Source organism: Stenotrophomonas sp. SrG (assembly GCF_050031795.1).
Lineage (GTDB): Bacteria > Pseudomonadota > Gammaproteobacteria > Xanthomonadales > Xanthomonadaceae > Stenotrophomonas > Stenotrophomonas rhizophila_A.
Genome location: NZ_JBNBBE010000002.1, coordinates 80,052 through 134,047, shown reverse-complemented (window position 1 = coordinate 134,047; position 53,996 = coordinate 80,052). Strand labels below are relative to the sequence as shown.

The 53,996-nt window shown below is 67.1% G+C and carries 61 protein-coding genes (2 of these 61 cut by a window edge); 32 read left to right on the top strand and 29 right to left on the bottom strand.

What is annotated here, in order from left to right:
- Positions 1-270, top strand: partial view of a DUF3108 domain-containing protein gene (locus tag ACQG3P_RS02575; protein ID WP_426804101.1) — the 3' portion only. Its footprint begins 414 nt before the window's first position; the window shows 270 of its 684 coding nt (coding positions 415-684); its start codon lies beyond the left edge, outside the window; it ends in the stop codon at positions 268-270.
- A 122-nt stretch (positions 271-392) separates the two neighbouring features.
- On the opposite strand, the gene ACQG3P_RS02570 is transcribed toward ACQG3P_RS02575, so the two are convergent.
- From ACQG3P_RS02570 to ACQG3P_RS02560, 3 genes are all read right to left on the bottom strand, one after another.
- Positions 393-704 carry a hypothetical protein gene (locus ACQG3P_RS02570; protein ID WP_068849825.1) on the bottom strand — a complete coding sequence of 104 codons (312 nt, stop codon included), beginning with the start codon at positions 702-704 and terminating at the stop codon, positions 393-395.
- Positions 701-1,972: a UDP-N-acetylglucosamine 1-carboxyvinyltransferase gene (murA, locus tag ACQG3P_RS02565; protein WP_068849822.1), complete on the bottom strand. Its 1,272-nt coding sequence runs from the start codon at positions 1,970-1,972 to the stop codon at positions 701-703. Before murA ends, ACQG3P_RS02570 begins: the two co-directional genes overlap by 4 nt.
- Positions 1,973-2,045: 73 nt before the next feature.
- Positions 2,046-2,279 carry a BolA family protein gene (locus tag ACQG3P_RS02560; protein WP_068849819.1) on the bottom strand — a complete coding sequence of 78 codons (234 nt, stop codon included), beginning with the start codon at positions 2,277-2,279 and terminating at the stop codon, positions 2,046-2,048.
- 53 nt (positions 2,280-2,332) lie between these two features.
- On the opposite strand from ACQG3P_RS02560, the gene ACQG3P_RS02555 reads away from it, so the two are divergent.
- The 17 genes from ACQG3P_RS02555 to ACQG3P_RS02475 all read left to right on the top strand — a co-directional run bounded on the left by ACQG3P_RS02555 (position 2,333) and on the right by ACQG3P_RS02475 (position 15,917).
- Positions 2,333-3,334, top strand: coding sequence for a KpsF/GutQ family sugar-phosphate isomerase (locus tag ACQG3P_RS02555; protein ID WP_068849816.1), 1,002 nt, complete (start codon positions 2,333-2,335; stop codon positions 3,332-3,334).
- Between the two features lie 41 nt (positions 3,335-3,375).
- Positions 3,376-3,924, top strand: a complete 549-nt coding sequence (locus tag ACQG3P_RS02550; protein WP_093533331.1) for a KdsC family phosphatase — start codon at positions 3,376-3,378, stop codon at positions 3,922-3,924.
- Positions 3,921-4,481 carry an LPS export ABC transporter periplasmic protein LptC gene (gene lptC / locus ACQG3P_RS02545; RefSeq protein ID WP_426804100.1) on the top strand — a complete coding sequence of 187 codons (561 nt, stop codon included), beginning with the start codon at positions 3,921-3,923 and terminating at the stop codon, positions 4,479-4,481. Before ACQG3P_RS02550 ends, lptC begins: the two co-directional genes overlap by 4 nt.
- Before the next feature lie 65 nt (positions 4,482-4,546).
- Positions 4,547-5,107, top strand: a complete 561-nt coding sequence (gene lptA / locus ACQG3P_RS02540) for a lipopolysaccharide transport periplasmic protein LptA (protein WP_210131804.1) — start codon at positions 4,547-4,549, stop codon at positions 5,105-5,107.
- Positions 5,107-5,826: an LPS export ABC transporter ATP-binding protein gene (gene lptB, locus ACQG3P_RS02535; protein ID WP_426804099.1), complete on the top strand. Its 720-nt coding sequence runs from the start codon at positions 5,107-5,109 to the stop codon at positions 5,824-5,826. Before lptA ends, lptB begins: the two co-directional genes overlap by 1 nt.
- 41 nt (positions 5,827-5,867) lie before the next feature.
- Positions 5,868-7,313, top strand: a complete 1,446-nt coding sequence (locus ACQG3P_RS02530) for an RNA polymerase factor sigma-54 (protein WP_249833862.1) — start codon at positions 5,868-5,870, stop codon at positions 7,311-7,313.
- Positions 7,314-7,369: 56 nt separating this feature from the next.
- Positions 7,370-7,693: a ribosome hibernation-promoting factor, HPF/YfiA family gene (hpf, locus tag ACQG3P_RS02525; RefSeq protein WP_068849799.1), complete on the top strand. Its 324-nt coding sequence runs from the start codon at positions 7,370-7,372 to the stop codon at positions 7,691-7,693.
- A 21-nt stretch (positions 7,694-7,714) separates the two neighbouring features.
- Positions 7,715-8,167 carry a PTS sugar transporter subunit IIA gene (locus ACQG3P_RS02520; RefSeq protein WP_095363728.1) on the top strand — a complete coding sequence of 151 codons (453 nt, stop codon included), beginning with the start codon at positions 7,715-7,717 and terminating at the stop codon, positions 8,165-8,167.
- Positions 8,164-9,114: an HPr(Ser) kinase/phosphatase gene (hprK, locus tag ACQG3P_RS02515; RefSeq protein WP_068849794.1), complete on the top strand. Its 951-nt coding sequence runs from the start codon at positions 8,164-8,166 to the stop codon at positions 9,112-9,114. Before ACQG3P_RS02520 ends, hprK begins: the two co-directional genes overlap by 4 nt.
- Entirely contained in the window at positions 9,111-9,998 is an 888-nt protein-coding gene (gene rapZ, locus ACQG3P_RS02510; RefSeq protein WP_426804098.1) for an RNase adapter RapZ, read from the top strand. Before hprK ends, rapZ begins: the two co-directional genes overlap by 4 nt.
- 75 nt (positions 9,999-10,073) lie before the next feature.
- The gene (locus ACQG3P_RS02505; RefSeq protein WP_068849788.1) at positions 10,074-10,466 is read left to right on the top strand and encodes a PTS sugar transporter subunit IIA; all 393 of its coding nucleotides are present in this window, start codon (positions 10,074-10,076) and stop codon (positions 10,464-10,466) included.
- Positions 10,459-10,728 (top strand): HPr family phosphocarrier protein, encoded by a 270-nt coding sequence (locus tag ACQG3P_RS02500; protein WP_068849785.1) that lies wholly within the window; start codon positions 10,459-10,461, stop codon positions 10,726-10,728. The genes ACQG3P_RS02505 and ACQG3P_RS02500 overlap by 8 nt, the downstream gene beginning before the upstream one ends.
- Before the next feature lie 2 nt (positions 10,729-10,730).
- Positions 10,731-12,500, top strand: coding sequence for a phosphoenolpyruvate--protein phosphotransferase (gene ptsP, locus ACQG3P_RS02495; protein ID WP_083214075.1), 1,770 nt, complete (start codon positions 10,731-10,733; stop codon positions 12,498-12,500).
- 146 nt (positions 12,501-12,646) lie between these two features.
- The gene (gene mgtE / locus ACQG3P_RS02490; protein ID WP_426804097.1) at positions 12,647-14,008 is read left to right on the top strand and encodes a magnesium transporter; all 1,362 of its coding nucleotides are present in this window, start codon (positions 12,647-12,649) and stop codon (positions 14,006-14,008) included.
- Positions 14,009-14,021: 13 nt separating this feature from the next.
- A complete protein-coding gene (locus tag ACQG3P_RS02485) occupies positions 14,022-14,288 on the top strand; it encodes a hypothetical protein (RefSeq protein ID WP_426804096.1) in 267 nt (88 codons plus the stop codon).
- Between the two features lie 67 nt (positions 14,289-14,355).
- The gene (locus ACQG3P_RS02480; protein WP_426804095.1) at positions 14,356-15,156 is read left to right on the top strand and encodes a prolyl oligopeptidase family serine peptidase; all 801 of its coding nucleotides are present in this window, start codon (positions 14,356-14,358) and stop codon (positions 15,154-15,156) included.
- 296 nt (positions 15,157-15,452) lie between these two features.
- Complete coding sequence (locus ACQG3P_RS02475) at positions 15,453-15,917, top strand: REP-associated tyrosine transposase (RefSeq protein ID WP_210131812.1); 465 nt, start codon at positions 15,453-15,455, stop codon at positions 15,915-15,917.
- A gap of 95 nt (positions 15,918-16,012) precedes the next feature.
- Here ACQG3P_RS02475 and ACQG3P_RS02470 read toward each other — a convergent pair whose 3' ends face one another.
- From ACQG3P_RS02470 to ACQG3P_RS02460, 3 genes are read right to left on the bottom strand one after another with little or no spacing between them, the layout of a single operon-like run.
- Positions 16,013-16,963, bottom strand: coding sequence for an aspartate carbamoyltransferase catalytic subunit (locus tag ACQG3P_RS02470; RefSeq protein ID WP_068849774.1), 951 nt, complete (start codon positions 16,961-16,963; stop codon positions 16,013-16,015).
- Positions 16,964-16,979: 16 nt separating this feature from the next.
- Entirely contained in the window at positions 16,980-17,447 is a 468-nt protein-coding gene (ruvX, locus tag ACQG3P_RS02465; RefSeq protein WP_068849771.1) for a Holliday junction resolvase RuvX, read from the bottom strand.
- Positions 17,440-18,006 carry a YqgE/AlgH family protein gene (locus tag ACQG3P_RS02460; protein ID WP_068849768.1) on the bottom strand — a complete coding sequence of 189 codons (567 nt, stop codon included), beginning with the start codon at positions 18,004-18,006 and terminating at the stop codon, positions 17,440-17,442. The genes ruvX and ACQG3P_RS02460 overlap by 8 nt, the downstream gene beginning before the upstream one ends.
- Before the next feature lie 91 nt (positions 18,007-18,097).
- On the opposite strand from ACQG3P_RS02460, the gene ACQG3P_RS02455 reads away from it, so the two are divergent.
- On the top strand, positions 18,098-19,888 hold the full coding sequence (locus ACQG3P_RS02455) for a DUF4153 domain-containing protein (protein ID WP_426804094.1): 1,791 nt from the start codon (positions 18,098-18,100) through the stop codon (positions 19,886-19,888).
- Positions 19,885-20,412, top strand: a complete 528-nt coding sequence (locus ACQG3P_RS02450) for a DNA-3-methyladenine glycosylase I (RefSeq protein WP_426804093.1) — start codon at positions 19,885-19,887, stop codon at positions 20,410-20,412. The genes ACQG3P_RS02455 and ACQG3P_RS02450 overlap by 4 nt, the downstream gene beginning before the upstream one ends.
- A gap of 4 nt (positions 20,413-20,416) precedes the next feature.
- Here the strand turns inward: ACQG3P_RS02450 and ACQG3P_RS02445 are convergent, their stop codons facing one another.
- The 6 genes from ACQG3P_RS02445 to ACQG3P_RS02420 form a co-directional block, all read right to left on the bottom strand.
- Positions 20,417-21,124: a YitT family protein gene (locus tag ACQG3P_RS02445; protein WP_068849751.1), complete on the bottom strand. Its 708-nt coding sequence runs from the start codon at positions 21,122-21,124 to the stop codon at positions 20,417-20,419.
- Between the two features lie 93 nt (positions 21,125-21,217).
- The gene (locus tag ACQG3P_RS02440; protein WP_068854565.1) at positions 21,218-21,433 is read right to left on the bottom strand and encodes a DUF4287 domain-containing protein; all 216 of its coding nucleotides are present in this window, start codon (positions 21,431-21,433) and stop codon (positions 21,218-21,220) included.
- Positions 21,434-21,497: 64 nt separating this feature from the next.
- Positions 21,498-22,481 carry an aldo/keto reductase gene (locus ACQG3P_RS02435; protein WP_426804092.1) on the bottom strand — a complete coding sequence of 328 codons (984 nt, stop codon included), beginning with the start codon at positions 22,479-22,481 and terminating at the stop codon, positions 21,498-21,500.
- Positions 22,482-22,611: 130 nt separating this feature from the next.
- Complete coding sequence (locus ACQG3P_RS02430; protein ID WP_184125057.1) at positions 22,612-23,196, bottom strand: hypothetical protein; 585 nt, start codon at positions 23,194-23,196, stop codon at positions 22,612-22,614.
- Between the two features lie 115 nt (positions 23,197-23,311).
- Positions 23,312-24,454 carry a PilT/PilU family type 4a pilus ATPase gene (locus ACQG3P_RS02425; protein WP_068849744.1) on the bottom strand — a complete coding sequence of 381 codons (1,143 nt, stop codon included), beginning with the start codon at positions 24,452-24,454 and terminating at the stop codon, positions 23,312-23,314.
- 86 nt (positions 24,455-24,540) lie between these two features.
- Positions 24,541-25,578 carry a type IV pilus twitching motility protein PilT gene (locus ACQG3P_RS02420; RefSeq protein ID WP_068849741.1) on the bottom strand — a complete coding sequence of 346 codons (1,038 nt, stop codon included), beginning with the start codon at positions 25,576-25,578 and terminating at the stop codon, positions 24,541-24,543.
- 115 nt (positions 25,579-25,693) lie between these two features.
- Here ACQG3P_RS02420 and ACQG3P_RS02415 point away from each other — a divergent pair, with 115 nt between their 5' ends.
- Positions 25,694-26,365, top strand: a complete 672-nt coding sequence (locus tag ACQG3P_RS02415) for a YggS family pyridoxal phosphate-dependent enzyme (RefSeq protein ID WP_426804091.1) — start codon at positions 25,694-25,696, stop codon at positions 26,363-26,365.
- Positions 26,366-26,465: 100 nt separating this feature from the next.
- Positions 26,466-27,248, top strand: a complete 783-nt coding sequence (gene proC, locus ACQG3P_RS02410) for a pyrroline-5-carboxylate reductase (protein WP_426804233.1) — start codon at positions 26,466-26,468, stop codon at positions 27,246-27,248.
- 6 nt (positions 27,249-27,254) lie between these two features.
- On the opposite strand, the gene soxR is transcribed toward proC, so the two are convergent.
- Positions 27,255-27,689, bottom strand: coding sequence for a redox-sensitive transcriptional activator SoxR (gene soxR / locus ACQG3P_RS02405; protein WP_176472643.1), 435 nt, complete (start codon positions 27,687-27,689; stop codon positions 27,255-27,257).
- A gap of 88 nt (positions 27,690-27,777) precedes the next feature.
- Here soxR and ACQG3P_RS02400 point away from each other — a divergent pair, with 88 nt between their 5' ends.
- The gene (locus ACQG3P_RS02400; RefSeq protein ID WP_426804090.1) at positions 27,778-29,136 is read left to right on the top strand and encodes an MFS transporter; all 1,359 of its coding nucleotides are present in this window, start codon (positions 27,778-27,780) and stop codon (positions 29,134-29,136) included.
- 3 nt (positions 29,137-29,139) lie between these two features.
- Here ACQG3P_RS02400 and ACQG3P_RS02395 read toward each other — a convergent pair whose 3' ends face one another.
- The 3 genes from ACQG3P_RS02395 to ACQG3P_RS02385 form a co-directional block, all read right to left on the bottom strand.
- The gene (locus ACQG3P_RS02395; RefSeq protein ID WP_426804089.1) at positions 29,140-31,071 is read right to left on the bottom strand and encodes an esterase/lipase family protein; all 1,932 of its coding nucleotides are present in this window, start codon (positions 31,069-31,071) and stop codon (positions 29,140-29,142) included.
- Complete coding sequence (locus ACQG3P_RS02390; protein ID WP_426804232.1) at positions 31,068-32,045, bottom strand: DUF4105 domain-containing protein; 978 nt, start codon at positions 32,043-32,045, stop codon at positions 31,068-31,070. Before ACQG3P_RS02390 ends, ACQG3P_RS02395 begins: the two co-directional genes overlap by 4 nt.
- 115 nt (positions 32,046-32,160) lie before the next feature.
- On the bottom strand, positions 32,161-32,379 hold the full coding sequence (locus ACQG3P_RS02385) for a hypothetical protein (protein WP_249833851.1): 219 nt from the start codon (positions 32,377-32,379) through the stop codon (positions 32,161-32,163).
- 180 nt (positions 32,380-32,559) lie between these two features.
- On the opposite strand from ACQG3P_RS02385, the gene ACQG3P_RS02380 reads away from it, so the two are divergent.
- From ACQG3P_RS02380 to ACQG3P_RS02370, 3 genes are all read left to right on the top strand, one after another.
- Positions 32,560-34,650, top strand: coding sequence for a TonB-dependent siderophore receptor (locus tag ACQG3P_RS02380; RefSeq protein WP_426804088.1), 2,091 nt, complete (start codon positions 32,560-32,562; stop codon positions 34,648-34,650).
- 66 nt (positions 34,651-34,716) lie between these two features.
- Complete coding sequence (locus ACQG3P_RS02375) at positions 34,717-35,853, top strand: PepSY-associated TM helix domain-containing protein (RefSeq protein ID WP_426804087.1); 1,137 nt, start codon at positions 34,717-34,719, stop codon at positions 35,851-35,853.
- On the top strand, positions 35,850-36,032 hold the full coding sequence (locus ACQG3P_RS02370) for a hypothetical protein (RefSeq protein WP_068849717.1): 183 nt from the start codon (positions 35,850-35,852) through the stop codon (positions 36,030-36,032). The genes ACQG3P_RS02375 and ACQG3P_RS02370 overlap by 4 nt, the downstream gene beginning before the upstream one ends.
- Positions 36,033-36,072: 40 nt before the next feature.
- Here the strand turns inward: ACQG3P_RS02370 and ACQG3P_RS02365 are convergent, their stop codons facing one another.
- The 4 genes from ACQG3P_RS02365 to ACQG3P_RS02350 all read right to left on the bottom strand — a co-directional run bounded on the left by ACQG3P_RS02365 (position 36,073) and on the right by ACQG3P_RS02350 (position 39,536).
- The gene (locus ACQG3P_RS02365; RefSeq protein ID WP_426804086.1) at positions 36,073-36,975 is read right to left on the bottom strand and encodes a LysR substrate-binding domain-containing protein; all 903 of its coding nucleotides are present in this window, start codon (positions 36,973-36,975) and stop codon (positions 36,073-36,075) included.
- Positions 36,976-37,024: 49 nt separating this feature from the next.
- Positions 37,025-37,906 (bottom strand): SDR family NAD(P)-dependent oxidoreductase, encoded by an 882-nt coding sequence (locus tag ACQG3P_RS02360; protein ID WP_426804085.1) that lies wholly within the window; start codon positions 37,904-37,906, stop codon positions 37,025-37,027.
- Positions 37,907-37,993: 87 nt separating this feature from the next.
- A complete protein-coding gene (locus ACQG3P_RS02355; protein WP_095363712.1) occupies positions 37,994-38,374 on the bottom strand; it encodes a YbjQ family protein in 381 nt (126 codons plus the stop codon).
- A 184-nt stretch (positions 38,375-38,558) separates the two neighbouring features.
- Positions 38,559-39,536 carry a LysR family transcriptional regulator gene (locus ACQG3P_RS02350; protein WP_083214073.1) on the bottom strand — a complete coding sequence of 326 codons (978 nt, stop codon included), beginning with the start codon at positions 39,534-39,536 and terminating at the stop codon, positions 38,559-38,561.
- Between the two features lie 123 nt (positions 39,537-39,659).
- Here ACQG3P_RS02350 and ACQG3P_RS02345 point away from each other — a divergent pair, with 123 nt between their 5' ends.
- Positions 39,660-40,412 (top strand): SDR family NAD(P)-dependent oxidoreductase, encoded by a 753-nt coding sequence (locus ACQG3P_RS02345; protein ID WP_093533309.1) that lies wholly within the window; start codon positions 39,660-39,662, stop codon positions 40,410-40,412.
- 184 nt (positions 40,413-40,596) lie between these two features.
- On the opposite strand, the gene ACQG3P_RS02340 is transcribed toward ACQG3P_RS02345, so the two are convergent.
- Positions 40,597-41,088, bottom strand: a complete 492-nt coding sequence (locus ACQG3P_RS02340; RefSeq protein WP_093533308.1) for a MarR family winged helix-turn-helix transcriptional regulator — start codon at positions 41,086-41,088, stop codon at positions 40,597-40,599.
- Positions 41,089-41,135: 47 nt separating this feature from the next.
- Between ACQG3P_RS02340 and ACQG3P_RS02335 the strand changes: the two genes are divergently transcribed.
- Complete coding sequence (locus ACQG3P_RS02335) at positions 41,136-42,620, top strand: FAD-dependent oxidoreductase (protein ID WP_426804084.1); 1,485 nt, start codon at positions 41,136-41,138, stop codon at positions 42,618-42,620.
- On the opposite strand, the gene ACQG3P_RS02330 is transcribed toward ACQG3P_RS02335, so the two are convergent.
- From ACQG3P_RS02330 to ACQG3P_RS02320, 3 genes are all read right to left on the bottom strand, one after another.
- Complete coding sequence (locus tag ACQG3P_RS02330; RefSeq protein WP_426804083.1) at positions 42,621-43,079, bottom strand: nuclear transport factor 2 family protein; 459 nt, start codon at positions 43,077-43,079, stop codon at positions 42,621-42,623.
- Between the two features lie 8 nt (positions 43,080-43,087).
- Complete coding sequence (locus ACQG3P_RS02325; RefSeq protein ID WP_426804082.1) at positions 43,088-43,693, bottom strand: DUF2306 domain-containing protein; 606 nt, start codon at positions 43,691-43,693, stop codon at positions 43,088-43,090.
- A gap of 78 nt (positions 43,694-43,771) precedes the next feature.
- Positions 43,772-45,778, bottom strand: coding sequence for a tetratricopeptide repeat protein (locus ACQG3P_RS02320; protein WP_426804081.1), 2,007 nt, complete (start codon positions 45,776-45,778; stop codon positions 43,772-43,774).
- 122 nt (positions 45,779-45,900) lie between these two features.
- On the opposite strand from ACQG3P_RS02320, the gene ACQG3P_RS02315 reads away from it, so the two are divergent.
- Entirely contained in the window at positions 45,901-47,094 is a 1,194-nt protein-coding gene (locus ACQG3P_RS02315) for a GAF domain-containing sensor histidine kinase (protein WP_426804080.1), read from the top strand.
- Here the strand turns inward: ACQG3P_RS02315 and ACQG3P_RS02310 are convergent, their stop codons facing one another.
- The 5 genes from ACQG3P_RS02310 to ACQG3P_RS02290 form a co-directional block, all read right to left on the bottom strand.
- The gene (locus ACQG3P_RS02310) at positions 47,095-47,937 is read right to left on the bottom strand and encodes an alpha/beta fold hydrolase (protein WP_237334343.1); all 843 of its coding nucleotides are present in this window, start codon (positions 47,935-47,937) and stop codon (positions 47,095-47,097) included.
- Between the two features lie 231 nt (positions 47,938-48,168).
- Entirely contained in the window at positions 48,169-51,099 is a 2,931-nt protein-coding gene (locus tag ACQG3P_RS02305) for a sensor histidine kinase (RefSeq protein ID WP_426804079.1), read from the bottom strand.
- 39 nt (positions 51,100-51,138) lie between these two features.
- Positions 51,139-51,519: a helix-turn-helix domain-containing protein gene (locus tag ACQG3P_RS02300; RefSeq protein ID WP_307107364.1), complete on the bottom strand. Its 381-nt coding sequence runs from the start codon at positions 51,517-51,519 to the stop codon at positions 51,139-51,141.
- Between the two features lie 109 nt (positions 51,520-51,628).
- The gene (locus tag ACQG3P_RS02295) at positions 51,629-52,015 is read right to left on the bottom strand and encodes a hypothetical protein (protein WP_354277429.1); all 387 of its coding nucleotides are present in this window, start codon (positions 52,013-52,015) and stop codon (positions 51,629-51,631) included.
- A gap of 112 nt (positions 52,016-52,127) precedes the next feature.
- Positions 52,128-52,553 carry a hypothetical protein gene (locus tag ACQG3P_RS02290; protein ID WP_426804078.1) on the bottom strand — a complete coding sequence of 142 codons (426 nt, stop codon included), beginning with the start codon at positions 52,551-52,553 and terminating at the stop codon, positions 52,128-52,130.
- Between the two features lie 98 nt (positions 52,554-52,651).
- Between ACQG3P_RS02290 and ACQG3P_RS02285 the strand changes: the two genes are divergently transcribed.
- The 3 genes in view from ACQG3P_RS02285 to ACQG3P_RS02275 are tightly spaced (at most 20 nt apart) and all read left to right on the top strand, a layout consistent with a single transcriptional unit that may run on beyond the window.
- A complete protein-coding gene (locus ACQG3P_RS02285; protein ID WP_426804077.1) occupies positions 52,652-53,014 on the top strand; it encodes an H-NS family nucleoid-associated regulatory protein in 363 nt (120 codons plus the stop codon).
- A gap of 20 nt (positions 53,015-53,034) precedes the next feature.
- Complete coding sequence (locus ACQG3P_RS02280; protein WP_426804076.1) at positions 53,035-53,889, top strand: hypothetical protein; 855 nt, start codon at positions 53,035-53,037, stop codon at positions 53,887-53,889.
- A 17-nt stretch (positions 53,890-53,906) separates the two neighbouring features.
- Positions 53,907-53,996: the start of an FG-GAP repeat domain-containing protein gene (locus ACQG3P_RS02275; protein ID WP_426804075.1), read on the top strand. Its footprint extends 1,140 nt past the window's final position; the window shows 90 of its 1,230 coding nt (coding positions 1-90); it begins with the start codon at positions 53,907-53,909; its stop codon lies off the right edge, out of view.

Below are 53,996 nucleotides of genomic sequence, written 5' to 3'. Positions count from 1 at the left end.
CTGGCCATTGCCCGTGATTTCGCCGCAGGCAAGCCGCTGACCTACCGCATGGTCGACGAAGGCCGGATCAAGCCGATGACCTACAAGGTGTCGGGCACCGAGAACGTGACCGTGGGCGGAAAGACCTACAACGCCACCAAGGTGACCCGTGTGGACGGCAACAAGGAACAGATTGCCTGGGTGACCAAGGACATGCCGGTGCCGGTACGGCTGCTGCAGCGCGAAGGCGGCAAGGACGCGCTGGACCTGACCATCAAATCGTTCAAGTGATTGCGCAGGTACCGACCAACGGTCGGTACCTACCACCGGCATTGATACATGCCGGCGGCATCGCCGGTAGGTAACGACCGTTGGTCGATACAAAAAAAACGCCCGCGACTGCGGGCGTTTTTTCATTTCGCCGGTGTTTCGGCCTGGAACACCGTCTTGCAGTCCACGCGGATCTGCTCGCCGGTCTTGCGCCAGTAGAACGAACGGCAATGGCGGTTGCCTTCCACGGTCGTGGTCACCCCGACCGCATAGAACGCCTGCAGCACCTCGGTGCGGCTGACCGTGCCATCGCCATTCCAGTCCATGTCCTGCTGTTCCAGGCCCTGGGTGATGGCGATATCGGCATACCAGGCATAGCCCAGCCAGCCCAGCACCACCAGCACGAGGATCAGCAGCGCCTTGCGGCGGCGGGTGAACTGGCCGCGCAGGATCATGCGATGCGCCGGATGGTGGCGCCCAGCGACGACAGCTTCTCTTCGATGTTCTCGTAGCCGCGGTCCAGGTGGTAGATGCGGTCGATGGTGGTGTCACCGTCGGCCATCAGCCCGGCCAGGATCAGCGAGGCCGACGCGCGCAGGTCGGTGGCCATCACTGGCGCGCCGCTGAGCTGATCGGCACCGCGCACGATCGCGGTATGGCCTTCAACCTGGATGTCCGCGCCCAGGCGCAGCAGTTCGTTGACGTGCATGAAACGGTTTTCGAAGATCGTTTCGTTGATCACGCCCACGCCATCGGCCACGCAGTTGAGCGCCATGAACTGCGCCTGCATGTCGGTCGGGAACGCCGGGTACGGCGCGGTGGTCAGGTTGACCGCGCGCGGGCGCTTGCCCTGCATGTCCAGGGTGATGCTGTCGTCGGTGGTGTCGATCTTCGCACCGGCTTCGACCAGCTTGGCCAGCACCGCGTCCATCGTGTTCGGGCGGGCACGGTTGACCGTGACCTTGCCGCCGGTCATCGCCGCGGCCACCAGGAAGGTGCCGGTTTCGATGCGGTCGGGCAGCACTTCATGGCGGCCACCGGACAGGCGCTCGACGCCTTCGATCACCAGCCGGGCGGTGCCCAGGCCTTCGATCTTCGCGCCCAGCGCGATCAGGCAGTGCGCCAGGTCGGTGACTTCCGGCTCCATCGCCGCGTTGTCCAGCACCGTGGTGCCTTCGGCCAGCACCGCGGCCATCAACACGTTCTCGGTGCCGGTCACGCTGACCATGTCGAACGTGAAGTGCGCGCCCTTCAGGCGCTTGGCGTGGGCCTTGATGAAGCCGTTCTCGACCACGATCTCCGCACCCAGCGCCTGCAGGCCCTTGATGTGCTGGTCGACCGGGCGCGAGCCGATCGCGCAGCCGCCGGGCAGCGACACTTCGGCCGCGCCGAAGCGGGCCAGCAGCGGGCCCAGCACCAGGATCGAGGCGCGCATGGTGCGCACCAGCTCATACGGGGCCACATGCTGGTTGACCGGGCGCGGGTCGACCACGATCGCGCTGCCGCGCGACAGCGTGCCCTGGTCGATGGTGACCTTGGCCCCCAGCTCGCTGAGCAGCTTCACCGTGGTCACCACGTCATGCAGGTGCGGCACGTTGGTGATTTCCACCGGCGCATCGGCCAGCAGGGTCGCGCACAGGATGGGGAGGACGGCGTTCTTGGCGCCGGAAATGTTCACTTCACCGTGCAGCGGCTTGCCGCCGGTCACTACGATCTTGGCCATGGAGTCTACTTGGGGTGTGGTAGCGCCGACCGTTGGTCGGCTGGATGGTCGAAGGCAACGGGTACTTCGGCGATCAACCGGCCACTTCGGCCGGGGTCACCGTCTTCAGCGCCAAGGCGTGGATCGCCCCGCCCATGAGATCGCCCAGGGTGGCATAGACCATCCGGTGGCGCGCCAGCGGCATTTTGCCGGCAAAGGCGTCGCACACCACGGTGGCCTCGAAATGCACGCCGTCATCGCCCTGCACGTCCGCGCGGGCGCCCGGCAGGCCGTCTTCGATCAATTTGCGGATGGTCTCGGCGTCCAACGGGCTTTCCTAATAAAATGTGCGCTCATTCTACTCTTCCGCGTGGCGCCCGCATGGCTGTATCGCCCCTGCCCCCCTCATCGGCCGACCCGGCCGCGCTGGTTGCCAGCGGCCGCCGCGTGTTCGAGATCGAGCGCGATGCCCTTGCCGCAGTAGCCGAACGCTTGGGCGAGGGGTTCAGCCAGGCCTGCCAGCTGGTGCTGGAAAGTCGCGGCCGGGTGGTCGCCACGGGCATGGGCAAGTCCGGCCATGTGGCCCGCAAGATCGCCGCCACGCTCGCCTCCACCGGCACCCCGGCGTTTTACGTGCACCCCGGTGAGGCCGGCCACGGCGACCTGGGCATGATCACCGAGGCCGATGTGGTGCTGGCCCTGTCCTATTCGGGCGAGTCGGACGAAGTGCTGATGCTGCTGCCGGTGCTCAAGCGCCAGGGCAACCGGCTGATCGCCATGACCGGCCGCCCCGGCTCGTCGCTGGCGCTGGCCGCCGACGTGCACCTGGACGTGAGCGTGCCGGCCGAAGCCTGCCCGCTGGCCCTGGCCCCGACCTCCAGCACCACCGCCTCGCTGGCGATGGGCGATGCGCTGGCGGTGGCCCTGCTGGACGCGCGCGGCTTCACCGCCGACGACTTCGCCCGCTCGCACCCCGCCGGCAGCCTGGGCCGGCGCCTGCTGCTGCACATCACGGATGTGATGCACAGCGGCGACGAGCTGCCCCAGGTGGGCGAGAACGCCAGCCTGAGCGAGGCGCTGGTGGAAATGAGCCGCAAGCGGCTGGGCATGACCGCCGTGGTCGATGCCGGCCAGCGCCTGGTGGGTCTGTTCACCGACGGCGACCTGCGCCGCGCCCTGGACAGCGACCTGGATGTGCGCAGCGCGCGCATCGTCGACGTAATGACCCGCACCCCGCGTACCATCGGCGCCGACCAGCTGGCCGTGGAAGCGGCCCGGGTCATGGAAACCCAGCAGATCAACGGCCTGATCGTGGTCGATGGCGAGGGCCGCGCGGTTGGCGCCCTCAATATTCATGACCTGTTGCGGGCCCGGGTGGTTTAAACCACAGTGACACTCCTCCATTCAGCTGACCTGCGCTCCTGATGCCCTACTCCCCGCTGCCCGGTTTCCCGTCCCACCTGCATGCCGTTGCCGGCCGTATCCGGCTGGCCTGTTTCGACGTGGACGGCACACTCACCGACGGTCGGCTCTACTACGACCGTGATGGCAACGAGAGCAAGGCGTATTACGTGCAGGACGGACTTGGCCTGAAACTGCTGCAGCAGCACGGCATCCACCCCGTGCTGATCACCGCGCGCAACAGCCTGTCGGCGCAGAAGCGCGGCGCCGACCTGGGTATCGACACCCAGATCGCGGTCGGCGACAAGCTGGCCAGCGTGCGCGCCCTGTGCGACCAGCACGGCATCGGCCTGGACCAGGTGGCCTTCATGGGCGATGACCTGCCCGACCTGGCCCCGCTGTGCGCGGTCGGGCTGGCGGTGGCGCCGGCCAATGCCCATCCCTGGATTGCCGAACGCGTGCACTGGCAGACCCGTCTGGACGGGGGCCGGGGTGCCGCACGCGAGCTGTGCGACGTGCTGCTGGCCGCGCAGGGCCACGTGGATGCTGTCCTGGCGAGGTTCGGCGCATGAACTGGCGTACCGCACTGGTTGGCCTGCTGCTGGTGGCTGCGTTGTTCAGCGGCTGGTCCCTGCTGCGCGATCGCGACAAGGCCGAGATCGTGGCGGGCGACGATGCCAGCAAGGATTACGTGCTGCACGATTTCCAGATCATCGCGCTGGACGAGCAGGGCCGTGAATCGACCACCCTGCGCGCACCGCTGCTGGAACGCACCCGCAGCGACGAGACCATGACCATCCAGACCCCGCTGTTCCTGCTGCCCGACCGCGACGGCAACCACTGGGAACTGCGCAGCGACACCGGCTGGGTCAGCGCCACCGGCGACAAGCTGCGGCTGACCGGCAACGTCAGCGGCGACAGCCCGCGGGTGCCCAGCATTCCCCCGACCACGTTCCGCACCGAGCAGCTGGACGTGTTCCCGAAGGAAAATCGCGCCACCTCCGATGGACTGGTGACCCTGACCCGACCGGGCATGACCCAGTCCGGCGTCGGCTTCGCGCTGAACTCCAGCGACAAGACCTACCAGTTCCTGAGCCAGGTCAAGAGCCGTTACACGCCCCGTCAGTGATGCGCCACCACACTTCAACAACGGCCTTGGCCGTTTCCCCGAATCCGGCAGGAAAGCCCCACGTCATGAAAACCCTCCACGCTGTTGCCCTCGCCCTCAGCCTGATGGTGCCCGCCGTCGGCGTGCAGGCCAAGACCTCCGACCGCAACCAGGAAATGACCATCGACGCCGGGGCACAGTCCGGAACGCTGGTCGGCGATGGCGTCACCACCCTGTCGGGCGGCGTCACCATCACCCAGGGCACGCTCGACATCCGCTCCGCCCAGGCCGACATCCACATGAAGGACGGTGAAGCGGTGCGTGCGGTGTTCACCGGCAAGCAGGCCAAGATGAAACAGCAGCTCGATGACGGCACCTGGATGGAAGCCCAGGCCGACAAGATCGACTACGACATCAAGAAGGAAATCATCGTGCTCACCGGCAACTACACGGTCAAGAGCGCGCAGGGCACCAATTCGGGTGGCACGATGACCTACAACACCGCCACTGGCCAGATGAACAGCGGCGGCGACGGACAGCGCGTGCGCACGGTCATCCCGCCCAAGAACAAGGGTGCCGCCCCGGCCGCCAAGCCGGCGGCTGCCCCGGCCAAGGCCACCGTCCCCACCGCCGGGAGCAAGAAGTAATGCTCGTCGCCAAAGGACTGCGCAAGCGCTACAAGCAGCGCGAAGTGGTGAAGGAATTCGGGCTGACCCTGGAAGCCGGTGAAGTGGTCGGCCTGCTCGGCCCCAACGGTGCCGGCAAGACCACCTGCTTCTACATGATCGTGGGCCTGGTCGAGGCCGACGCTGGCAGCATCGTGCTGGACGGCAAGGACATCACCGCCGACCCCATGTACACCCGCGCCAAGCAGGGCGTGGGCTATCTGCCCCAGGAACCGTCGGTCTTCCGCAAGCTCACCGTGGCCGACAACCTGCGCCTGGTGCTGGAACTGCGCGAGGACCTGGACAAGGCCGGCCGCGAGAAGGAGCTGAATTCGCTGCTGGACGAGCTGCAGATCAACCACGTGGCCGACCAGCTGGGCGCCAGCCTGTCCGGCGGTGAGCGCCGCCGCTGCGAAATCGCCCGTGCGCTGGCCGCCAAGCCGCGCCTGATCCTGCTCGACGAGCCGTTCGCCGGCGTCGACCCGATCTCGGTCGGCGAAATCCAGCGCATCGTGCTGCACCTCAAGCAGCGTGGCATCGGGGTACTGATCACCGACCACAATGTGCGCGAAACCTTGGGAATCTGCGACCGCGCGTATATCCTCAACGAAGGCAGCGTACTGGCGCAGGGGGCACCAGACGCGATCCTGGAAAACGCAGACGTCCGCCGCGTGTACCTTGGAGAGACCTTCAAGCTCTGACCGCCGGCCGCTGCAGCGCCTTCCCTCCGTTCGGCACAGGCATGAAAGCACGGCTGCAGACATCGCTGGGACAACAACTGGTCATGACGCCTCAGCTGCGTCAGGCCATCAAGCTGTTGCAGATGTCCAGCGCCGAACTGGAGCTGGAAATCGCCGAGGCAGTGGAAACCAACCCGCTGCTGGACTGGGCCGAGAACGCCGAACCCACCCTGGATGCCGCGCCGGACAGCGATGAGCGACCGCCCGAAGTGGCCGAACGCGACAACGGCGGCGACGCCGATTCCGCCCCCTCCGGCGCCGATGACTGGGCGCCCGGCGAAGGCGACTGGAGCAGCGGCAGCAGCGGCGGCTCGTTCGACGATGACGACAACGGCAGCGCCGCCGAGCGCGTGGCCGAGACCGAAAGCCTGGCCGACCACCTGCTGTGGCAGCTGCATCTGTCCCACCTGTCCCGCCGCGACCGCAGCATCGGCGCCGCGCTGATCGATGCCTTCGAGGACGACGGTTACCTGCGCGAACCGCTGTCGGCCATCGCCGAAACCCTGCTCCCGGCCATTCATGCCGATGAAGCGGAAATCCTCACCGTGCTGCACCAGATCCAGCGCTTCGACCCGATCGGGGTCGGCGCGCGCAGCCTGGGCGAATGCCTGCAGCTGCAGCTGGACGTGCTGGACCCGCAGACCCCCGGCCTGGCCCTGGCCCGGCGCATTGCCGATGGGCCGCTGGAGCGCCTTCCGCGCAGCGGCGTGGCCGGCATTGCCCATGAACTGCGCGAACCGGTGGAGGCGGTGGACACCGCCGTGCAGCTGCTGCGCTCGCTGGACCCGCGCCCGGGCACCCAGATCGGCGAACTGGCCCACGACAGCTACGTGGTGCCCGACTGCGTGGTCTGGCGCCAGAACGGCAGCTGGCGGGCCGCCCTGGCCGGCCATGCCGGGCCCAAAGTGGTCATCCACCGCGGCTATGAACAGATGATCCGCCGCTGTGGCGAAAGCGACGCCGGCTACCTGCGCACCCACCTGCAGGAGGCGCGCTGGCTGCTCAAGGGCCTGGAGGCCCGTGGCGAGACCCTGCTGCGGGTGATGCGCTGCCTGCTGCAGCAGCAGGCCGCCTTCCTCGAGTTCGGTGCCCAGGCCCTGCGCCCGCTGACCCTGCGCGAGGTGGCCGGGGAGCTCGGCCTGCACGAATCGACCATTTCCCGGGCCATTGCCCGCAAATACGTGCGCACCCCGCGCGGCACCCTGGCGCTGCGCGCCTTCTTCGCCTCGGGGATCGACACCGACAGCGGCGGCGAGGCCTCCAGCACCGCCATCCAGGCCATGATCCGGCGCCTGATCGACGACGAGAACCCGCGCAAGCCGCTTTCTGACGCCAAGCTGGCTGACCTGCTCAAGACCTCGGGAATACCGGTGGCGCGCCGCACCGTGGCGAAGTATCGTGAAGCCATGAACATTTCCGCCTCGCACGAACGAGTACGCATCGCCTGACGCTCACACGCCTGGCGGCAAGGTTCATTGGCTCATCCGAACAAAGGAGAAACCCGATGCGCATCGAAACGTTTGGCAAAGATGTCGAAGTCACCCCGGCCCTGCATTCCTACGTAGAGGAGAAGCTGGCACGGATCGGCAAGCACTTCGATCAGCATTGCGACGCGCGGGTCACACTGAAGCTTCAGAAGCCCGACCACCACGTCGACGCCAGCGTGAACATCCCCGGCCAGACCCTCCACGCCGAAGCCAACGGCCAGACCATGTATGCGGCCATCGATGTGCTCGCCGACAAGCTGGACCGGCTGGTGATCAAGCACAAGGAGAAAAAGCACCAGCACGCCCCGGTTCCGGCTCCCTTGGGCGACAATGACGCCTGACGCCCCCGCTCCCCCCTTTCCATGCCTTTGAATGATCTACTGGCGGCCGTGCGCACCCAGGTGCTGCCGGCCGCCGATCGTGACAGTGTGCTCAAGGCAGCCGCCCGGCTGCTGGCCTGCCGCGAAGCCAACGCTGAGCTGCTCTATACCAACCTGCGCGAGCGCGAGACGCTGGGCAGCACCGCCATCGGCCACGGCATCGCCATCCCCCACGGCCGCGCGCCGCTGCTGGAACGCCCCCGCGGGGCGCTGCTGCGGCTGGAGACCCCCGTGGACTTCGGCGGCGATGAACCGGTTGACCTGGTGTTCGCCATCGCCGTGCCCAGCCACTACACCCATCAACACCTGATGCTGCTGTCCGAGCTGGCCGAGCTGTTTTCCGAGCCGGCCATCCGCCAGGCGCTGCGCGAAGCGCGCGATGCGGCGGCACTGCGCCAGGTGATCGAATTTCCCTCGCCGGCGAGCGCCGCATGAATACCAGCATCACCGCGCGTGAACTGTTCGAACAGCAGCGTGACCGCCTGAGCCTGCGCTGGGTGGCCGGGCAGAAGGGCGAGCGGCGCGAGCTGGAGGCCGGCAACACCGTTTCGCGGCGCCCGTCGCTGGCCGGCTACCTCAACGCCATCTACCCCAACAAAGTGCAGATCCTGGGCACCGAAGAGCTGTCCTGGCTGGATTCGCTGGATTCGCGCCAGCGCTGGGAAACCATCGAGCGGATCATGCAGTCGCACCCGCTGGCGCTGGTGATCACCCGCAACCAGCCCTGCCCGGAAGACCTGCGCGCGGCGGCCGATGAATCGCAGACCCCGCTGTGGATCTCGCCCAAGCGCGGCCACGAGCTGCTTAACCACCTCTCCTACCATCTGGCCCGGACCCTGGCGCCGCGGGTGATCCTGCATGGCGTATTCATGGAGATCTACTCCATCGGCGTGCTGATCACCGGCGAAGCCGGTTCGGGCAAGAGCGAACTGGCGCTGGAACTGCTCAGCCGCGGCCACCGCCTGGTGGCCGACGATGCGCCTGAGTTCACCCAGATCGCCCCGGACGTGCTCGACGGCACCTGCCCCGAGCTGCTGCAGGACCTGCTGGAGGTGCGCGGGCTGGGCGTGCTCAACGTGCGCGAGATGTTCGGTGACACGGCGGTAAAGAAGAACAAGTACCTTCGGCTCATCGTGCACCTGACCAAGCCCATGACCGAACCCACGCCCCATGGTTACGAGCGCCTGACCGGCGATTCCGGCACCCGCCACGTGCTGGACCTGGACGTGCCGCTGATCACCCTGCCGGTGATGCCCGGCCGCAACCTGTCGGTGCTGACCGAGGCGGCCACCCGACTGCACATCCTGCGCACCAAGGGCATCGACCCGGCCGCGATGTTCATCGCCCGCCACAGCAACCTGCTGGAACGCCGTACCCCATGAACGCCGCCGCCGAACCCACCGCCGCCACCCTGATCATCGTCAGCGGGCTGTCCGGCTCCGGCAAGACGGTGGCGCTCAAGACCTTCGAAGACCTCGACTACTACTGCTCGGACAACCTGCCGATCAACCTGCTGCCCGACTTCGTGCGCAGCCTGCTGGCCGGCCACGATGCCGACGCCCCGCGCCGCCTGGCCGTGGGCATCGACGTACGCGGCCAGAGCGACCTGAGCCAGCTGTCGCACTGGCGCGAAGATGCCCAGGCGGCCGGGCTGGACGCGCAGCTGTTGTTCTTCGATGCCACCGATGAAGCCCTGCTCAAGCGCTACGCCGACACCCGCCGCCGCCACCCGCTGAGCCAGCTGGGCCTGTCGCTGCCCGAAGCGATCGCGCGCGAGCGCGAACTGACCGCCCCGCTGCGCCGCGCCGCCGACGCGGTGATCGACACCACCACCCTCAACGTGCACCAGCTGCGCCGCAAGGTGGTGACCGAGTTCGCGCTCAGCCACGGCAACAAGCTCTCGCTGCTGTTCGAATCGTTCGCCTACAAGCGCGGCGTCCCGGCCGAGGCCGACTTCGTGTTCGACGCCCGGGTACTGCCCAACCCGCACTGGAACCCGGAGCTGCGGCCGATGTCCGGGCGCGAAGCACCGGTCCGCGAGTACCTGGACAGCCAGCCGGACGTGCAGAAGTACGTGGACCAGCTGATCGACTTCCTGGATACCTGGCTGCCCCGCCTGGGCGACGACACCCGCAGCTACGTCACCGTGGCCTTCGGCTGCACCGGCGGCAAGCACCGTTCGGTGTACCTGGCCGAACGCCTGGCCCGGCACGCGCGCGACCAGGGCTGGCCGGAAGTGGCTACGTTCCACCGCGAACTGGATTGATCAAAGCCAACGGACCAACGGTCCGTTGCTACCGTGGTGTATCCCCAATTCATGTTGGGATGTTAACGTTCGACAATGACCTGTGGCATTCTCCTTGTAACGCATCCCGGCGTCGGTACGTCCCTGCTGGACGTGGCGACCCGACTCCTGCGGCACCTGCCGCTGAAGACCGAAGCTTTCGAAGTACCGTTCGACGCAGACATGGATGCCCTGCTCCCGCTCGCCTCGGCCGCCCTGCGGCGCGTGGACAGCGGTGAGGGCGTTTTGATCCTGACCGATCTGTATGGCGCCAGCCCGAGCAATCTGGCAGCGCAGCTGGCCCGCCTGGGCACCCCGGCACGCCGGGTCTCGGCGCTGAGCCTGCCGATGTTGTTGCGAGTGATGAATTATCCGGAACAGGGACTGGATCAACTGCCCGCCACTGCGGCGGCGGGCACTCGCAATGGAGCGATTGTCGACGATGCTTGAACGTGAACTCACCGTATCCAACCGCCTGGGCCTGCACGCCCGCGCCACTGCAAAGCTGGTGCAGGTGCTGGCGCCCTTCCGCTGCAACGTGACCATGGCCGCCAAAGGCCGTGAGATCAACGCCAAGAGCATCATGGGCGTGATGCTGCTGGCCGCCGGCCAAGGCACCCCGGTCACCGTGCGCATCGACGGCGAAGACGAAGCGGCTGCCATGGACGAAGTGGTGGCCCTGTTCGAGCGACGCTTCGACGAGGACAGCTGAGCATGCCGGGGCCACCGTCGCGACCGGGTTCCAGCACACCGGCACGGACCGCGTCCGGTGCCCTGCTGCTGGCCGGGCACGGGGCCTCGCGTGGCAATGCCCTCGGCCGCGCCCGGGTGCGCCTGCCGCATGCCCTGGAAGTCGCCGAACAGCGCATCGCCCCGGCCCAGGTGGCGGCCGAACTGCAGCGCCTGCACCTGGCGGTGGACGCGGCCCGCGCCGAAATGCACGACCTGCGCCAGCGGCTGCAGGGTGCACTGAACCAGGAAGTGGGCGAATTCCTCGACCTGCACGCGCTGCTGCTGGACGACCCCGAACTGCTGTTCGGCCTGGACGAGCTGATCCGCAGCGGTCCGTACAGCGCCGGGTATGCGCTGCGCGTCCAGCGCGACCGCCTGGCCAAGGTCTTCGATGGCATGGACGATGCCTACCTGAAGAGCCGCATGGACGACCTGGACCATGTGATCGGCCGCATCCATGCCTTCCTGCAAAAACGCCCGCCGGACGTGAAGGGGCTGGCCGGTGAAATCCTGGTCTGCGACAACATCGCGCCTTCCGAGCTGGCCCAGCTGCAGGCGCATGGCGTGGTCGGCATCGTCACCGCCGCGGGCAGCGCACTCTCGCACAGCGCGATCCTGGCGCGCAGCCTGCACCTGCCGCTGATCGTCAACGTTCCCAACCTGCTGCAGAAGATTTCCGATGGCGACGTGCTGGGCATCGACGGCAGCACCGGCCAGATCACCGTCAACCCGCTGCCGCCGGACCTGCGCGATTACCGCGCCCGCCTGCGCGACCAGGCCCGCGAACAGCGCGAGCTGGGCCGCCTGCGCAGCAAGCCCAGCCGCACCCGCGACAAGGTGGAGATCGCGCTGCTGGCCAACGCCGAATCGCGCGAAGACGTCACCGAGGCGCATGCGCTGGGCGCGCACGGGCTGGGCCTGTACCGCACCGAATTCCTGTTCCTGCAGCGCGATGAGCTGCCCGACGAACAGGAGCAGTTCGAAACCTACCGCGATGCGGCGCTCGGCATGAGCGGGCGACCGGTGACCATCCGCACCCTGGACCTGGGCGCGGACAAGGCCGACCGCACCGGCCTGACCCTGAGCAACGAAGAAAACCCCGCACTGGGCCTGCGTGGCGTGCGCCTGTCGCTGGCCCGGCCAAAGGTGGCCGATACCCAGCTGCGCGCGATCCTGCGGGCGTCGGCCTACGGCAAGCTGCGCATCCTGCTGCCGATGGTCAGCACCCGCGAGGAGCTGCTGGCGGTGCGCCGGCGCTTGAACAAGCAGGCCGAGCTGCTGCGCGCCGAGGGCCACGAAGTGGCCGAGCACATCCCGTTCGGGGCGATGATCGAAGTACCGGCTGCGGCGATCGCGCTGGAAAGCTTCATCGATCTGGTCGACTTCCTGTCGATCGGCACCAACGACCTGGTGCAGTACCTGCTCGCCGCCGACCGCAACAATGAAGCGGTGGGCGAGCTGTATTCGCCACTGCACCCGGCGGTGCTGCGCCTGCTGGCGCACATCCTGCGCACCGGCCGCGAACACGAGGTGCCGGTAGCGGTGTGCGGCGAGATCGCCGGCGACCCGCGCATGACCCGCATGCTGCTCGCGCTCGGCCTGACCGAGTTCAGCCTGCACCCCGGCACGCTGCTGGAGGTGCGGCGCGCGGTGCGCGACAGCGATCTGTCCGAACTGCAGGCCGCAGCACCAAAGCTGCTGGCCGCACGCGACCGGCGCAGCATCGAGCGCTGGATCGACACAAACCAATGAACAGCCCGGTAGGTCACGACCGTTGGTCGTGACGCGCTGACCTACCGGTTTGTCATGCATCCAAGCGATAATGACGCGGTGACCACCCCCTCTGCCGCATCCTGTCCGGGATAGCGGCCTTTTTTCTTTTGCCGCGGGAGCTGTGCATGGCCGAAGCCGTACGCCACGACAAGACGGCGCGCCAGTTGCGACTGTTGTCCGATGCACTGGACAGCGGGCGGCTGGGTCCGGTGCGCCGGCTGGTCAATACGCTGGCGCCGGCCGAGATCGGCAACCTGCTGGAATCGCTGCCGCCGGGCAAGCGCGAAGTGGTGTGGGGGCTGGTCGACCCGGAAGACGATGGCGAGGTGCTGGTCCACGTCGGCGAGGAAGTGCGCGAAAGCCTGCTGGCCGACATGGACCCGGACGAAATCATCGCCGCGGTCGAAGACCTGGACATCGATGACCTGGCCGACCTGGTCGAAGACCTGCCCGACACGGTCATCGACGAAGTGCTCAAGTCGATGGACCGCGAGAACCGCGAGCGGCTCGAGCAGGTCCTGTCCTACCCCGAGGACAGCGCCGGCCGCCTGATGAACCCGGACGTGGTGACCGTGCGCGCCGACGTCAACGTGGACGTGGTGCTGCGCTACCTGCGCCTGCGCGGCGAACTGCCCGACCACACCGACCACCTGTTCGTGGTCAGCCGCCGCCACCAGTACCTGGGCCGGCTGTCGCTGGCCTCGCTGGTGACCCACGAGGACAGCACCCCGATCAACCGCCTGATCGACGACGAGCAGCCGGCGATCGACGTCGGCGAAAGCGCCGACGAAGTGGCCCGGCAGTTCTCCGACCATGACTGGGTGTCGGCGCCAGTGGTGGACGACAACAACATCCTGCTCGGCCGCATCACCATCGATGACGTGGTCGACATCATCCGTTCGCAGGCCGAGCACCAGGCCTTGGGCGCGGCCGGCCTGGACGAAGAGGAAGACCTGTTCTCCCCGATCAAGCGCGCCGTGCGCGGTCGCGTGGTGTGGCTGGGCATCAACCTGTGCACCGCGTTCCTGGCCGCGACGGTGATCGGCCAGTTCGAGCTGACCCTGCAGAAGGTGGTTGCGCTGGCGGTGCTGATGCCGATCGTGGCCGGCGTCGGCGGCAACGCGGCGGTGCAGGTGCTGACCCTGATGGTGCGCGGCATCGCGCTGGGCCAGGTGGGCCAGAGCAACGCGCGCATCCTGCTGTGGAAGGAATCGCGGGTGGCGCTGATCAACGGCACCCTGATCGGCACCGTGGTCGGCATCATTGCCTACCTGTGGTTCCACAGCTTCCTGCTGTCGCTGGTGATCACCCTGGCGCTGATCATCAACTTCTGTGCCGCGGCGCTGGCCGGGGTGCTGCTGCCGCTGCTGCTCAAGCGCATGAACGTGGACCCGGCCGTGGCCGGTACCGTGGTGGTCACCGCGGTCACCGACGTCATTGGCTTCTTCAGCTTCCTGGGCCTGGCCACCCTGATCCTGCTGCACTGACCGGTTCACCGACATGGCCCTGACCCTCGACAACTACTTCGCTGCCGGCTGGCGCGACCAGACCCACACCTGCCCCGCCTGCGAATGGCAGGGGACCTCGCGCGAGATGAGCATGGAACTGCACGAGGACGAGGCCGAGTTCGATTGCCCGCAGTGCGAGAACCCCATCCTGCTGGTGGTCCACCCCAGCCTGGCCCAGGTGCAGGCCGCCGCCGCCGACGGCCACCCGGAGGCGATCGAACAGCTGGAAATCCTGGCCTCGGTACCGCGCCCGGACTGATGCACTGCAAGATGCCTGCGCCGACGTCCGCGCCTAGACTGAAAACGATTTCAGCCGAGGAAAGACAATGGCACGACAGCGCGCGGCGTGGTGGATGTGGGTGGTGGCGGTGCTCGCCCTGAGCGGCTGTGCCACGACCCGCAGTGCGGACAAGGGGCACTTCGTCGAGCGCAGCGTTACCGTGGACGGGCGGGTGTCGCGCTACCAGGTATTCGTGCCGCGCGATGCCGAGGCGCAGCGCGGCGCGTTGCCCGTGGTGTTGTTCCTGCATGGATCGGGCGAGCGTGGCAGTGACGGCCATCGCCAGACCACCGCCGGGCTGGGCCCGCACCTGCGCGACCACGCGCGCGACTTCCCGGCACTGGTAGTGTTGCCGCAGGCACCGGAAGACCAGGAATGGTCGGGCATCAACAACCGCATCGCGCTGGCCGCGCTGGATGCCACCATCGCCGAATTCGGTGCCGATCCTGCGCGGCAGTACCTCACCGGCATGTCGATGGGCGGCTACGGCAGCTGGAACATCGCGCTGGAACACCCGGACCGGTTCGCCGCGATCGTGCCGGTGTGCGGCGCGGTGCTGGCGCCGCGCGCAGTGCGGGCGTCATTGTTCGTGGAGTCCGTGGCGGACGAAGCCGATCCCTATGCCGCCATCGCCGAGCGCCTCAAGGCCACGCCGATCTGGATGTTCCATGGGGCATTGGACGATGTGGTGCTGCCCGCCGACGACAGGAAATTGAAGGCCGCGTTCGATGCCGCCGGTGCCGGCGACGTGCGCTATACCGAGTACCCGCAGGGCAACCACAACGCGTGGGATGCGACGTATGCGGATGCGGCGATGTGGGATTGGCTGTTCGCGCAGCGGCGGTAACGGAAGAGCGCGACGACCAACGGTCGTCGCCTACCGGGCGTTCGGGTCGCTGCGACGACGACCAACGGTCGTCGCCTACCGGGCGTCGGGTGTGTTGGGGCGATGATCAACGGTTGTCGCCTGCCGGTAGGTATCGACCGTTGGTCGATACGGCGCTGTGCCCGCATGCCTCGACAAACCATCGACGCCCTCGGTAGGTATCGACCGTTGGTCGATACCTGAATAAGCCCTTTCCCTATGCTGCAATACGACGAACGCCGATATCGTCTTTGTACCGCAACGAGAAAAATCGTTGCATGAACAGCCCACGCCTCCGCATCGGCCGTGTCTCGATGATCCATCATGCGTACGAACTCACCATGGTCTGCGAACATCGACGACCATGGTTCAGTCATCCCGCAAACGCTCGCATCGTCGCGGAACTGTTCCCACAACTAGACGAACAACGTCTCACCGAATCCTTGGCGTGGGTAGTCATGCCCGATCACGTCCATTGGCTGTTCCAATTGGGGGAGCGGCCGCTTTCCCATGTGGCACAACGATTCAAATCACGTAGCGCCTTACTGCTGAACCGCCTGCATCATCGTCAGGGCAGGATCTGGCAGACCGGCTATCACGACCACTGCCTTCGCTCGGACGAATCGTTCCGGCGCCACGCTTTCTACGTCATGGAAAATCCGGTGCGGGCTGGGCTGGCGAGCCGCATCGGCGAGTATCCATTCGCGTGGTGCCGATGGCCGTTGGAGGACGATTCCCGGTAGATATCGACCGATGGTGGATACCGACGCGTGGCACGCAACGACCAACGGTCGTTGCCTACCGGCCTGTGCGCGACTGTTGTTCGATACCCGGCCCTTCAGCCCAACAACGTTTCCAACACCGCCATGCGCACGGCCACGCCGTTGGCCACCTGGCGCAGCACCCACGACTGCGGGCCGTCGGCCACGTCGTCGGTGACTTCCACGCCACGGTTGATCGGGCCCGGGTGCAGCACGGCCGCGTCCTGGCCGGCGCGCTTCAGGCGCGCGGCGTTCAACCCGTATTCGGCGTGGTACTGCTCGATCGAAGGGACCAGGCCTTCTTCCATGCGCTCGCGCTGCAGGCGCAGCATCATCAGCGCATCCACGCCTTCCAGCATCTGATCGAAATCCTGGCCGACGATGCAGCCCTTCAGCGTGTCATCGTCCGGCAGCAGCGACTGCGGGCCGCACACGCGGATCTCGCCCACGCCCAGCGTGCGCAGGGCATGCAGGTCGGTGCGAGCCACGCGTGAGTGCTTCACGTCGCCGACGATCACCACCTTCATCTTCGAGAAATCACCGCCCTTGGCCTGGCGCAGGGTCAGCATGTCCAGCAGGCCCTGGGTCGGGTGCGCGCTGCGGCCGTCGCCGGCATTGATCAGCGCGGTGCCCTCGCCGGCCGCGGCGGCCAGCTCGGCCACGGCACCGTCATCCGGGTGGCGCACCACGAAGCCACGCACGCCCATCGCTTCCAGGTTCTTCAACGTGTCGCAGGCGGTTTCGCCCTTGCGCGTGGACGAAGTGGAGGCGTCGAAGTTCAGCACGTCCGCGCCCAGCCGCTGCGCGGCCAGCTGGAACGAGCTGCGGGTACGGGTGGAGGGTTCGAAGAACAGCGTGCACACCGCCGAACCGCCCAGTACGTGGCGCTTGTTGCCGACCCGGCCGACCGCCGCATCGCGGATCTGGCCCGCGCGGTCAAGCAGCTGCAGCAGGGTTTCGCGGGGCAGACCTTCCAGGGTCAGCAGGTGGCGCAGGCGTCCGTCGGAATCGAGTTGCGAGGCGGTCATGGGCAGGGTCTGGGGGTCAGGAGACGGGGGTGGCATCGTCCGGCGAGGACAGCCAGCGTTCGATGATCACCGCGGCGGCCACCGCATCCAGCGTGGCCGCATCGCGGCGCCGCTTGCGGCCTTCGGCACGCTCGACGGCGAACCGGCGGGCCGCTTCGACCGAGCTGGAGCGCTCGTCGATCAGCACCACCGGCAGCTTGAAACGTTCCCGCAGCTGGCGGGCAAAGCCCTGCGCGCGCTTGCGGTTGGGTTGGTCCTGGCCATCCAGGGTGAGCGGGTCGCCCACCACCAGGCCATCGGGCCGCCATTCCTTGATCAGGCGTTCGACCGCGGTCCAGTCCGGACCGTTGCCGTGCACGTCCACCACGGCGATGGCGCGGGCATGGGTGCCGAAGGAACTGCCGATCGCCACCCCGATCCGGCGCGAGCCGACATCGAAGCCGAGCACGGTGCCGTCGCGGCGGATGGTGGCCGGCTCAGACATTGCCGCTGTAGTCCGTCAGCCGGAACAGGTCGACCCCGATCCGTGCGGCGGCGCCCTGCCAGCGCTGCTCCAGCGGCGTGGCGAACAGCAGTTCGGCATCGGCGGGGACGGTCAGCCAGCTGTTGTCGGCGATCTCGCCTTCCAGCTGGCCCTCGGTCCAGCCGGCACAGCCCAGCGTGACCAGCACATTGCGCGGGCCTTCGCCGCGGGCCATGGCTTCGAGGATGTCGCGCGAGGTGGTCAGGTACACGCCCTCGCCCACCTGCAGGCTCGATTCCCACGCACGTGCATCGTCATGGATGACGAAGCCACGCTCGGGATGCACCGGGCCGCCATTGAGCACCACCTGGTCGCGCAGGACGAGGTCGTCGGTCTGGATCTCCATCTGCGCCAGCACATCGCCCAGCGTGTACTCGGACGGCTGGTTGACCAGCACGCCCATGGCACCGTTCTCGTCGTGCTGGCAGATCAGGCTTACGGTGCGCGCGAAGGTCGGATCGGTCAGCGACGGCAGCGCAACCAGCAGGTGATCGGCAAGGGAGGTAGGCAACGTGGACATGGGGCCATTCTACCCGCTGCATCCTCACACGGGCGTGAGCCTCGGCTACGATGCGTGCAGTCATGGACGTGTGTACGCAACGGAGAGCACGATGAACCCGCAGCCACCCCTTTCCCCTGCCTCGCGCGCCGCCATCGTGCTGATCGCGCTGTTGCAGGGCCTGATGCTGTACGCGGTGCAGGAAGCGGCCGACCACGGGCCGTTCCAGGCATTCGCCACGCGCCTGTGCTGGTACACCTGGGTGCTGAGCGTCCCCACCGCCGTTGCGCTGACCCTGGTGGACCTGCGCGACCGCCGCCTGTGGCTGCACGCGGCGCTGGCCTCGGCCCTGGTGCTGGCTATGGCCGGATGGATCGGCTGGAACCTGGGCGGAACGCCCGACGACCTGCGCCAGGCACCGCTGCTGCTGCCGTTCTCCGTGTGCGTGGCCGTCGCGGTGTTCGTCGCGCTGCCGTGGTGGCAGTTCCGGCTGCAGCACGGACACTGGCGCGCCACGTACGCAGCCCTGTTCGAGCGCGCCTGGCAGAACGGGCTGACCCTTGCGCTGGCACTGGGCTTCACTGGGCTGACCTGGATGCTGCTGTGGCTGTGGGCGGCGCTGTTCGACCTGGTGGACATCCACTTCTTCCGCGACCTGTTCCGCGAAAAAGCCTTCATCGCGCTGGCTACCGGCATGCTGTTCGGGTTCGGCGTGCTGATCGGGCGCACCCAGGACCGGGCCATCCAGGTCATCCGCCAGGTGCTGTTTGCCGTGGCGCGCGGCCTGCTGCCGCTGCTGGCGTTCATCGCGGTGATCTTCGTGGTCTGCCTGCCCTTCACCGGGCTGGAGCCGCTGTGGCGCACGCGCTCGGCGGCCACGGTACTGCTGGCCCTGGTGCTGCTGCTGATCGTCTTCAGCAACGCGGTGTACCAGCATGAAAGCGAGCTGCCACCCTACCCGGCGTGGCTGCGCCGGCTGGTCGAGGCCAGCCTGCTCACGCTGCCGGTGTATGCGGCGCTGGCGCTGTATGCGATGGGCCTGCGCATCAGCCAGTACGGGGTCACCCTGGAGCGCTTCTGGGCGCTGCTGGCGGCGCTGCTGGTGTTCGGTTACGCGGTGGGCTATGCGCTGGCCGCGGTGCACAGGCGCGGGCGCTGGCTGCAGCGGATCGAACCGGTCAACCGCTGGATGTGCTGGGTGGTGCTGGGTGCGGCGGTGCTGGCCAATACGCCGGTGCTGGACCCGATCCGGATCAGCCTGGCCAGCCAGATGGCCCGGCTGCAGGCAACCGCGCCGGCAATCAAGGGCGAAGACGCCACCGATCTGCGCTTCGGCTATGGCCGGCGCGGCGCCGAGGTGCTGAAGGAACTGCAGCAGGACCCGCGCTTCCGCGACGATCCGCGTGCAAGCACCCTGATCGCCAATGTCCTGAACGTGGACGCGCGGCAAGTCCGTTATGGGAACTACAGCGACGCCATCAAAGACCTCAAGGTGCTGCAGCAGCAGCTGAAACTGGCCAAGAGCAGCCCGGCGCCAGACCCGGACTGGTGGCAGGCGTTGCTGGCCAGGACCGTGAACGTCAGCAGCTGCCTGGAAATGGACGAGGTCTGCGTGGCACTGCGCCGCGACCTGGATGGCGATGGCGTGGACGAGATGCTGTTGTGCCACGAGCCGTCGTGGGGTGGCGCGGTATGCCGCCTGCACGCGCGCGATGGCAAGGACTGGACCGATGCCGGCAAGATCGAGTTCCCGATGCCCTCCGAATACCGCGGCGACCCGGCGTACGACCCGCTGCTGCGGGGTAACCTGACGATCCATCCAGCACGCTGGCCGCAACTGTCGCTTGGCGATGGGCCTAGACTGGGCATCGAACAACCTCCCGTTGAAGACGAGACCCCATGAGCGGCTACTGCCTCATCGCACCGGGCCATCCGGTGCACGGTCATTACCATGACCACGAATATGGCTTCCCGCAGCGCGACGAACGCGAGCTGTTCGAGCGCCTGCTGCTGGAAATCAACCAGGCCGGGCTGAGCTGGGAGACGATCCTGAAGAAGCGCGAAGGGTTCCGCACGGCCTACAGCCAGTTCGATGTGGATACCGTGGCCGGCTATGGCGAGCGCGACGTGGAGCGCCTGCTCAACGATGCGGGCATCATCCGCAACCGGCTCAAGGTGCATGCGGCCATCCACAACGCCCAGGTGATCCAGCAGCTGCGGGCAAGCCACGGCAGCTTCGCGGCATGGCTGGATGCGCACCACCCGCGCGACAAGGCCGAGTGGGTGAAGCTGTTCAAGAAGACGTTCCGCTTCACCGGCGGCGAAATCACCGGTGAATTCCTGATGAGCCTGGGCTACCTGCCCGGCGCGCACAGCCCGGATTGCCCGGTGTACAAACGCCTGCAGAAACTCAAGAAAACCGGGTAAACCCTCAGACGCCCATGTAGCGGCCGGGCCGATGGTTGAACATCAGCACCAGGCTCAGCACCACCGCGCCGATCGCCGAATACATCACCTTGTCCGGCGAGAGCACGAAGAACGCCACGCCCATCAGCAGCGTGTCGAACGACATCTGCACCTTGCCCGCGCTCCAGCCACGGGTGCGCTGCAGGTATACCGCCAGGATGCCGATGCCGCCCAGGCTGGCGCGGTGGCGGATGTAGAACAGGATGCCCAGCCCGGCCAGCGCGCCGCCCACCAGCGCCGAATACAGCGAGCTCATGTGGGCGAAATCGGCCCAGCGCGGCAGCAGGTCGGTCAGCACGCCGCAGGCGGTGACCGCCGCGAAGGTCTTCAGGGTGAATTCCCAGCCCATGCGCCGCACCGCCACCCAGTAGAACGGCAGGTTGACCAGCACGAACACCAGGCCGAAATTCCAGCCGAACGCGTAGTGGGCCAGGAACGCCAGGCCGGCCATGCCGCCGATCATCAGCCCGCCCTTGGCGAAGATCGCCAGGCCCAGCGAGGCCACCAGGGTGGCCAGGATCATGCCCTGCACGTCCTCGGCCACCGAATGGCGCAGGGCGTTGGCATCGGCCACGGTGCCGGCGCTGTCCGGCGGCGGGGTCAGCGGGCCGGCGGTGACCAGATGGCCGTCAGCGTCGTCGCACGGCGCGGGGCCATGGGATTCAAGGGACATGGGGGTGGGGCCAGACACGTGGGGAGCGGTATTAGACACGATCCGCGTGACAGTTGCAGGTGAAATCGATTCATCCCGCAACGAATGACCGCTTCACCCGGTCCGGTCCTTCAAATGGTGGGCCACCAAGGCGTTGGCGTGGCCATGGCCCAGGCCATGCTGGCTCTTCAGGAAGGTGACCAGGGCCATGTGCCTGAGCCCGCCCTGCGTGGCCAGCAGGGCAAGCCAGTGTCCCACTGGCTGCCCATAGGTCTTTTCGATGGACGGGAAGTACGACGCGGGACCTTTGACCGGGGCGGTGTCGCTCATGACCTGTTCCTTGCAGAGGGTTTCATCCACTACGACGCTGGCCAGGGCACGAAATCGACATCCGTCAGCGGGTGACCTGCTTCTGCCGTTCCGCGTTGTAGCGGTCGCCCACGATGGAGATGCCGTCCAGCGCCGCCGCGATCTGCTGCAGGTCGGCCTCGTGCAGGGTCAGCTCGGCAGCGGCCAGGTTCTCTTCCAGCCGGTGCAGCTTGGTGGTGCCGGGAATCGGCACGATCCAGGGCTTGCGCGCCAGCAGCCAGGCCAGCGCCACCTGCGCCGGGGTGGCCTGGCGGGCGGCGGCAATGGCGCCGATGGCCTCGACCAGCGCCTGGTTGGCGCGGCGCGCCTCCACCGCAAAGCGCGGCAGCGAGCTGCGGAAATCGGTGGGCGCAAACTCGGTATCGGCGGTGATCGCCCCGGTCAGGAAGCCGCGCCCCAGCGGGCTGAACGGCACGAAGCCGATGCCCAGCTCTTCAAGCACCGGCAGCACGCTCTGCTCCGGCTCGCGCCACCACAGGGAGTACTCGCTCTGCAGCGCAGCCACCGGCTGCACCGCATGCGCGCGGCGGATGCTTGTTTCGCCGGCTTCGGACAGCCCGAAGTGCTTCACCTTGCCTTCCGCGATGAGGTCCTTGACCGTGCCGGCGACATCTTCGATGGGCACGTTCGGGTCCACCCGGTGCTGGTAGAACAGGTCGATGCGGTCGGTCCTGAGCCGCTGCAGGCTGGCCTCGCAGACGGCGCGGATGTTCTCCGGGCGGCTGTCCAGCCCCAGGTCGGCATTGGCCTCCTTGAACCCGAACTTGGTCGCAATGACCACCTGGTCGCGGTACGGCGCCAGCGCCTGGCCCAGCAGTTCCTCGTTGCGGAACGGCCCGTAGACCTCGGCGGTGTCGAAGAAGGTCACCCCGCGCTCCACCGCTGCGTGCAGCAGCGCAACGCCATCGCTCACCTGCGGCGCGGTGCCATAGGCATGGCTCAGGCCCATGCAGCCCAGCCCGAGCGCGGAAACGCGCAGGCCGCTGTTGCCAAGGATTCGTGTCTGCATGGGGTGCTCCTTCGAGTGGGGACCCCAACGATACGCGCGCTCACGCCGGCGATTGCACTGCCGGAACCACTGGTGGTCATGAGCGAAGCTCATCAATGGCGCCTGCGGGTGCAGGCGCCATCTACCTGCCTCAGCGTTCGGCCACGGTCCCGATCAGGGCCAGCAGGAGCAGCAGGCCACCGGCGATGATCACCAGGATGTGCCAGACGTTGAGCCGGTCCATGCGCTCCATGTCGACCCGTTCATCCTGATGGTAACGGCGCAGCAGGCTGTTGACCGGCAGCAGCGGTACGAACGTGAACAGCGCCAGCAGCCAACCGGCGTTGGGCAGCCGGCTGGCGAAGTTGAGCAGGAAGTAGGTCACCGCCAACAGTCCTGGCGCGAAGGCCAGTTCGCGACGCCGGCTGCTGGCCGCGTCACTCAGCTCGCGGAAGCAGAAGAACGACCAGATCGGCGAGAACAGCGCGCGCGCCCAGGGCCACTGGTCGCCGCCGGTCTCGCGCTTGATCGCCTGCCAGTTACGCCAGAACCAGTACATCGGGTACAGCCCGAGCGTAGTGGGTGAAAGCAGCACCATTTTCAGCGTGGAAGGCGAGTAGTACTCGGCCGCATCGGAAATCGCCCGTGCCTGGGACTGGGATTCCGGCAGCGTGCCGGGCAAAGCAGGTGGCATCGGAATGGTCGCCGGTGCGCGGTATGGATCATGCAATTCCATGTGCATTCTCATCATTGGCAGTGTCACCGGCGCGGTGCCGGCCCCTTGAAACACCACTTGCAACAAAGGCGCGCCGGCATTGCACCGTACGCGCCCGGTTTCCCCGCCCGCAGCTTCAGCGGACTTCGGAAATCTCCACGCCATCCAGGCCCTGCGACAGCGTGCGTGCGTCACCGCCCTGCGAGAGCTTGATGCGCAGGCGCACCTCGTTCTGCGAATCGGCGTAGCGCAGCGCGTCTTCGTAGCTGATCTCGCCGGCCTGGTAGAGCTCGAACAGGCTCTGGTCGAAGGTGCGCATGCCCAGCTGCACCGATTCCTTCATTACTTCCTTGAGCTTGTGGATCTCGCCGTCGCGGATGTAATCCTGCACCAGCGGCGTGCCCAGCATGATTTCCATCGCCACCTTGCGCGACTTGCCATCCGGCGAAGGCACCAGCTGCTGGGCAACCACGCCCTTGAGGTTCAGCGACAGATCCATCAGCAGCTGGCTGCGGCGGTCTTCCGGGAAGAAGTTGATGATGCGGTCCATCGCCTGGTTGGCGTTGTTGGCATGCAGGGTACACAGCACCAGGTGGCCGGTTTCGGCGAACGCGATGGCATGGTCCATGCCTTCGCGGGTACGCACTTCGCCGATCATGATCACGTCCGGCGCCTGGCGCAGGGTGTTCTTCAGCGCCGCTTCCCAGCTGTCGGTATCGATGCCCACTTCGCGCTGGGTGATGATGCAGCCTTCGTGCTTGTGCACGAATTCGATCGGGTCTTCGATGGTGATGATGTGCCCGGTGGAATTCAGGTTGCGGTAACCGATCATCGCCGCCAGCGAGGTGGACTTGCCGGTACCGGTCGCACCCACGAACAGGATGATGCCGCGCTTGGTCATCGCCAGCGTCTTGATGATCGGCGGCAGGCTCAGCTCTTCCACGGTGGGAATGCGGGTTTCGATGCGGCGCAGGACCATGCCGACCTGGTTGCGCTGGTAGAAGCAGCTCACGCGGAACCGGCCCACGCCGGACAGGCCGATGGCGAAGTTGCACTCGTGGGTTTTTTCGAACTCTTCGCGCTGCGCCGGCGTCATCACGTTCAGCACCAGGTCGCGGCTCTGCTGCGGCGTGAGCGGGGTCTGGGTGATGGGCGAGATCTTGCCGTTGACCTTGATCGCCGGCGGCATGCCCGCGGTGATGAAAAGATCCGACGCCTTCTGGTGCGCCATCAGCTTGAGGAACGAGGTGAAGTCGATGGTGGTGCTGGTGGTGTTCATGGCGATGTGCTCCGGAAACCTTGCCGAACGCCGGGCATGGCCCGGCGCTGCCGAATCTGTCGCGCCGGGAAGGCCCGGCGCCACCATCATTCGAAGATGCGCTTGTCCTTGGCGTATTCCTTGGCCTGGTTGCGCGTGATCAGGCTGCGCTTGACCAGGTCCTGCAGGTGCTGGTCGAGCGTCATCATGCCCATCTGCTGGCCGGTCTGGATCGCCGAGTACATCTGCGCCACCTTGTCTTCGCGGATCAGGTTGCGGATGGCCGGGGTGCCGACCATGATTTCCCACGCGGCGGTGCGCCCGCCGCCCACCTTCTTCAGCAGTGCCTGCGAAATCACCGCGCGCAGCGATTCGGACAGCATCGAGCGCACCATCGGCTTTTCGCCGGCGGGGAACACGTCGATGATGCGGTCGATGGTCTTGGCCGCCGAGCTGGTGTGCAGCGTGCCGAACACCAGGTGGCCGGTTTCGGCGGCGGTCAGCGCCAGCCGGATGGTTTCCAGGTCGCGGAGTTCGCCGACCAGGATGATGTCCGGGTCTTCACGCAGTGCCGAACGCAGTGCTTCGTTGAAGCCGTGCGTATCGCGGTGCACTTCGCGCTGGTTGATCAGGCACTTCTGCGAGGTGTGCACGAATTCGATCGGATCCTCGACGGTGAGGATGTGGCCGTATTCGTTCTTGTTGATGTAGTCGATCATCGCCGCCAGCGTGGTCGACTTGCCCGAACCGGTCGGGCCGGTCACCAGGATCAGGCCCTGCGGCTGGTCGATCAGCTCGCGGAAGATCGGCGGCGTGTTCAGGTCTTCCAGGGTCAGCACTTCGGACGGAATGGTACGGAACACCGCACCGGCGCCACGGTTCTGGTTGAACGCGTTGACGCGGAAGCGCGCCAGGCTGGGAATCTCGAACGAGAAGTCGACTTCGAGGAATTCCTCGTAATCGCGGCGCTGCTTGTCCGACATGATGTCGTAAACGAGCGCGTGGACCTGCTTGTGGTCCAAGGCCGGAATGTTGATGCGACGGACATCGCCGTCCACGCGGATCATCGGCGGCAGGCCTGCCGACAGATGAAGGTCCGACGCTTTGTTCTTAACGGAAAACGCCAACAGCTCGGCGATATCCATACGCTGCTACTCCCCATAGACTGCTGCGACTGGAAGGATCTTTCCCCGGTCGGCAGTATAGCCTCCCTGATCCACCGCGAAATCTCTTTGTGTCCTGCCCCGTGAGCGCCCACCCGTGACCGCCCTGCCCCTGCCCACCCTGCTGCTGAACCTGCACAACGCGGCCACGGCCGCCGGGCGGCCACCGCCGCGCCTGCTGGCGGTGTCCAAGACCCAGCCGGCAGAGGCCGTGGCGGCGCTGGCGGCGCAGGGCCAGCGCGCGTTCGGCGAGAACTACGTGCAGGAAGCGGTGGCAAAGATCGATGCGCTGGCGGCCCTGGGGCTGGAGTGGCACCTGATCGGCCACCTGCAGTCCAACAAGGCCGACCTGGCCGCGCAGCGCTTCGACTGGGTGCAGAGCGTGGACCGGGCCAAGCTGGTTACCGCGCTGGCTACGCACCGCCCGGCCGCGTTGCCGCCGTTGAACGTGCTGGTGCAGGTCAATATCGACGATGAAGGCAGCAAGCACGGCTGCACGCCCGACGCCGTGCCGGCGCTGGCCGCCGCCATCGCCGCCGAACCACGCCTTTGCCTGCGCGGGCTGATGGCCATCCCGGCGCCGTGGCCGGACGCGGCTCGACGCGCCCAGGCCTTTGAACGCATGCACGCGCTGTTTGCCGAGCTGGCCACCCGCTACCCGCAGGCCGACACCCTCTCCATGGGCATGAGCGGCGACTATCCCGACGCCATTGCCCATGGCGCGACCATGGTCCGCGTCGGCACCGCCTTGTTCGGCGCACGCCATTGAGGGGCCCACCCACCCGTAGCGCGGGGCCCTGCCCCGCGGCCCAGATCACATACAAGGATGCCCATTGAGCACTTCGATCACCTTCATCGGCGGCGGCAACATGGCGCGCAGCCTGATCGCCGGCCTGGTCCGCCAGGGCACTGCCCCGGGCAACATCCATGTGGCCGAACCGGTGGCCGGGCTGCGCAGCCAGCTCACCACCGACTTCGGCGTGAAGACCTACGCCAGCGCCAGCGAAGCGGCCGCGCAGGGCGCGGTATGGGTGCTGGCGGTGAAGCCGCAGGTGCTGCGCGATGTCTGTGCGTCGCTGGCGGAGATCGCCCAGGCCCAGGACCCGCTGGTGGTATCCATCGCCGCCGGCATCACCAGTGCGCAACTGCTGCGCTGGCTGGGCGGTACCGGCGCGGTGGTACGCGCCATGCCCAATACCCCGGCGCTGCTGGGTGCAGGCGTGACCGGTCTGTTTGCCACCGCCGGGGTCAGCGCCGAACAGCGTGGCCAGGCCGACACCGTGCTGGCCAGCGCCGGGCGCACGGTGTGGATCGAGGATGAAGCACGCATGGATGCGGTCACCGCCGTCTCCGGCAGTGGCCCGGCCTATGTGTTCCTGTTGGCCGAGGCGATGGAAGCGGCCGGCATCGCGCAGGGGCTGCCGGCCGACGCCGCGCGCACGCTGGTGGTGCAGACCCTGCTGGGCGCCAGCCGCATGCTGGACGAATCCGGCGAAGCCCCGGCAGAGCTGCGTCGGCGCGTCACCTCGCCGAACGGCACCACGCAGGCCGCGATCGAGAGCTTCCAGGGCGACGACTTCGAAGCGATCGTGGCGCGGGCGATCGACGCGGCGACGCGACGGGGACAGGCGTTGTCGGCGGCCAACGACTGATCCGGGTCAGCCCCAGCGCTGCGCGCCATCCCCCTGCTCGCCCAACGCGTCCCCGGGATTGGCCAACCGGCAGCGCTTCAGTGAAAGACACCCACAGCCGATGCAGTCGGTGAGCTGGTCGCGCAGCAGCAGCAGTTCCTCGATGCGTTGATCCAGCTCGCCGCGCCACAGCGCCGACATCTTCGCCCACTCGGCGCGGGTCGGCGTCTTGTTTTCCGGCAGCGCCGCAAACGCATTGGCCACCGCTTCCAACGGCATGCCCACCCGCTGTGCGACGCGGATCACCGCCAGCCGACGCAGTACGTCGCGGCTGAAGCGACGCTGGTTGCCGGCCGTGCGCAGGCTGCGGATCAGGCCCTTGCGCTCATAGAAGTGCAGCGCCGATACCGCCACGCCGCTGCGACGTGCCACGTCGCCTACACTCAGCTCCTGCGCGATCACTGCTTGACCTCAACCATGGTTAAGGTGTCATCGTGCGGCACCTCGCGGTGTGCCGCAAGCACCGCGCTTCTTCGTTCCTGGAATCCGCATGTCTTCCGATGTCGCTGCACTGCCCGCCGACGCGCCCACGTCGATCCTCTCGCCGCGCTACCGCGCCACCACCATCGGCATGGTCGCGCTGGTGTCGCTGCACGCGTTCGAAGCGCTGGCCGTGGCTGCGGCCATGCCGACCGTGGCGCATGAGCTGGATGGCCTGCGCCTGTACGCGCTGGCGTTCGGCGGCACGCTGGCCACCAGCGTGATCGGCATGACCCTGGCGGGCCGCTGGAGCGACCGGCTTGGCCCGGCCCGGCCGTTGTGGCTGGGCCTGTGCTGCTTCATCGCCGGCCTGCTGGTGGCCGGACTCGCCCAGCACATGCCGGTGCTGGTGATCGGCCGGCTGCTGCAGGGGCTGGGCGCCGGTGCCATTTCCGTGTCGCTGTACGTGCTGGTCGGGCGCACCTTCCCCGAATCGCTGCGGCCACGCGTCTTTGCCGCGTTCTCGGCAGGTTGGGTGGTGCCCTCGCTGATCGGCCCTGCCATCAGCGGGTTGATCGTGCAGCACGCCGGCTGGCGCTGGGTGTTCCTGGGCGTGCCGCTGCTGGCCATCCCGGCCGCGCTGCTTTTGCGGCCGGCGCTGCGCGCGGTGCCGCCGCTGGCGGCCGCGCCGCGTTCGGAGGGCAGCGTGGTGCGCTGGGCGATCGGTGCATCCGTGGGCGCGCTGCTGCTGTACGTGGGCGGCCAGCAGGTTGGCTGGCCGGCACTGGCCGTGCTGCTGCCGGCGGTGGCGCTGTTGGCGCTGTGCAGCTGGAAGCTGCTGCCGCGCGGCACCCTGCGCCTGCGGCGGGGCCTGCCCAGCGTGATCGCCCTGCGCGGTATCGCGGCGTCGGCATTCTTTGGCTGCGAGGCGTTCCTGCCGCTGCTGCTGCAGCGGGAGCGTGGCCTGAGCCCGCTGCTGGCCGGGGTGGCGTTGAGCCTGGGCGCGCTGGGCTGGTTCAGCGGGTCGTGGTTCCAGGGCCATGGGGGCCAGGGGCTGTCGCGTCGCCAGCTGCTCACCGCCGGCGCGCTGCTGATGTGCACCGGCATCATCGGCACCGCGCTGGCGATCCAGCCCGGCGTACCGTTGGCCCTGGCGCTGGCCGGGTGGACCTTGACCGGACTTGGCATGGGGCTGATCTACCCGAGCCTGTCGGTACTGACGTTGTCGTTGTCACCGCCGGCGCAGCAGGGCGCGAACACCTCTGCGCTGCAGTTGAGCGAGGCGCTGGGCGTGGCCACCACGCTGGCCATTTCCGGCTCGCTGTTCGCGCTGATGCTGTCGGTGGATGTGACCCTGGGTTACCTGCAGACGTTCGCGATCATGTTGCTGCTGGCCGCTGCGAGCGTGGTGGTGGCCCGGCGGGTCTGACCGCTACGGCGCCACCTCTTCCAGGTCTTCGCGCAGGATCCGCCGGATCTCCAGCACCGCCTGCGGGGTTTCCTGCACGCTGTGGCCTGAGATGATCACCTTCTCCGACACCGCGCCGGGCAGGTGCGCGCTCCAGTAGGGCACCAGGCCGTCGTCGGACTGCTCCAGCGGCACCTCGGGTTTGCGCTGGGCGATGATCGAGTGGTACTTCAGGCCCGGCATGATCGGCAGGGCGGCGGCCGCCTTCACGAACGGATCGGTGGCCTTGAGGTTGTCGATGCTGTTGGGAATCTGCAGCTTGGTGGCCTGCGCCGACTGCACTTCCGATTGCTGCAGCGCCTGGAACACATCCTCGAACTTGCCGAGGATGGTGATCGGCAGGCGTACCAGGCGCCCGATGAAGCGTCCGACCCGGTTGCCGGCGATATCGGTGCCCTGGTGGGGTGCGGCGATGAAGATGGCGCGCTCCACGTTCAGTTCGGCATCGAAGTGCAGCAGCGGGCCCAGTTTGGCCTGGACGCGCTTGAGCCGCTCACCTTTCAGGTCGTAGTTGGCCAGCAGCTGGTTCCACAGCGTGTCGCCGGAACTGGTGACCAGCAACCGGGCCAGCACGCCCCCCATGCTGTGGCCGATGAACACCATGTCCTTCGACGCACGCGAGGTGCCCTTCGGGTCGAAATGCCGGAGCGTGTTGTCGAACGCCTGGTCGATCTCGAAACGGTTCAGTGCAATCGGCGCATTGGTCGGGTAGTACACCTGCCACACCTGGAAGTGCCTGCGCAGCTCAGGGTCGCCCAGGATCTCATTGGCCACGTTCACCCAGGCCTCCGGGCTGCTGCCCAGCCCATGCAGCATGAAGATGATGCGGCGGTTCGGATCCCACGGCTGCATCAGGTACATGTGCGGTTCGGCAATGCCTTCGCTCAGGCCGAACAGCGTGCGCAGCGACTGGGTGGCAAAGCCGGACTGGGCCAGCCACATGCCGTAGGCGGCGGTGAAGTTGCCGGCCAGCGGCACCTTCTCGCCATGCAGGTCCACGCTTTCGGTGGATTCAGGCGAATAAACGTCGAACAGCACCTGGGTGGTGTCCAGCACCTGCTGCAGCGTATCGCCCTTGAAGCGCAGCAACGCGGTGGCATTGATTGCCGACATCTCGCTGTACTGCGGAATCTCGGCCTTCTCACCGTCCACCGGCGCGATCAGCTTGGGCGGGTCCATCACCACCACCAGCTCGGCACCAAAGCCGTCGCGGCGATAGGTACTGCGCAGGCCGGCGAAACTCACCGAGGATGCCGACACCATCGTGGTGGGAATGCTGGCCAGGCGCAGCTCGTCGAAGTCCGAGGTCAGCGTCCAGCGCTCGCCCGCCACCGCGGCGTTGTAGTCCTCCCCTTCCAGCGCGCTTTCGCGGCTGCGCTTGAACACCACCGTGGCAGTCTGTTCGGCGGCGTAGTTGTAGTAGTCGCGCACCTGGGTCTGGCGGTCTTCGAACGCGCGGTCCGACGGCGTGCGCCCGCTGAAGAACAGGTAGGCATACGCGTACCGCGCTGCTTCCAGCCACGCATCCAGCGCCGCATCGGACATCGGGGTCTTGTCGCGGTCCTTCGGCTTGGGCGTGAGTGCCAGCGCGTTTTTCACCCACAGCTCGGACAGCGTTGAAAGCCGCTGTTCCTCGGGCAGGTCGCGGGTGTCCTTCAGGGTCTTCTCGCAGGCAGCAACATCTTTCTCGCACAGCGCCACGTCCAGGCCGATCACGCTCAGCGTTTCCTGCGAGGCCATGCTGAACTTGCCGGAGGTGAGCACATCGCCGCGCTTGTTGGCCAGGTAATCGGTGGGCGAGACCTGCTTCATGGTGACCATGGCGCAGCCGCTGGACAGCAGCAGCGAAAGCAGCACCGCCAGCAGGGGCGCACCACGGCGAAGGAGCCGGCTCATGGCTGCACCTCCGGGTCGATGCCCGGCACGCCGACGCGGATCAGCTGCGAGAAGCGCGGATCATCGCCAGCGGCACGCGCGCGATCGGTGATGCGCCCGCGCGCCTTCAGCGCGGCGAAGTCCACGCCGGGCGTGAGCACGCCCAGGTCACGCGCGTACTCGGCGAAATAGCCGGAGGCGAGCAGCCGGTAGTCCAGCGGCAAGCCCGGCGCGATCTGCTTGGCCAGTTCGTACACGATGGTGGTGCAGTTGCTGGTCAGCGTGTTGTAGAACGCCGGTGCGGCATCCAGTCTGCGCGCTTCGCCCAGGTAGGACACGAACAGGCCCTTGAGCTGGTCGCGGGTCATGCCCTTCAGGCGATACAGGTACACATCCTCGCCGCGCACGTTGCTGCGCACCCGCACGATGTCGGTTTCCTCGGCCGCCACCAGGGTCATCTCGAACTTGCGGAAGAACCCGCCCAGCGCCGAGAACGATTCACCGCGCTCCTTGCGGATCTCCAGCGAGAACACCAGCTGGCGGCCATCGGCGAAGCCGAACGAGACCAGCGTGTGCGCGATCATCGGCCCCATCCAGTACGACAGCACCAGGTCGGCCGAACGCAGCTGGTCCAGGTCGTACTCGCGGCGCTCCCAGCGCACGTCGTGGTCGTCATCGGTGCGCCAGGTGAAGTTGCGCACGTTGTCGAGCACCACCCGGGAGCCGTCGAACTCCACCACCTTCAGCCGCTGCGCGACGTCATCGGCCCAGACCCGGTCCTGGCGCGGGCTGAGCAGCAGCCACCACACGCCGCAGAGCACCAGCGCGGCCACGAACAGCGGGCCCGGCCAGCGCCCGGCACGGGCGCGGCCAACAGCCACGGCGGTGGCAAGCGCAAAGGCGCCCCACCCCGCCAGCAGCACACCCTTCAGCCAACCCGGCCCGGAAAGCTGGTACGCCAGCAGCCCGGCTACCCACAGCGCTGCGACCAGCATCAATACGGCCAGCCCCCATCGTCCTGCTGTCTTCACACATCGTTCCGTCGGTTGCTCGGGGCGCTAGTTAGCCACAACCGCGGTGTGGGGGACATGTTCCCCTGTTCAGGTTCGCTCAGCGACGCGGGGCGCCCACCTTCTGCCACGGCGCCATGCCCTTGCGGGCGCGCGGCAGCGCGCGGCGCAGTGGCAGCCGACGCGGCATCGGAATACCCACCCCCGGCGCGGCGGTATCGTCACGGCGCAGGTCCTCGGCGCGCTCGCCCACCAACAGGGCCGCCATCTCCTCCAGGCCGTTGCGCATCGCCCGGGCGGCCGTCTGCAGGGTATTCATGGCGTGTCTCCAATGACGAAACGGGGACGGACTACGTTAAGACCGGCAGCGCGCAGGGCTCGTGCAGGGGATGTGGCAGACGGATGAAAACCGCGCCCCATAGGCTTGTATCTGAGATTCATTTGCGTTCGCATCCTCACCTCCCGATAATCCGGGCCCTTGCTCCCTGGGATCCCCGTCATGCCTGCCCTGTCCAGCCGCTCGCCCATGCTCCTGCTGGTTCCCACCCTGCTGGCGTCGGCGATGGCCCATGCCCAGGACGGCAGCGCCGCCCGTACCCTGGACGCGGTCAGCGTGGTCGCCGACCGCGCGAGTACCGCCACCAAGACCGATACCCCGCTCACCCAGACCCCGCAGGCGATCAGCGTGGTGACCCGCGAGCTGTTCACCGACCGCGGCGCTCGCAACCTGCAGGAAACCCTGCGCTACAGCGCGGGCGTGACCGCCGATGCCTACGGCCTGGATACCCGCAGCGACGGCAGCACCGTGCGCGGCCTGGACCCGGTGCAATACCTGGACGGCCTGCGCCGCAGCTACGGCTTCAATCCGCTGGCACGCACCGAGGTGTACGGCCTGGAGCGGGTGGAAGTGCTGCGCGGCCCCTCGTCGGTGCTGTACGGCGCCGGCGCCACCGGCGGCATCATCAATGCCATCACCAAGCGCCCGACCTTCGGCGACCTCGGCGGCGAAGTGGCCCTGCAGCTGGGCAACTTCGACCGCAAACAGTTCCAGGGCGACGTGGCCGGCACCCTGAACGACGCCGGCACCCTGGCCGGTCGCTTCGTCGGCCTCGTGCGCGAATCCGGCATGCAGACTGACAGCATCGACGACGACCGCGTGTACCTCGCGCCGTCGATCAGCTGGCAGGGCGAGCGCAGCACCCTCACCGTGCTGGCCAGCTACCAGCACGACAAGACCGCCTCGAGCCAGCAGTTCCTGCCCGTGGTGGCGACCCTCAACGCACCGGCCGGTTCGCCGCGCCTGGATCCGTCGACGTTCCTGGGCGACCGCGATTTCGACAAACTCGATTCGCGCGTGTACAGCGTGACCGCCCTGCTCGACCACAGCTTCAGCGACAGCATCAGCCTGCGCTCGGCCGTGCGCTACCTGGATGGCAAGACCGAATTCCGCGAACTGTACCCGGACACCTACTCCAATCCGCTGGACCCGTTCATCGATGCCGACAAGCGCGTGCTCAACCGCAATGCCTACGGCGTGCGCCCGGACGTGCGTTCGCTGACCAGCGACAACGCGGTGCAGTTCGACTTCGCCACCGGCGCCTTCCAGCACCTGCTGCTGGCTGGCGTGGACTACAGCGATTACCGCGAGAAGTCCTGGAACCTGGATGCCACCCCGACCCCGATCGACATCTACAACCCGATTTCTACCGGCGTGACCATCAACGGCTGGGACCGCCTGCCCGACCAGCAGACCACCCAGCTGGGCGTGTACCTGCAGGACCAGATCCGCTGGGCCGACCGCGTCTCGCTGGTGCTGGGCGCACGCCGCGACCACGCGCGCAGCAAGACCGAAGGCCTGCCCAGCCAGACCGACAACGCCACCACCTACCGCGCCGGCCTGATCGGCGAGGTCGGCGCGGGCGTGTCGCCGTACATCAGCTACAGCGAGTCGTTCCTGCCGGTGACCGGCCAGGATCTGTACGGCCGTGCGTTCAAGCCGATGCAGGGCGACCAGTGGGAAGGCGGCATCAAGTGGCAGCCGGCGTCGAACATGCTGGTCACCCTGGCCGCCTATCGCATCACCGAAACCAACCGCCAGACCAACGATCCGGACAACGTCTTGAACGTGATCCAGACCGGTGAGATCGAATCGAAGGGCGTGGAAGTCGAGGGCCAGTTCCAGTTCGCGCACGACATCACCCTCACCGCGGCGTACTCGCGCAACAAGGCCGAAGTGACCAAGAGCAACTTCGCCATGGAAGTGAACCAGCGCCTCAACGACACCCCGCAGGAGCTTGCCTCGGTATGGCTGGGCAAGGCCTTCCAGCTGGTCGACGACGCGCGCCTGCGACTGGGCGTTGGTGGCCGTTACGTGGGCAACACCCAGTCGCTGGGCTACGGCGGTTTCATCCGCACGCCCAGCTACACGCTGGTGGACGCGCTGGCCGAAGTGCAGGTCACCGACTGGACGATGGCGCTGAACATCACCAACCTGGGCGACAAGAAGTACTTCGCTCCGTGCCGAAATTTCGGTGACTGCTTCACCGGCAACCCGCGCACGGTGACCGGAACGATTTCGTACCGGTTCTGACGGTGTGCCGGGCGTGGCCCGGCACTACCGTGTCCGTACCCTCTCCAGCCGCCGCCAGAGAATTCAATGCAACGTTCCACCATCAAAGCCTGGTTCCTGGTCCACAAGTGGACCAGCCTGGTCTGCACCCTGTTCCTGCTGCTGTTGTGCGTGACCGGTCTGCCGCTGGTGTTCGGCGAGGAAATCGCCCACCTCAGCGAACCGCACGTGGACAACCCGCAGCCGCAGGCCGCGCATCGCAACCTGGATGAACAGGTGCGCACCGCCGTGGCGCAGTACCCGGGCAACGTGCCGCTGTTCGTGGGTTGGGATTGGGACGGCCACACGGTGTACGTCAACACCGGCACCGAGCCGGCCACGCCGCCGCCGCAGATGAAGACCGCACTGCTCGATGCCAGCAGCGGTGAGGTGTTGCCCGCGCCGCAGTTCAACGAAGGGGTGATGTACTTCCTGTACCGGCTGCACACCGACCTGTTCCTCGGCCTGCCCGGCATGCTGTTCATGGGCGCGATGGGCCTGCTGTTCGCCGTGGCGATCATCTCCGGCCTGGTGCTGTACGGCCCCTTCATGCGCCGCCAGCGTTTCGGCACCCTGCGCACCGGGCGCAGCCGCCGGCTGGCCTGGCTGGACCTGCACAACGTGATCGGCGTGGTCACCCTGGGCTGGGCGTTGGTGGTGGGCATCACCGGCGCCATCAACACGATCGCGAAGCCACTGGAAACCGCCTGGCAGAGCCAGCAGCTGGGCGAGTTCGCCGCGCGTTACGCAGACAAGCCGCGCCCGACCACGCTGGCCTCGCTGCAGGCCGCCGTAGACACCGCACGCGCTGCCGAGCCCGGCATGCGGCCTGCCTTCGTCAGCTTCCCGGGTACCGGCTACAGCGGCGACCATCACTATGGCGTGTTCATGCAGGGCAACACCCCGCTCACCGAACGCCTGTACCGCCCGGTGCTGATCGATGCGGCCACCGGTGAACTCACCGCCCAGCCGCAGCTGCCCACCTACATGAGCGTGCTGCTGCTCAGCCAGCCACTGCACTTCGGCGACTACGGCAAGCTGCCGCTGAAGATCCTGTGGGCGCTGCTGGACCTGCTCACCATCGCGGTACTGGTCAGCGGCCTGTACCTGTGGTTCAAGCGCGGCAGTACCGAAGCGCGGGTAACCGAGATCGAGCGCGCTGAAAAAACCGGGGGTGCTGCATGAGCCGGACGCCTGCGCCCAATGGAAGCCCGTTCACGGCGCCCGCGTGGATCGCCGCGGCAAGCCTTCTGGGTCTGGTCAGCGCGCTGGTTGGCGATGGCGTGTTCGACGTGGTGTCATGGGTGGTCTTTGCCGCATTGATCGGCCTGGTAGTGCGCGCCTGGGTGAAACGCACCCGGTGACGGGGTGATCCGGGCTCGCGGTGCCGACCAACGGTCGGCACTACCGGTCGGCATTGCCCGGTCGGCCCCCGGCCCCGTGGCGGGCGAAGTTGAGTGCCGCCGGCGATGCTTCATCTGCGCGCAGGCACAGCTGCAGCTCGAACGTGGCCTCGCCCCCCGCCAACGGGTGATAGGCGACTTCCGCACTGCGGAACCCGGCCATGCTGGCGGGCACCACCGAGATGCCCGCCTCCACCGCCACCAGTGACAGCACCGCGTGCATGCCGTGCGCTTCCTGAACCACCCGCGGTGTGAATCCTGCGGCCGCGCACAGGCGCACGACCTGCGAATGGAAGCCCCTGCCCTCGCGCGCCGGCCACAGCACGAACGGTTCGTCGGCCAGCATCGCCACCGTGAGATGCGCCTGCTCTGCGAGCGGGTGCGCGCGCGGCAGCGCGATCGCCAGCCGGTCGCTGTCGAATGCCTGCAGCCGCATGTCGTCGGCTTCGAACACCGGTGGAATCACCACGCCCACGTCGATCCGCTGTTCGCGCAGCATCTGGATCTGGCGTGCGGAGGTAGCTTCGATCAACTCCAGGCGAACGTCCGGGCTGCTCTGGCGGAAGCTGCGGATCACCCCGGGCAGCCGCCCGTACAGCGCGCTGCCCACATAGCCCAGCCGCACGGTACCGGTGCGCCCTGCAGCCGCATCGCGAGTGGCGACCAGCGCATGGTCGGCCTGCTGCAGCAGCAGGCGTGCCTCGGCCAGCAGCACCGCCCCTGCGGCGGTGAGCCCAAGGGTACGGTTGCCGCGCTGAATGAGCTCGCTGCCGATCTCGTCTTCGAGCTTGCGGATGGCCGCTGTCAGCGGTGGCTGCGACATGTGCAGGCGCGCGGCAGCGCGGTGGAAGTGCAGCTCTTCAGCAACAGCAACGAACTGGCGAAGCAGGCGGAGATCAACCATGGGCATGCATGCGCTGGACGGAAACCCCGCCAGTATGCCGTGCCGCTGACTACCTGCGTGGTTCCACCGTGGGCTGCGCGATGCGCGACCATTGCGCGGCGATGTCTTCGATGCTGTCGGCGGACGTGGCGCGCAGGTCCCGCGGGTAGGCCACATCGTCGGCCTCTACGCTGCGGGTTGCGTGGAACTGGCCGTTGCTGGCACGCAGGATCCAGCCGCCATCGCGGCAGGCCGTTGATGCAAGGAAGGCAACGCCCGGCGCCACGGCATCCGGGTGCAGCTCATCGGGCTCGCCCTCCACGCCCCACATGCGTGTCTTGGCCACCGGCGAGATGGCGTTGACCAGGATGTTGTGCGGTGCGCCTTCAGCGGCCAGCACGTTGACGATACCCACCGCTGCCATCTTCGCAGCCGCATACGCAGCCAGGCCCTTCTGCACGTACTGCGGATACAGCGCGCGGTCGGAGGTGGTCAGCACGATGCGGCCATGGTGGCGTGCCTGCATCGACGGCCACGCCGCCTCGGCCAGCCACAGCGGCGCCTTGGCCGCGATGGTCATCATGCGGTCGAAGCGGTCTTCCTCCAGCGCATCGATCTGCTGGTACTCCACCCACCCCGCGTTGTGGATGATGAAGTCGATCCGGCCATAACGTGCGACGATGTCGGCGACCAGCGAGCGGCAACCGTCGCGCTGATCGATCGCCGCGTGCGCGGCATGCACTTGCAGCCCGGTACCGCGCAGCAGCGCCACCGTCGCATCGATCCGCCCCGGGTCCTGCCCGCTTCCATCCAGCCCGGCGCCCACGTCATGCATGACAACCCGCGCACCGCGCGAGGCCAGCAGCCGGCTGTAGGCCAGGCCCAGTCCACTGGCTGCACCGGTGACCAGCCCAACCTGCCCTTCAAATGTAACTTCGTCGTGCGTCTGCATCCGCACAGGATCGTGCTGACAGCACACCCAGCGCCAATACCACCTGCAGCAGTCCACGATACAAACCGCGTATCGCCCTTTAGCGAATCACCGCAACGGCTCCACCACGACGGCAGTGCCATAGCACAGCACCTCGGTCAGCCCGGTCATGATGTCGGTCGCGTCGTAGCGCATGCCGATGATCGCGTTGGCCCCCAGCATCCGTGCATGCTTGGCCATATCGCGATAGGTCTCCTCGCGCGCCTGCTCGCACAGCTCGGTATAGATGGTGATGTTGCCGCCGAACAAGGTCTGGATACCGCCCAGGAAGTTGCCGACGATGGAGCGCGAGCGCACGGTGATGCCGCGCACCACTCCCAGGTTGCGCGTGATCCGGAACCCGGGCAACTCGAATGCGGTGGTCACCATCGAATCATCAAGACGCGGCCCGGTCGGCGGGCGTGCGGCGCTGTTGTAGGGGTCTGCCATGGTTGCCTCGTTGCCCGGGGGGTCTGCCCGGATGGTGGGAAGGTCAATGCGCCTGTGGTCGTCGCGGCCTGAGTATCCAGAGTAAGCATGTCTGAACCAATACCGCCAACAAAAGTGCGCAATACACCGCCACTGTAAGAAGCCGCCGCGATCAAGCACCTCGCAACTGTATGGCGCTGTGTGCTCACGCCCGCACCCTGTAACGACCCGTGGTCGCCGGCTTCTCCACCCGCGCGTCGGTGTCGAGTTCCTGGAAACCGGCTGCCAGCAGCCCGGGCATCATTTCCGCCAGCCAGTCGATGAACACCCGCAGGCGGTGGGTCACGTGCCGGTTATGCGGATACACAACGTGGAACGGATACAGCGCCGGCCGCCAGGCCCGCAGCACTTCCACCAGTGCACCGCTGGCCAGTGCAGGCGCGGCGGCATAGCTGAAGGTCTGGACCAGCCCCAAGCCCGCAATCGCCGCGGCCAGGTGGGCGTTGCTTTCATTGATGCCAAGACGGTGCCCGCCCTTGATCTCCACACTTCCCGCATCACCCCGGAAGCGGAACGGCACGGCGCGCCCGGTGGAGCTGAGCACGTAGCTCACCAGCCGGTGCCCGTTGCGAAGTTCTTCGGGGTAGGCCGGAACGCCATGCGCTTTCAGGTAGCCCGGGCTGGCGCAGGTGATCAAGGTGGCATCGCCAACATGGCGCGCAACCAGCGATGAATCGTCCAATGGCCCGCCGCGGATCACGCAGTCGGCGTTCTCACCAATCAGGTTCACCGGCCGGTCGGAGACGCCCAGCTCGATGCGGATATCCGGGTACCGCGCCATGAACGCCGGCAGCGCGGGCACCAGCACGTCGCGTGCGGTCGACCCGCCAACGTCCACGCGCAACAGTCCCCGCGGCGTGCCCCGCGCGGCACTGAACGACGCATCGATATCCTCCAGGTCACGCAGCAGACGACCTGCCTTCTCGTAGTAGTCCTGGCCCTCGGCCGTGACCGATACCCGCCGCGTGGTCCGCTGCAGCAGGCGTACGCCCAGATGCGCTTCCAGCTCGCGCACCAGCTTGCTGAGGGTGGCGGTGGGCATGTCGAGGGACTCGGCGGCGCGGATGAAGCTGCCCGCTTCGACGACCCGGGCAAAGGCACGGATGGCGGAAAGTTGGTTCATTCGCCCATTATGCACTTACATGCATAGTGATTATCATTAATCCATCTTTATCCACCAATCGGCCAAGCCTATCGTTCTCCCAACAGCGGCGGGAATCCTCCCGCTCGTCCAACGGAGAACATCATGAGCACCGCCTTCCTTACCGGTAAGATCGCCCTCGTCACCGGCGGCACCTCGGGCATCGGCCTGGCCAGCGCCCGCCACCTCGCGTCGCTGGGCGCCACTGTCTTCATCACCGGCCGGCGCCAGGCCGAACTGGACGCGGCCGTCGCCGCGATCGGTCCGGCCGCCACTGGGATTCGCGCTGATGCGGCGCTTCCCACCGACCTGGACACGGTCTACGCCCGGATCGCCACGCAGGCTGGCAGGCTGGATATCCTGCACGCCAACGCCGGTGGCGGCGACATGCTGCCGCTGGGCGCGATTACCGAAGAGCACTTCGACCGCATCTTCGCCACCAACGTCCGCGGCGTCCTGTTCACCGTGCAGAAGGCGCTGCCGCTGCTGGTCGATGGGGCATCGATCATCCTCACCGGCTCCACCGTGTCCATCCAGGGCACGGCCAACTTCAGCGTGTACAGCGCCAGCAAGGCAGCAGTGCGCAACTTCGCCCGTTCCTGGGCGCTGGATCTCAAGGAGCGCGGCATCCGGGTCAACGTGGTCAGCCCGGGGCCGATCCGCACCCCCGGACTCGGCGATCTGGTGCCCGACGACGCCCGTCAGGGTCTATTCGACCACCTGGCAGCGCAGGTTCCCCTGGGACGACTGGGCGAACCGCAGGAAGTGGCCAACGCCGTGGCATTCCTGGCCTCTGACCAGGCGAGCTTCGTCAACGGCATCGAGCTGTTCGTGGACGGCGGCATGGCGCAGGTCTGATCCTGTGCGGCTGCAAGCTCGGCATCGCGCGCGGTCGGGTCAGCGCTCGCGCAGCGATTCAGTGGTGTGTTGCTGCAACGGGCTGAGCAGATAATCCCGGCACCCCGGGCACGGATTCGAAACGAAGCGGTTGGCCGCTGCCTATCGCCTCGGCCAGTGCGCGTTGGCCAGCGCCTCGGTGGCTCTACTCCGGTGTCCCACGTTCGACCGCTTCCATTGCATCGGCGAATTTCGCCATCAGCCGCACCAGGTCCGATACCTCCTGCGGCTCCCATGATTCGAAGATGACCCTGCCCATCCGCTCGCGCGCGGCGTCCAAGCGGTCAGTCATCTCCTTGCCCTTGGGCGCAATGGTGGCCTCGCGGATCCGGCGGTCCTGCGGATTGCCCTGGCGGGTGATCAGTTCCATGGTTGCCAGCTTGGCCACCTGCCGGCTGATGGTCGTGTAGTCGCGACCCAACCGGTCAGCCAATTCGACCACCCCGATCGGCCCGACCCGCTCGATCACCACCAGCAGCCGGAACAGAGCCTGGTCCAGCTTTACCCCCGCTTCCTGCAGGAGTCGCTCGTCGTTGCGCGGGCGGTTCATCACGCTGACAAGGCTGACCATGGACAGGTGCAGCGACTTCAGCTCGGCCGAAATATGTGTATCTTGCACTCTCTTTTTCGCAGGCATAGCATCCCCTCCAGATACGTGCATATTACACATACCTGGAGAAAACGATGGGTAACACCCCTGATGTTGTGATCTGTGGCGCCGGTGCCGCTGGTTTGACCCTGGCCATTGAACTGGCCCGGCGTGGCGTGTCCTTCAGGCTGCTGGAGCGGTGCGACCAGCCGTTCCATGGCTCGCGCGGCAAGGGCATCCAGCCCCGCAGCCAGGAGATGTTCGAGGACATGGGCATCCTCAACCGTTTGTTCGCTACCGGCGGGCCGTACCCCCTTTCGCGTACCCACAATGCCGATGGCAGCAGCACCGACAGCGCGGTGCTGGAAGCTGCGCTGGCTACCCCCGCCGAGCCTTATCGCCAGCCGCTCATGGTGCCGCAGTTCCTCACCGAAGCCGTCATGCGCGAGCGCTTGGCCGAACTGGGCCATGCCGTGCAATTCAGCCACACGTTGCTCGGCTTCGATCAGGATGGCGAAGGTGTCCACGTCCGCATCGCCACGCCCAGCGGCGAGCAGACGATCAGAACCCGTTACCTGATCGGCGCCGACGGCGGCCGCAGCTTCGTGCGCCAGTCATTGGCGATTCCTTTCCCGGGCCAGACCCTGGGCGTTCGCGCCGTCGTCGCCGATATCGTGCTGCAGGGTCTGTCCCGCGATGCGTGGCACAACTTCAACGAGCACGACATGGCACGCCGCATCTCGCTGTGCCCGCTCATGGGCACGGACCTGTTCCAGTTGCAGGCACCGGTGCCGCTGGAGGGCGCGGTGGACCTGTCCGTTGAGGGCCTGTCCGCGATGATGCACGCGCGGACAGGGCGCGATGACATCACGGTCGAAGGCGTCTCGTGGGCTTCCGCGTACCAGATGAACGCACGCCTGGCAGATCGGTATCGCGTGGGCCGGGTGTTCCTGGTGGGCGATGCGGCGCATACCCATCCCCCTACCGGCGGCCAGGGACTGAACACCAGCGCGCAGGATGCATACAACCTGGGCTGGAAGCTGGCGTCCGTATTGGAAGGCGCGCCAGAGGTACTGCTCGATACTTACGAAGAAGAACGCAGGCCCGTTGCGGCGGCAATGCTCGGTCTTGCTACCAGGCTTCTCGAGCACGCCCAGCGCGGCGACAACCGGCGTGGTCGTGAGGTGCAGCAGCTCGACCTGGGGTATCGGGCGTCTTCGCTTACGCTGCCGGCCGAATCGCGCGAGGGGCGCATCGAGCCCGGCGACCGCGCGCCTGATGCACCGCTGCAGGGCGCGGGCGGGCAACCCATCCGATTGTTCGAGGTACTCCGCGGTATCCATTGGACGCTGCTGGGCCATGCGGCCGACCGAATCGCTGAGCCGCCGCGCGCCGGCCTGCACGTACACCTCATTGGGCCGAAGGGCGACCTGCGCGACGGCGATGAGCATTTCCAGCGCGCGTACGGACTTGGGCCGGACGAGTGGGTGCTGGTGCGCCCCGACGGCTATGTTGCCGCTGTTGCGGACGGCGGGCGACTTGCCGATCTGGTGTCACATCACGCGGCGTGTTCGCCCTGATTACTTCGCCGCCGGTGCCGTGGAGGCCGCTCTGGGCTTGGAGTACCAGAGCGCATTGACGATGATCCAGCGCTCTCCGAAACGGCCCATGTGGAAGTAGTCCACGAACCAGGGCGTCTCCAGCCGCACCGAGGCCGCGTTGCCGGTAACGTCCAGCACGCGGCAGGTACGGTCCCACTTTGCCTTGGGCGTCTTCAGCGCGCCCTGGCGGGTCAGGCCCACCAGCTCTTCCTTGCTCATGCGGCGCAGGCCAAGCCGCTCGTCCGGGGTTTCGCCCAGCACCATCCGCTTGGCCAGGTCTGGATGCAATGACCGCGCTACCCGCTGGGGATCGGCTTCCAGCTGGCCATCCACATAGTCAAAGCAGGTCGCCTCGATAGCGGCTACGGTGGCGGCATCAGGTGCCGCCGGGGTATTTGCGGTGGCGGCAGCGGCAAACAGCAGGGCAAGTGCGGGCATGAACTACCTCAGGAAGGTATGTAATCGTGCTTCAGCGGATCGCGTTCTCTCCTCCGGAACGCTTCCAACATGACGAGGGGCAACAGCCAGCTTGCCCACAGCAGGCACGAGATGAGCGCTCCGCTTGGCGCCAGGCCTGAAGCAATGGCTACCGGCAACATCAAACGAAACAGGACAGGCGCCAAGGTCACCGCGTAGTTGCGGATCATCCACGTCCTGTGCCGCTCCACACGTCTGCGGCGGATTGCACTCATGGCCAACAGCGCCGTGGTCAACCACGCCAGGGCGGTACCGGCAAAACCAATCTTGATGGAATGCGGAGCCGGGGTGGTGGCGATCAATCCGGCCGCTGCTGCGCTGGCCGTGAGGACTCCACCGAAGTAGAGATACCCAACCCGCCGATGCAGTGCGGGACGCTCCCACCACCAGCGTGCCAACAGCTGGATCGGCCCGGTCACGATGGCCACCACGCCGCCAGCCAGGTGCAGCCACAGCCAGCCATGGCGATCCACGAAGCGGCCGTACGCGGGGCTGTCCAGAAGCCCGTACTTTGCATACGCCGCCATCAGGAATTCGGCCGATACCACCACGATGATCAGCCAGGTGACGACCACGAATGCGGCTTTCAACACTGTGTCCCGGCGCGATGGCATCAGCGTCTCTTCCGGTTGAGCTACTGTCGAGCCGCCAATCTAGCCAACTCCGACAACCCGTTCAATCCATGCAAGGCGATGGGCATCGGCGGTGTCCCTTCGCACCGCTGCCAGCCCGTCGGCCCGGCCAAAGGCATGCAGCAGCAGCGGTCCAAGGTCGACCAGGGGCGATTTCGCCAGCCCCATCTCGTGCAGCAGGGCGAACGAACGCCCCTCGAACTCGCCGAGCAGCTCGGAGCCGTAGCGCGCCGCGTGGCTGATACCCGACAGATACAGGGCCTTGAACACTTCCTGCTCCGGCCACTGCAGTGCCATCCGCAGCGGCCATTCGATCAGGTTGCGCTCGCCCCACAGATCCTGCTTCCGCGTGACCTCGTTGGCGACCAGGGACAGCGTCAGTGACTGCGCAAGCGCGCCCAGATATGGCTGCATCTGTTCCGCCGTGGGCCGCGTGTAGATCGCATCGTGCGGCGCGCTCTGTACGCCGCCCAGGCGTGCAAGCACCCGGCCTTCCAGCTCCAGTATCGCGGCCTCCAACCCTGCCCTGTCCGACGACACCGCTTCGCGCCCGATCAATGCCACGCGGGCGGTATCCCAGATGCCAAGATCGACCGTCCAGAGGTTCCCTGCCTCACCAATGGAACCGAGTACCAGCAGATCCGTACTGGACGCGAACCCCGCCGCGGTTTCGCGTTCGCCGGCCTCGTCCTGCGCACCGAACAGCACCGGCCCGCCACCCCTGACCACTGCGGCCAGGCAGTGGGCGTGCAGGGATGTCCACTCGTAGGCGCTTTCCGCCAGGTACAGCGGAATGGCGCGACTCAGGCGCCCCAGTTCATCTTCCCGTTGTTGTTCCGCGCGCTCTTCGCCGCTCATGACCTTGCCCAGCATCAGGAACGTCACCTTGCGCGCACTGTCGGGCTTGTTCGCAAACAGCCACTGCGGCTCGCGCAGGCCGTAACGCCAGATCGGAAGTTCGAACGGCATGTTCGCGATCTGCAGTTCTTCCGTGTCGATCGGCCGCGATGATGCACCCGCTTCCCGGCGCGCCTCGTACTGGCTGGCCATTGCATCCAGATGCTGCTTGAACGGCGGAATGTTGAGCGCGTACAGGCGATGCAGCAGCGCCTCGCCCTCGTCCAGGCGATCAAGATGGAGATAGGCCTGGACCAGGTTCATCCCGACCTGCGGCCCATGCGTTTCCGGGTCGTAGGACGGCCCGATGAGGTCCACCAGTTCGACAATCCTGCCGGCATTGCCGAGGTCGCCTGAAATGACCAACAACACATCGGTGCTGTGCGCTGCCTGGGCGAGAACGCTGCGGAACTTGTCCAGCGCTGCCGGGACATCCTGTTTCGCAAGGCTTTCCCGCCCCAGATAGAGGCTGGCGCGCCAGCTGCCCGGCAGGGCCGCTGCCTGTTCCAGTGCTGCCCGGTAGGCGGGCTCACCGCCGCGCTCGCGCTGCCGTGCAAGCCACCAGCCCAGGCCGTTGTCCTGGTTCGGGTCCAGTTGCAGCGCCTTCCACAACGTTGCATCGGCCTGATGCTCGTCGCCACGGCCTGCCTGCACCTTCGCGAGGTTGGCAAGGAGCGTTGCGGTCTCACCGATCCTGCCGATTGCATCGCGCAGCACCTGCCCGGCCTGCTCGAAGCGTTCCTGCTGCATCAGCACGATCGCGCGGATGACATGTGCCCGTTCAACGATGGGGTCGATCTCCAGCATCCGCTGGGACGCAGGATCAACCTCGGCGGCGAACCCGTCGTCCAGCGCATTGAGGATGAGTTGGTAAAGCTCGTTGGGCTGGTCCCACATCGCCTTGATCTGGGGCAACAGCATGTTGTCGCGCCAGTCGGCCCGGGTGACCTGCAGTTCCCGGCCGTGAGCGTCGTACACGGTGATGAGCTGGGCTTGCGCTGCCTCCGCCGGAGGCGCTGCAGGCTGGGACACGGCTAGCGGTGGTTTGGCGCTGGCGGGCTTGCCGGTCAGGCTCTGCATCAAACGCTTGAACATCGTTCCTCCATGGGCTGGGCGCAGGCCATTCTGCACCAATCCTGTGGCGGCTGAACCGTTAAGCATCTCCCCTGGTCGCGCGGTGTGCGGCTCTGGATGGATCCCAACACGGCACGATTCGTGTGACCATTACTGGCCTGAAGACCTGCTTGAACCCCATGCGCCAACTGTCCGACCCCGCCCTGCTCCGCGATATCGCCGAGATCGGCCGCATCGCGGCTGTGCCACGCATCCTGGAAACGGTGGCCCACATCACCGGCTGCCGGTTCACGGCCATTGCCCGGGTGACCGATACCACCTGGACGGCGTGCGCCACCCACGACACCCTGGGCTTCGGCCTGGTGGCGGGCGGCCAGCTGGTGCTGGAGACCACCATCTGCGATGAGATCCGGCAGTCGCCCAAGCCGGTGGTGTTCGCCCATGCGAGCCTGCACCCGGTCTACTCCACCCACCATACCCCGCGCATCTATGGGCTGGAGAGCTACGCCTCGGTACCGATCCATCGTCCGGATGGCAGCTTCTTCGGCACCCTGTGTGCGATCGATTCGGCGCCTGCCACGTTCGATGAGCTGCATATCCAGCGCTCGATGGAACTGCTGGCCGAGCTGGTCGGCAATTACCTCGATACCGAAGAGCGCCTTGAACAGGCGGCAGTGGCGCTGTCCAATGCGCAGCAGGTGGCTGAGCTGCGCGACCAGTTCATTGCAGTGCTGGGCCACGATCTTCGCAATCCGCTGCAGTCGATCAGCTTCGTGACCGAAGCACTCGAAGCTGCGCCGCATACGGATTACCAGCAGCGCATGTTCGACCACATCACCTCCAGCGTGAATCGCATGGAGGGGCTGGTGAGCGATGTGCTCGACTTCGCGCGTGGCCGCCTGGGTGGCGGCATTCCCGTGGCATTGCGCAGCGCCGACGGCTTGGCGGCCGATCTGCAGCACGTGGTGGACGAGGTGGCGAACGCTACCGGGCGTTCGGATATCGCGGTGCGGATGGAGATCAATGGCGCGGTGGTGTGTGATCCGAACCGGCTGGGGCAATTGCTGGCCAACCTGCTGACCAATGCCGTGCAGCATGGCGATGCCGCTGCGCCGATCGCGCTGGAGGTACAGGCCGCTTCAAGCGGACTGGTATTGACCGTGCGCAACGGCGGGCATATTCCCGCCGAGCGACTGGCGACCATTTTCAGGCCGTTCTCGCGCGAGCAGGCGGAGCTGCCGCGGCCTGGCCTGGGGCTGGGGCTCTACATCGCCGCGGAGATTGCGCGGTCGCATGGGGGCACCCTGGTGGTGGCCTCGGATGAGGCCACCGGTACAGCGTTTACGTTCCGGATGCCGGGTGGCAGCGCCTGATCAGGATTTGATGAAGGCCAGCAGGTCCGGATTGATCACGTCGGCGTGCGTGGTCAGCATGCCGTGCGGGTAGCCCTTGTAGACCTTCAGGGTGCCGTTCTTCACCAGCTTCACCGACAGCAGCGCTGCGTCCGCGATCGGCACCACCTGGTCGTCATCGCCGTGCATGACCAGCGTCGGCACGGTGATCGCCTTCAGGTCTTCGGTCTGGTCGGTTTCGGAGAAGGCCTTGATGCCTTCGTAGTGGGCCTTGGCGCTGCCCATCATGCCCTGGCGCCACCAGTTTTGGATCACGCCCTGCGAGATGGTCGCACCGGGGCGGTTGAAGCCATAGAACGGGCCGGTCGGGAAGTCCACGAACAGCTGCGCACGGTTGGCCGCGACACCGGCACGGATGCCGTCGAACACTTCGATCGGCAGGCCACCGGGGTTGGCCGCCGTCTTCAGCATCAGCGGGGGCACGGCGCTGACCAGCACCGCCTTGGCAACGCGCCCCTGCGGCTGGCCATGCCTGGCCACGTAGCGCGCCACTTCGCCACCCCCGGTGGAATGGCCGATATGCACGGCATTGCGCAGGTCCAGGTGCTCGAACACAGCGGAGGCATCGGCTGCGTAGTGGTCCATGTCATGCCCGTCGCTGACCTGTGCCGAGCGGCCGTGGCCACGGCGGTCATGGGCGATCACGCGGTAGCCCTTCTGCAGGAAGTACAGCATCTGGGTATCCCAGTCGTCCGACGACAGCGGCCAACCGTGGTGGAAGACGATGGGCTGCGCATCGCGCGGGCCCCAGTCCTTGTAGAAGATGCGGACGCCGTCTTTGGTGGTGACGAAATTCTCGGACATGAAAGTGTTCTCCGGAGCGGGGGAAGGGGTGCGCGCCATCGCAAAACCCGGCAGCGCCATGACGGCCAGCGCCGAGGCACCGGCCTGGAGCGCCTGGCGGCGGGTGAGCATCAGCGTTTCCAATACGTTGGGGGGCATCGGTGAATCCTGCGCAGGGGCGGCGACACACATGGGGCCAGATACCGGCAGGTTCACGCTTGTACGCCGTTGCTCTTCATGCCGGTGACGGGACTAGCGGCGCCGGGGTTCCCACGCAAAGGACGCCGGTATCTGCAGGTCGATCTCCGTTCCGCGCCCGGAGCGTCCGCTCAGGATCGTCAAGGTGCCACCGGCGCGCGCCGCGCGCTCGCGCATGCCTTCCAGGCCCCAGTGCCCTGTCATGGCCTCTGCCCCCTGGGGTAACCCGATCCCGTCGTCGCTGATGCGCAGGTGGAAACCCTGGCGCCCATAGCTGACCAGGATCTGCACCTGCGCGGCGCGCGAATGACGGAATGCATTGAGCAGGGCTTCGCGGCCGATCATGTACGCCTCTTCGGCCGCGCAGGTCTGCATGGCGCGCGGCGTGCCTTCCACCACCAGCCGAACGGCGGGGGTTTCAAGGCCATGCGCCTCCTCCGCCACGCCCATCAGCGCAGCGCCAAGATCGCGCGCACGTTCCACATCGCCACGCAGGCCGCGCACGCGCTCACGGCCATCGGCCGCCACCTGCTCGGCCATGGTCATCGCCGCTTCCAGCTCGGCGCGGACCGGATCGGTGGGCGGCAGCTTGCGGCTGGACGCATGCAACCGCAGGATCAGCCCCTGCGTGCTCTGCAGCAGGGTGTCGTGCAGCTCGCGTGCGATCCGCTCGCGCTCGCGGTGACGCTCATCCAGGCGTGTACGGATGCGTGCCGCCAGCTGCCGCAGCCGGCCCAGGTACAGCAGCCACAGCAGGGCCGCACCCGCGATCACGCACAACACGCGGAACCAGGCGGTTTCCCAGTAATGCGGTGCGACGTTGATCACCAGGTGGGCGCCCTGCTCGTTCCAGACCCCATCATTGTTGCTGGCCGCTACCCGGAACACATACTGCCCCGAGGCAGGCGCGTTGTAGAACGCCGAGCGCGCGGTCGAGGCCTCGAACCATTGCGAATCGAAGCCCTCCAGCTGATAACGGAAACGGACCCGCTCGGGAATTGAAAGACTCAGTGCGGTGAAGCGGATGCGCAGGTTCTTCGTTCCTGCCGGCAGCTCGACGGCGCCTGCATTGATCGGTACGTCGGCTCCATCCACCGCCACCGACAGGATCTCCACCGGCGGTGCCACGGGGTTGCGAACGATCTGCGCCGGATCCATCGACACCAGGCCGCTGGTCGTGGAAAACCACAGCCGCCCGTCCTGGGTCCGCGCAGCGGTGGGCAGTGGCCGGAACTGGGCGGCGATGCCGGGCAACGCATCCAGCGCATCGAAGCGCTCGTAACGCGGGGTGCCCTGCGCGTTGAACAGCCCGGCAATGTCGCCGGCGCACACATGCACCACGCCACGTGCACCGTTGAACCACAGGCCGCCGGCAGCATCGGCCACGATGCCACTGATGCCACGCAGGTCTTCGCGCACCGCCGGCAGCACATTGTGCAACCGGCCTTCGGCCACCCGCGCCAAGCCGCGCTCGCCGCCCATCCACATGCCCTGCGCGTCCTCGAACAACGCCGTGACGTTGCCCACGTCCAGCGGTTCGCCCGTCCATGGCGTGGAGAACACTCCGTGGTCGAGCACCGCCACCGCGTTACGGGCAAAGCCCAGCCACAGCCGCCCGCTGGCATCGGTCTGCATCACCAGGGGCGAACCGCCCGTGGGCAATCCGGGCCTGTCCTGGAAGTGTGCCCACTGCCCGTCCTTGAACCGGTACACACCCGGCGTGTTCAAGGACACCCACAGCGCGCCGTCCGGGGTGGTCGCGATGGCCTGCACACCCGAGCGCGTCGCCACCGGCAGTCCGGATACCTTCGAGAACCGCTCGCCGTCACGGCGCCACACCCCGTCTGGCCCGGCCAACCACGTGGTGCCGGCGGCATCGCGGTGCATGGCGGTGATTCCCGCCGGCAGCGCCAGCGTCTGGCGTGCGGCCATGTCCAAGCGCTGCAACGGGTGGTTGCGGGTGCCCACCAGCAGCGCGTTGCCGTCCGCGACCATGGCGAACTCCTGCGCACCTTCCGGCATCGGCACCTGCACCAGATTGGCATGGCGGAAGCGATCCAGCCCGCGACTTCCGCCCACCCACACATTGCCCTCGCGATCCTCCAGCAAGGGCTGCGCGTAATCGGAGCTGAGCCCGTCCACCCGGCGGAAGCGTTCCACCTCCGCCTGGTTGCGTTGCGGTGAGCGGCGAACCAGCCCGGTCCCCAGCGTGGTCGCCCACAGCACGCCGTCGCGGTCGAACAGCAGCCCGGCCGATTCCACGGCATCGCCCTGGCCGGACAGCGGGCGCACACCGCCGTCTGCTTCGGCCACCCAGATGGCTCCGTCCGGCGCCTGGGCAATCTGGCTTACCCGGCCCACACGCGCCGGCACCCGTTCGAATGCGCTTGCCCCGCGCCTCAACACCACCATGCCGGCCTCGGTGGCGATCCACAGCGTGCCCTCGCGATCGGTGAACAACGTGCGCGCCTGTCGTCCCGGATAGCCCATCGCCTGCGTGGGCCGCACCCAGCGCTGGCCCTGCAGGAAGAGCGGGCCGGTAAAGGTGGCGGCCCATAAGCGGCCCCTGCCGTCTTCGGCGAAACGGAACACGGTGCTGGTCGGCAGGCCCGCCGCTGAACCGTAGTGACGCACGCCCGTGCGCTCGACCCGGCTCACCCCGCCATAGCGGAAGCCCACCCACAACCCGCCATCATGGGCGGCGTACAGGGCCGACACACTGGTCGCGGGAAAGGCGTCATCGCCGGGCGGCACGAAGCGCGTGAAGCGCACGCCATCGAACCGGTACAGGCCAATCTCCGTACCCAGCCAGAGATAGCCATCCGCCGTCTGTGCCAGCGCGGTCACCTGCCCCGGTGCGCCCTGGTTGACCGTCCACGCGGTGTGGTGGAACTGCCCCACCGCCCGCGCCGGGTCCAACGCCGCAGCATGGCCGCCCAGCAGCAGCAGGCATGCGCAGGCGATGGCCCGGAATGTGATCGTCATGGTCAGCCCCTGCGCGTCGGGGCCATCATACAAAAACACCTACCGGCAAGGCGCACCGTCGCACGGCTGGCACCCCGACGGCACGGCAGCGCGCACGTAGGCGGTGGGCGTGCAGCCCAGGCTGCGGCGGAACCAGCGCACGAAGTGGCTCTGGTCGTAGAAACCCAGCGCGCTGGCAACCTGGCAGACGCGCTGCCCCTCGGTGCGCAGCAGGTGCCGGGCGCGCTCGATGCGCCGCATGCGCAGGTATTCCATCGGGCTCAGCCCGGTCTGCTCGCGGAACGTACGGGCAAAGTGGAAACGGCTCATGCACGCCGCCCCGGCAATTTCGCTGAGCTGCAGGGGTTCGGACAGGTTGGCCTCGATGTAGTCGACCGCCCGCCCCACCGCGCGCGAAGGTGCGCCGGGCAAGGGTTCCACGGCGGATGCCGGATGGTTGGCATGCATTGGCTCGGACCTCGCGAAATCCACCCGTGCATGCTGTGCCTCCAGCGCGCCCTGCCCAAGCCCCGATTGGCTGGGCGCACGACTACTCTTTCGGGTGAGTGCCCGTGTGGTCGTCGCTGCCGCGCCGCGACGCCGGCCGCTCCAGCACCCGTCGACCGAACAGCACCGCATCCACCGAATACGCGCCCGGACCCAGCAACAGCAGCGCCAGCAGCAGTCCGGCCAACGGCCAGCCGTCCAGCGCGGCATCCACCCCGGCCAGGACCAGCGCCACTCCTATCCCCAACGGAAGCAGTCCGCCGAACGCGATCAGGGCGGCGGCGAGCCACGCCCACGCGATCAGGTCGGGCGGGGGCAGCGCCCCGCGCAGGCCCCACGGGCCTACCAGCATCAACGACAGCACCACGCGAAACAACAGCAGGCCCACGCCGGGCATGCGGTCGGGAAAGGTTGCGTACAACAGCTGCACCGGGGCGCCTCCAGCGTCGATCTGGCTGACGCCATTGGGGACCCATCGGCGCCGGCGCGCATGCCTCGAAAGAGTAATACGCCCCTCCCCCGCGGGTGGCCCCGGATCACGCTCAGCGCGCGTAGGTCCGCCAGTAGAGAACGCGGTCGCCGTCCCTGTTGGTGGCAATGAATACCGCCTTGTCGTATTCGGTATCGCATTGCAGGAACCGGTAAGAGCGTGCGAGCACGCGATCGCCGGGCCACCACAAGCGGTTGAAGGCTGCGGGCGCCGTCTGCGCATGGGCCACCGGTCGGCAATCCGGCGGGAGATTCAACCCGGTGCCCGGCGGCATGAAGAACGAAAGCTGGCTCGTATTCGAATCGAGGTCGTGCACCTCACGTAGGTTCGTCGCATCGCGGGGAACCCATGCGGGAACCCATCCCTTCCCGACCATCCCGGCCTTATCCGCCTCTTCCAGGGTGTCGTACGCACTATCGATCACCAGGCTGCAGCCCGCCACCATCAAACAGAGCATCAGCAGCGTGACAAGTCTCACGATATTCCTTCCTTGAATGGATGGCGGGGCGCCGAAGCGGGTTGATCACACCGGCATTTGTTATCTTGCCCGCCGACAACCCTCCTTTCTGGAATCATATGCCCCGCAAGCCATCCGCATCCCTCTCTCCGCAGGCCCTGCTGCGGGCAGCTACCAAGGAGGCGTATGAGCGCGTCACCCTGCTGCTGACCACCAGCTTCGACGATTTCAGCCCGGAACAGCAGCGCCGGCTGCGCGCCCTGCTGGGCAGCGAGGGCGCGGCCAGCCCGGCCAAGCGGGCCAAACCCGCCAAGGCAGAACGCAAGGAACTGCCGCCGCGTTACTGGCTGCCGCATACCCAGAAAACCTGGTCCGGTCGTGGGCGCGTGCCGAACACCTTCCTCGCCTGGGAGGGCACCGTGGCCCATACCGAGTGGAAGAAGCACCACCCCGATGAGCGCTTCCCGGCTTATCCGGGCTGAACACGAAGATGAGCGGTGACATGAAGATGCGCAGGGCCGTGGGAACGCACGGCACCCTGCATCGCATCGAGGGCCTGCAGAAGCGACACGATACACAGCAGTCCCTGCCTACCCTGCTTTGCGACAGCGAAGGGTGCGGCGCCCCGGTCAGGTTCGTGGCGGCGGACCCTTCCTATATCGCCCTCGCCAAGGGCGCCGAGCACCAGCCGGGCTGCCGGTACAACGCCCCCGGCCGCTTGCAGGCCATTCTGGCCGCCGGTTCGGATCCTGAGTTCCTGCCTGCACTGGAGGACGGCCGGCACGAGCTGCGCCTGCTGTTGCTGCAGCAGGCGCTGAAGCGCGGCGGCATCGAGCAGCACACCCTCGACGGCTATCTGGGCACCCTTGCCGACCTGCTGGTGCTGCGCGCGATGTGTGAAAGCGATGACCTCGTGGCCTCGCAGGTCACCCTGCGCCTGGGCAAGAAACGCGTGGACTGGGAAAATTTCTACTACGACCAGGAACGCTATAACCAGGCATGGGAGCGTATTGGCGCCGGGACTACCGACTTGCCCATGGCGCTGGTCGGCACGGTCAGGTCGCACCGCTCGCCGCAGCCGGGTTCGCTGTTCCTCAACTGCGCGCCGAAGTACCAGCACACCGGCGTGGCTGATCGCCGTGATTTCTACGAAGTCAGCGTTGGACATGCCGACGCTGCCTGGCTGAAATCCTTCCCGGTGGGCGCGGAGATCGTGATGTTCGGGCTGTGGCGCCAGGGCCGAAGCAGCGCGTCGTCCCGGCCACACCCCACCGACCCGCGCCGGACCATCACCAACGTCACCCACAAGCTTGCACTATGGCCAAGCTTCAAGCGGCAACTGGCCTTGGTTGAATGAACTGGAGAACGAACAGCATGCGCCGACCCACCCCGTCATCCCTGCTGTTCACGGCCTTGTCCTGCGCCTCGATCACCGCCTGTGCGGCGCCACCGCCGCCGGCCACC

Coding starts and splice junctions, on each gene's coding strand:
- ACQG3P_RS02570 (WP_068849825.1), bottom strand. CDS start 704: ATGATCCTGCGCGGCCAGTTCACCCGCCGCCGCAAGGCGCTGCTGATC.
- murA (WP_068849822.1), bottom strand. CDS start 1,972: ATGGCCAAGATCGTAGTGACCGGCGGCAAGCCGCTGCACGGTGAAGTG.
- ACQG3P_RS02555 (WP_068849816.1), top strand. CDS start 2,333: ATGGCTGTATCGCCCCTGCCCCCCTCATCGGCCGACCCGGCCGCGCTG.
- ACQG3P_RS02550 (WP_093533331.1), top strand. CDS start 3,376: ATGCCCTACTCCCCGCTGCCCGGTTTCCCGTCCCACCTGCATGCCGTT.
- lptC (WP_426804100.1), top strand. CDS start 3,921: ATGAACTGGCGTACCGCACTGGTTGGCCTGCTGCTGGTGGCTGCGTTG.
- lptA (WP_210131804.1), top strand. CDS start 4,547: ATGAAAACCCTCCACGCTGTTGCCCTCGCCCTCAGCCTGATGGTGCCC.
- lptB (WP_426804099.1), top strand. CDS start 5,107: ATGCTCGTCGCCAAAGGACTGCGCAAGCGCTACAAGCAGCGCGAAGTG.
- ACQG3P_RS02530 (WP_249833862.1), top strand. CDS start 5,868: ATGAAAGCACGGCTGCAGACATCGCTGGGACAACAACTGGTCATGACG.
- hpf (WP_068849799.1), top strand. CDS start 7,370: ATGCGCATCGAAACGTTTGGCAAAGATGTCGAAGTCACCCCGGCCCTG.
- ACQG3P_RS02520 (WP_095363728.1), top strand. CDS start 7,715: ATGCCTTTGAATGATCTACTGGCGGCCGTGCGCACCCAGGTGCTGCCG.
- hprK (WP_068849794.1), top strand. CDS start 8,164: ATGAATACCAGCATCACCGCGCGTGAACTGTTCGAACAGCAGCGTGAC.
- rapZ (WP_426804098.1), top strand. CDS start 9,111: ATGAACGCCGCCGCCGAACCCACCGCCGCCACCCTGATCATCGTCAGC.
- ACQG3P_RS02505 (WP_068849788.1), top strand. CDS start 10,074: ATGACCTGTGGCATTCTCCTTGTAACGCATCCCGGCGTCGGTACGTCC.
- ACQG3P_RS02500 (WP_068849785.1), top strand. CDS start 10,459: ATGCTTGAACGTGAACTCACCGTATCCAACCGCCTGGGCCTGCACGCC.
- ptsP (WP_083214075.1), top strand. CDS start 10,731: ATGCCGGGGCCACCGTCGCGACCGGGTTCCAGCACACCGGCACGGACC.
- mgtE (WP_426804097.1), top strand. CDS start 12,647: ATGGCCGAAGCCGTACGCCACGACAAGACGGCGCGCCAGTTGCGACTG.
- ACQG3P_RS02485 (WP_426804096.1), top strand. CDS start 14,022: ATGGCCCTGACCCTCGACAACTACTTCGCTGCCGGCTGGCGCGACCAG.
- ACQG3P_RS02480 (WP_426804095.1), top strand. CDS start 14,356: ATGGCACGACAGCGCGCGGCGTGGTGGATGTGGGTGGTGGCGGTGCTC.
- ACQG3P_RS02475 (WP_210131812.1), top strand. CDS start 15,453: ATGAACAGCCCACGCCTCCGCATCGGCCGTGTCTCGATGATCCATCAT.
- ACQG3P_RS02470 (WP_068849774.1), bottom strand. CDS start 16,963: ATGACCGCCTCGCAACTCGATTCCGACGGACGCCTGCGCCACCTGCTG.
- ruvX (WP_068849771.1), bottom strand. CDS start 17,447: ATGTCTGAGCCGGCCACCATCCGCCGCGACGGCACCGTGCTCGGCTTC.
- ACQG3P_RS02460 (WP_068849768.1), bottom strand. CDS start 18,006: ATGTCCACGTTGCCTACCTCCCTTGCCGATCACCTGCTGGTTGCGCTG.
- ACQG3P_RS02455 (WP_426804094.1), top strand. CDS start 18,098: ATGAACCCGCAGCCACCCCTTTCCCCTGCCTCGCGCGCCGCCATCGTG.
- ACQG3P_RS02450 (WP_426804093.1), top strand. CDS start 19,885: ATGAGCGGCTACTGCCTCATCGCACCGGGCCATCCGGTGCACGGTCAT.
- ACQG3P_RS02445 (WP_068849751.1), bottom strand. CDS start 21,124: ATGTCCCTTGAATCCCATGGCCCCGCGCCGTGCGACGACGCTGACGGC.
- ACQG3P_RS02440 (WP_068854565.1), bottom strand. CDS start 21,433: ATGAGCGACACCGCCCCGGTCAAAGGTCCCGCGTCGTACTTCCCGTCC.
- ACQG3P_RS02435 (WP_426804092.1), bottom strand. CDS start 22,481: ATGCAGACACGAATCCTTGGCAACAGCGGCCTGCGCGTTTCCGCGCTC.
- ACQG3P_RS02430 (WP_184125057.1), bottom strand. CDS start 23,196: ATGGAATTGCATGATCCATACCGCGCACCGGCGACCATTCCGATGCCA.
- ACQG3P_RS02425 (WP_068849744.1), bottom strand. CDS start 24,454: ATGAACACCACCAGCACCACCATCGACTTCACCTCGTTCCTCAAGCTG.
- ACQG3P_RS02420 (WP_068849741.1), bottom strand. CDS start 25,578: ATGGATATCGCCGAGCTGTTGGCGTTTTCCGTTAAGAACAAAGCGTCG.
- proC (WP_426804233.1), top strand. CDS start 26,466: ATGGCGCGCAGCCTGATCGCCGGCCTGGTCCGCCAGGGCACTGCCCCG.
- ACQG3P_RS02400 (WP_426804090.1), top strand. CDS start 27,778: ATGTCTTCCGATGTCGCTGCACTGCCCGCCGACGCGCCCACGTCGATC.
- ACQG3P_RS02395 (WP_426804089.1), bottom strand. CDS start 31,071: ATGAGCCGGCTCCTTCGCCGTGGTGCGCCCCTGCTGGCGGTGCTGCTT.
- ACQG3P_RS02390 (WP_426804232.1), bottom strand. CDS start 32,045: ATGCTGGTCGCAGCGCTGTGGGTAGCCGGGCTGCTGGCGTACCAGCTT.
- ACQG3P_RS02385 (WP_249833851.1), bottom strand. CDS start 32,379: ATGAATACCCTGCAGACGGCCGCCCGGGCGATGCGCAACGGCCTGGAG.
- ACQG3P_RS02380 (WP_426804088.1), top strand. CDS start 32,560: ATGCCTGCCCTGTCCAGCCGCTCGCCCATGCTCCTGCTGGTTCCCACC.
- ACQG3P_RS02375 (WP_426804087.1), top strand. CDS start 34,717: ATGCAACGTTCCACCATCAAAGCCTGGTTCCTGGTCCACAAGTGGACC.
- ACQG3P_RS02370 (WP_068849717.1), top strand. CDS start 35,850: ATGAGCCGGACGCCTGCGCCCAATGGAAGCCCGTTCACGGCGCCCGCG.
- ACQG3P_RS02365 (WP_426804086.1), bottom strand. CDS start 36,975: ATGGTTGATCTCCGCCTGCTTCGCCAGTTCGTTGCTGTTGCTGAAGAG.
- ACQG3P_RS02360 (WP_426804085.1), bottom strand. CDS start 37,906: ATGCAGACGCACGACGAAGTTACATTTGAAGGGCAGGTTGGGCTGGTC.
- ACQG3P_RS02355 (WP_095363712.1), bottom strand. CDS start 38,374: ATGGCAGACCCCTACAACAGCGCCGCACGCCCGCCGACCGGGCCGCGT.
- ACQG3P_RS02350 (WP_083214073.1), bottom strand. CDS start 39,536: ATGAACCAACTTTCCGCCATCCGTGCCTTTGCCCGGGTCGTCGAAGCG.
- ACQG3P_RS02345 (WP_093533309.1), top strand. CDS start 39,660: ATGAGCACCGCCTTCCTTACCGGTAAGATCGCCCTCGTCACCGGCGGC.
- ACQG3P_RS02340 (WP_093533308.1), bottom strand. CDS start 41,088: ATGCCTGCGAAAAAGAGAGTGCAAGATACACATATTTCGGCCGAGCTG.
- ACQG3P_RS02335 (WP_426804084.1), top strand. CDS start 41,136: ATGGGTAACACCCCTGATGTTGTGATCTGTGGCGCCGGTGCCGCTGGT.
- ACQG3P_RS02330 (WP_426804083.1), bottom strand. CDS start 43,079: ATGCCCGCACTTGCCCTGCTGTTTGCCGCTGCCGCCACCGCAAATACC.
- ACQG3P_RS02315 (WP_426804080.1), top strand. CDS start 45,901: ATGCGCCAACTGTCCGACCCCGCCCTGCTCCGCGATATCGCCGAGATC.
- ACQG3P_RS02310 (WP_237334343.1), bottom strand. CDS start 47,937: ATGTCCGAGAATTTCGTCACCACCAAAGACGGCGTCCGCATCTTCTAC.
- ACQG3P_RS02305 (WP_426804079.1), bottom strand. CDS start 51,099: ATGACGATCACATTCCGGGCCATCGCCTGCGCATGCCTGCTGCTGCTG.
- ACQG3P_RS02285 (WP_426804077.1), top strand. CDS start 52,652: ATGCCCCGCAAGCCATCCGCATCCCTCTCTCCGCAGGCCCTGCTGCGG.
- ACQG3P_RS02280 (WP_426804076.1), top strand. CDS start 53,035: ATGAAGATGCGCAGGGCCGTGGGAACGCACGGCACCCTGCATCGCATC.